The following is a 43959-nucleotide window of genomic DNA, read 5'->3' as shown; positions in this document are numbered from 1 at the left end:
CCAAAAACAGAGCACCGTAGACTTCGGGGTTGACATGCCGCTGTTTTGCCATGCCGAGGAGTGACTCCGATTAGCAGTTTCGCCGATACGACGTTCACCGATCCGTCCCGGATCAGGAACTTTTGCATCATCGCCCATATCGACCACGGGAAATCGACCCTGGCCGATCGGATGCTGCAACTCACCGGTGTGGTCGAGGAGCGGGCCATGCGGGCCCAGTACCTGGACCGGATGGATATCGAGCGCGAGCGCGGCATCACCATCAAGGCGCAGAACGTGCGGCTGCCGTGGGAGGTCGACGGTGAGGAATACGTTCTGCACCTGATCGACACACCGGGGCACGTGGACTTCACCTATGAGGTGTCGCGTGCGCTGGAGGCCTGTGAGGGCGCGATTCTGCTGGTCGACGCCGCACAGGGCATCGAGGCGCAGACCCTGGCCAATCTGTATCTGGCGATGGACAAGGAATTGACCATCATCCCGGTGCTGAACAAGATCGATCTGCCCGCCGCGGATCCGGACCGGTACGCCGCCGAGCTCGCCCACATCGTGGGCTGTGAGCCCGAGGACGTGCTGCGCGTCTCCGGTAAGACCGGCGTCGGCGTGCCCGAACTGCTCAATGAGGCCGTGCGCGTGGTGCCGCCGCCGGTCGGCAAGGACGATGCGCCCGCGCGCGCCATGATCTTCGACTCGGTGTACGACACCTACCGCGGCGTCGTCACCTATGTGCGTGTGGTGGACGGCAAGCTGACCCCGCGCCAGAAGATCAAGATGATGTCCACCGGCGCGACCCACGAACTGCTGGAGATCGGCATCGTCTCGCCCGAACCCAAACCCACCCGGGGCCTGGGCGTCGGCGAGGTCGGCTACCTCATCACCGGTGTGAAGGATGTGCGCCAGTCCAAGGTCGGTGACACCATCACCAGCGCCCGCGACGGCGCGACCGAGGCGCTCACCGGCTACCGCGAACCGCGGCCGATGGTCTACTCCGGTCTGTACCCGGTCGATGGCTCGGACTATCCGAACCTGCGTGACGCCCTGGACAAATTGCAGCTCAACGACGCCGCGCTCACCTATGTGCCGGAAACCTCTGTGGCCCTTGGCTTCGGTTTCCGCTGCGGCTTCCTCGGACTGCTGCATATGGAGATCACTCGCGAGCGCCTCGAACGCGAATTCGGCCTCGACCTCATCTCCACCGCGCCCAATGTCATCTATCGCGTGGTCATGGAGGACGGCACCGAACACGTCGTCACCAACCCGTCGTACTGGCCCGAGGGCAAGGTGAAGGAGATCTACGAGCCCGTCACCAAGTGCACCGTGATCGCGCCGAGCGAATTCATCGGCACCATCATGGAGTTGTGCCAGGCCCGCCGCGGTGAACTGCTCGGTATGGACTACCTGTCCGAGACCCGTGTCGAGATGCGGTACACGCTGCCCATGGCGGAGATCATCTTCGACTTCTTCGATTCGCTGAAGTCGCGGACCCGCGGCTACGCCTCACTCGATTACGAGGAGGCGGGCGAGCAGGCCGCCGCGCTGGTCAAGGTCGACATCCTGTTGCAGGGTGAGGCCGTGGACGCCTTCTCGGCCATCGTGCACAAGGACGCCGCCCAGGCCTACGGGCACAAGATGACCACCAAACTGCGCGAACTCATCCCGCGTCAACAGTTCGAGGTACCGATCCAGGCCGCCATCGGATCGAAGGTCATCGCGCGCGAGAACATTCGCGCCATTCGCAAGGACGTGCTCGCCAAGTGCTACGGCGGTGACATCAGCCGTAAGCGCAAACTGCTCGAGAAGCAGAAGGAGGGCAAGAAGCGGATGAAGACCATCGGCCGCGTCGAGGTCCCGCAGGAAGCCTTCGTGGCCGCGCTGTCCACCGATTCGAGCGCGGACAGCAAACCCAAGAAGTAGACCCGAACTCTCGAACTCCCGTGCCCCGCTGCCTTACGGCAGCGGGGCACAGTGGTGAGTTGGGGGAGGGTGGTGCCGCGCTGCGTGTTGGCGGATAGGGAATTGGGGGAGGTGGTGCGCCGCTGCGTGTTGGCAGCGGGGCACGGTGCCGTGTGTGGTTTGTGAAGTTCGTGGTTAGGGCGTTCTGCGGTCCGAGCGGGGCGTTCGGTGTGCAGTGCTAATCGGGGGCTTCCGAAGTCATATGCAGGGTGACAAGCTATGTCTCGCATCGCTGTACGCATCGCCTCTACCTGGTGGATGTGACAGACCGGATATCCGGAAATAGGGTGTGAAACGAGTTTTAAGACGGCGGTCCGCCAGCGGCGGATCGCCGATCCTTGAGAGCGGAGCCTTGATGACGCGTGAGCGGTCCTTCGACGACGACGCAGCCGGTGCGGGTGACGAGTACGCAGATGACGCCGCGTATCGTATTGCCACCGGCGTGGCGCGCACGGCGAGGGCGGGCGCGTATGTGACAGGCGGGGCGCTCATCGCCTCCGCGGGCGCCCGGGGCGGCCCCGCGCCCGCGATCGATCACGACAGCCGCAATGTGAGCTGGTCGCAGGCCAACGATCCGCAGCCCGGCCAGCCCAGCCCGACCCTCACCTTCCCGGACCTCACCGCCGACCAGGTGCCGCCCATGCATCTGCCCTCGGGTATCAACCCGGTGGCGCTGCCGGACAATCACCATTTCGGCACCGATGCCGGACTCTTCCCGCCGCAGTACGACGCGCGCGACGCCTCGCACGATGTGAGCGCGTCCGGCTTCCACGGTGTGGGCCTGCCCGACAATGAGCTACCCCGATCCTTCGCCCTGCCGGATCATCAGCAGGATTCCGGACTCGAACTACCCGAGACCCCCGGCCGATCGGAGAGTCCGTGGGCCGGGCAGCAGCCGGGCGCGGGCGCTCCGGAATGGCAGCTCCCGGGCGCGGACGGCGGGCAGTGGCATATCCCCGGAGCCGACGGTTCGGGTTGGCATATTCCCGGTATGGACGGCGGCCAGGGCTGGCAGATCCCCGGAATGGATCCCGGTCAGGGCTGGCAGATTCCCGGCGGCGGCCTGAAACTGCCCGGCGCGGACGGTCATCAGCCGGGCGTGGTGAACTCGCCCCACGCCGGTGACATTCTCGGAAACGGTTCGCACACGGGCATTTTCGACGGGATCGGCGATGGCCCCCTCGGTATATCGGTCGGCACCAACTGGGCCGTGGATATGCACGTCGGTCTCGACGGCATTCACTTCGAATCGGATCTGAAGGTCGATATCGCCATCGGCAATGTCGGTCATCAGCTCGATCAGTTCACCCAGGATATGGGTCACGGGATCTCGCACGTGCCGAACGGCATCGACCCCAGCGGCAATCCGCTCCCCGCGGGCGCCAACCCGTGGGCCGAGGGGACGGTACAGCCCGGCGGTCAGTCCGCCGCGACCGCCAATCATCCCGGTCAACAATCGAATTCGGCGGCGGTGACCGGTCCGCAGGGCGCGACTCCCGGATCTGCCACGGGCGCACCGGGTTCCGCGATTCCCGGCGGCACCGTCGCATCGGGGGGCACGCCCGCACCGGGTGCGGCCTTGGGCGCCCCCACCGTCTCGCCCGCCGGTGGATTCGCCGCTCCCGCACCGGCTTACGTCGCCCCGGTGGCTCCGGCGGCACCCGCTCCGGTCTCGACTCCGGCCGCGCCGATCGTGGCCGCCCCGGTGGTTCCGGTCGCCGCGCCCGCCGTGGTGGCCCCGGTGGTGGTGGCACAGCCGGTGGTGACGACCCCGCTGCAGACCACCATTCAGCCCGACGCCGCACAGCATCCGATCGCGAATCTGCTGACCACGCCCGGCCCGTCGCCGCTGTACGCCTCGGCGGCCAATGCGCCCGCGCTCTTCAATCACAGCAACCATCCGGTGCTGCTGGCCTCCGGTCAGCCGGATCCGTCGGTCGCGGGCGCCAAGCCGCCGACCGCCGAGACGACCGTGCCCAAGATCAGTGTGCCCAGTCCCGAGCCGCTCACCACCGCCCCGCACGTCCCGGTGGCCACCAAACTGCCGGGCAGCAACGATCCGGCCGCGACCAAACTGCCCGGCATCACGGTGCCGACCACGGTGCCGCCGGTCACCACCGCACCGCATGTCACCGTGCCGCCGGTGACCACGGATCCGGACGGCGGCGGCACCCGCCCGCACAAGCCGATCGACGATACCGATACGCACGCCGGTACGCCGACCATCACGGTGCCGGACAACACCGATCCCGCGCCGACGCGGCAGCCGCCGGTGACCCAGCCGTCGCATCCGGGGGGGTCCGATGTGACCGTTCCGACGGTCGCGCCCACCGTGGATCAGGATCTGCCGACGCATCAGCCCACGATCACCCTGGATCCGCCGGCGCCGACCGTGCCGCCGCAGGCCACCGCGCCCAAGACCCAGGATGCTCCGAAACCGGCGAAACCCATTGCCGATACCGGTGATTCGGGCCACCACCTGATGCCGATCGCGGACGACTCGGCACTGCACCCGGTCTACCTGATGCAGGACTCCGGTCTCGGCGCCCACCTCATGCCCGACGCGACGCTGGCCGACAGCCATCTCCCGCTGCACGCCGCGTTCGACCACACGCTGCTGTGAGCGGAGCCGAACGTCTTGTCGCAGTGAAGAATCCGGACGCGATGGGCCCGTTGCTCGCGCTGCTCGACGAGCTGCTCGAGCCGGTGCACACCGCGGGCCGCGCGGATCTGGCCGGTCGCCTGGGCATCGCCCGCGCCCGGCTGTCCGATCCCCGGGTGCGCCTGGTGGTGGTCGGTGAATCCAAGAGCGGGATGAGCACGCTGGTCAACAGCCTCATCGGCGCGGCGGTCAGCGCCACCGACAGCACCCTCAGCGTGCCGGTCATCGCCGAGTACGGGCCGCAGCCCACCGCCACCCTGGTGCGCGCGAGCCGCGGCGGTAGTGCCGAGCGCCAGGCCGTCGAACCGCGGCAGGCGGTCGCCGATCTGCTCGACGAGCATGTCATCCGGGCCGAGATCACCGAGCCCAGTGCGCTTTTGGCGGAGGGCTTCGTCCTGCTGGACGCACCCGGTTCGCCCGCGGACACCCCCGCCACCTGGTCGCTGCTGGCCGTCGCCGACGCGGTGCTCTACGTCGCCGATGCCGCCCGGCCGTTCACCGCGGGGCAGATCGGGCAGTTGCAGCGCATTCAGCAGGTGTGCCCGACGGTCGTCTGCGTGCTCAACAAGATCGACCAGTATCCGCAGTGGCCCGAGGTGCAGCAGCATGATCGGCGGCTGCTCGACGCCGCCGGACTCGCCTTCGCCGTCGCCCCCGCCTCGGCGCGACTGCACGAGCAGGCCACCGCCACCGGTGATCAGCAGCTGGATCTGGAATCCGGTGTGCCGCAACTGCTGGACCATCTGCGCGGGTATGTGCTGGGCAATGCCGACGCGGTGGCCGCGGAGGCCGCGGTCCGCGATATCGGGCTGATCACCGACCATCTGGCGCTGGCCCTGCGCACCGAGGCCGAGACACTGCGCGATCCGCGCCGCTACGGCGTCATCACCGAACAGTTGCGCCGCACCCGCGAGGAGGCCGAGCAACTGCGCCAGCGCAGCGCCAACTGGCAGGTCACCCTCGCCGACGGCGCGGGCGAGCTGATGGCCGATACCGAACATGATCTGCGGCACCGGCTTCGGAGTCTGATCCGCGATGCCGAGGCCGACATCATGAAGCGCGATCCGGCCCGCCGCTGGGCCGAGTTCGGCGCGGACCTCGATGCCAAGATCTGCGAGGCGGTGGAGGAGAACTTCGTCATCGCGCACTACCGCTCGGTGGAGCTGGCCGAACAGGTGGCGGCCAAATTCCCCGACCGCGGCATTCCGACACCCGAACTGCGCCTGGACAATCCGGGTGAGGTGGGTGAGGTACTGGAGCCGGTGACCGCCCTGGACAAGCTGGACAGCGCCAAACCGGCGGTGGCGCAACAGTTCCTGAATATGCTGCGCGGTTCCTACGGCGGCGTGCTCATGGTGGGTCTGGCCACCAGCCTGCTCGGCATGTCCCTGGTGAACTGGTATTCCGCGGGAGCCGGTGTGCTGCTGGGCATCAACGCGCTCTGGGACGACCGCAAAGCGCGTAAGCAGCGCCGCCAGGCCGAGGCCAAGGTCGCGGTCGCACGGCTCATGGACGATGTGATCTTCCAGGTGAGCAAGGAATCGCGCTATCGCCTGCGGGCGGTGCAGCGCAATCTGCGCGACCATTTCACCGAAATCGCCAATGAGACACTGCGTTCGGTGGACGCCTCGCTGCGCGCCGCCGAGGAGGCCGCCGCGGTGCACTCCGGTCAGCGCCGCGAACAGCGCCTCACCGAGATCGAAGCGTCGTTGATTCGCCTGCACGATCTCCGCGAGCGCGCGGACGCGCAGGGCGGTCAGAACTCCGGCTACTGACAAACCCCCGTCATCCCGGTGACGGGGGCCTGTCGATGCCCCGGCCCGCTATGACCTTCCCGGATGTGCCGGATTGAACTGTCCGGCATGGTGTGATTCCTCGGCGCGGATCACGTGCATGACCGCGTTGATCAGCGCCAGGTGCGTGAACGCCTGCGGGAAGTTGCCCAGATGGCGTCCGGTGCTGGTGTCGATCTCCTCGGCATACAGCTTCAGCGGGCTGGCATAGCCGAGCAGTCGTTCGCACAGCTGGCGGGCCCGGGTCAGCTCGCCGATCTCCACCAGCGCGGACACCAGCCAGAACGAGCAGATGGTGAAAGAGCCCTCCGCGCCGGACAATCCGTCATCGGTGGTGTCGGTGCGGTATCGCAGCACCAGCCCGTTCTCGGTGAGCTCATCGGCGATGGCGAGCACGGTGGCGCGCACCCGATGGTCCGATGGCGGCAGGAACCGCAGCAGGGGCACCAGCAGCAGCGAGGCGTCGAGACTGTCGCCGCCGTAGGTCTGGGTGAACACCCCTTCGGAATTCACGCCGTTGTCGAGAATGTCCTGCCGGATCTCATCGGCGATGTCATGCCATTTCTTGGCGTAGTCGAATTCCCCGTGCCATTCGGCGAGTTTCGCGCCGCGATCCAGCGCCACCCAGCACATGACCTTGGAACAGGTGAAATGCTGCGGCTCCCCGCGCACCTCCCAGATGCCGCGATCGGGATTGCGCCAGTTCTCGATTGCCGCCTGCACCTGTCGTTCCAGCATGGGCCACAACGTCTCCGGCACCTGCTGGCGCGATTTCACGTGCAGGTACACCGAATCCAGGATGGTGCCCCAGATATCGTGCTGTTCCTGGTTGTAGGCGCCGTTTCCGATCCGCACCGGTTGTGCACCGTCGTAACCGGACAGGTGCGGGAGTTCGGACTCGGTGATCTCGCGTTCGCCGCCGATACCGTAGAGCACTTGCAGCGGAAGGGCTTTGCCGTTTCCCTCGGTGGTGACATCGTGCAGGAAGGCGAAGAAATCGTCGGCCTCGCGATCCAGGCCGAGGGTGTACAGGCCCCACAGCGCGAAGGTGGAGTCCCGCACCCAGGTGTAGCGGTAGTCCCAATTGCGTTCTCCGCCGGGGGTTTCCGGCAGTGAGGTGGTCGCGGCGGCCATCAGCGCCCCGGTCGGGGCGTAGGTGAGGCCCTTGAGCGTGAGCGCGCTGCGCTGTAGATAACCCCGCCAGGGGTGGTCGGGGAAGCGTCCCAGCGTGATCCACTGCCGCCAGGCCTCGCTGGTGGCCCACATCTTCTCCGCCGCCGCCTCGAAGGTCTTCGGCGGTGCCAGCTCCGACCAGGACAGTGCCACGAAGACCTGATCGCCCTCCTTCATCCGGGTCCGCGCGCGGGCCTCGCGGCCCTCCAGCCCGATCCGCATATCCGTGGTGAGGGTCAGGGTCGGGCAGCCGTCGATCCCGCTGGTGGCGGTCGCCTGTTCGTAGACATCCCCGCTGTACTCCCAATTGGCCGCGCCGCGGTGGTAGTCGAAGGCGGGTTCGCAGCTCATCTCCAGTTCGACCACGCCGTTCACGCATTTCACCGTGCGCAGCAGCATGTGCTCGGCGTCCCAGTCCATCGGCGTGCGCTTATGTGTGCGGCTGCGCGAGCGATTGTTGTGCCACGGCCCGAGCACGAGGGCGTCGCGCACGATGAGCCAGCCCGTCTCGGTCTGCCAGGTGGTCTCCACAATCAGCCCGCCGGGCAGATAGCGCCGTGCTGCGGGCACATTGCGCCCGTACGGGCCGAGCCGGAAGTGTCCGGCACTGCGGTCCAGCATGGCCCCGAAAATGCTGGGGGAGTCCGGTCGCGGTACGCACATCCATTCCACCGAGCCGTTGCGGGCGATGAGGCAGGTGGTTTCGCAATCGGACAGGAAGGCGTAGTCGTCGATGGGCGGGAACGCCGAATAGTGGCCGACTCCGGTCGCCGAGGGGAGGAACCCGTCGTTGAGCGAGACATCTGGCCGGTCGGTCGAATCGCGGGGCGGATCGAGTGTGCCGAGTGGGCCGGTCTCACTGCCGAGCGACCTGATGTCGGACTCCGGCTCGTCGTAGGACTCCATGCACACCATCTTGTGTCCTGTCGGCCCGAATCGTCCACCATCGCGTCTTCGGCCTAGGCTGATGGCGTGCATCGGATTGCAGGATGGTGGGACGGCGTCGAACTCTGGGTGGCCGGCCTGCCCTTCGTTCCCCAGTTCGCCGTGGTGCTGGCCGCCATGGTGCCGGTCTGTTTCGCCATCGCCTACCTGCTGGATCGAGTGCTGCGGGTTGGCCTGCGCGCACTGGGCCGTGATCGGGTTGCCGCCCAGGAGGCCGTGGCGCCCGCCGCGCAGCCGCGTCGTATGCGTAAGGAAGCTGCCTGATGCCCCGCTCCCGTGTTCAGCTCGCCCTGATCGCACTGCTCGTCCTGGTCGTCGTCGCCTGGTTGTTCACCCGCTGATTTCGTCCGCTGTTCATCGGGCGAATCGGACTTCGGGTCCTGTCTGTCGGATGCTGCGCGTACGCTGCTGCACCATGTCAACCGATGAAGGCCTGGAACTGGAAACGCTGCTCTCCGAAGAGGATTTCGAGGAGGAGCCGCGGCTGATCGCCACGCACCTGTGCGGTCCGGACGAAGCCATCGAGATGGTGAAGGCCGCGCAGCTGCTCGGCCTGGGTGTCCGGCTGGTCAACCGCATCCGCCCGGATGAGGAGGATGCCGAGAGTGCCACGGAGGAGTGGATTCTCGACATCCTGGAGAACCCGCCGGTCGTCGAGGGCGACGAGTAATCACGTCCCCCGGGGCTACTGGTCCCGCCACTCCGTGAAGCGTTTCCCGATCTTCGAAACCGTTTCGCCCACTTCCTGACCCACCGTGCCGACCGCGGATCCGACATCGCGTCCGAGGTTGCGCACGGTGCGGATCAGCGGATCCTCCGATTGGTCGAAGCTCTGCCGGTGAGCACGCGCCGCCTCCTCGACCCGATCGCTGATCCGTGCGCGCTCGTCCTGTTCGCGTAAGGGGTACTGCCCGGCCAGGATTCGGTCGTAGTCGCCGCTGGTGATCCAGCGCCGCGGCTCGGCCGCGCGCAGCACCGAGAACGGATGCGTCTGCGATTCCAGGTTCAGCAGTGTGAGCACGCCGTCGCGCGGATTCCCCGCGCGGTCGTAGTCATCGGCCTGCTGCGGGAACGCCGCATGGCTCATCTCGCCCACCCGGGAACCGCCCGCCAGCTTCATATGCCCGCGCACCGAGGCGTCCACATCCTGTCCGCAGAGCAGTCCGGCCCGGTCGCCGGAGGGTTCGGATTTGCGGCTCCACTCCATCAGCGCCGCCACGATGGCGCGTAATGCCCAGCCGCCCACCGGAACCCAGCCGATGCCCGCGGCCAACCGCATCAGATGCATGAGCGTGCGGTAACTCACTCTGATTCGCGGCCTCACCGGCCGCTCTGCTACAGTCTGCCGCGTGTCGTCGAGTGTTGCGCCCCAGGTCCGCCATGAATTGGCGTTGATCGCTGTGGGCTGCCTCGTGGTCGCGGACATTCACTGTCGTTGATTGCCGACCGGGCACCGCTGCACCTCCAGAAGTAGACTGGCGCGCGCACCTTTCGCAGTTGTCCCCGGATTCCGGCGGCCCCGCACCGGGGCCGCAGCGCCACCGTTGCTTCTCATCGACGGGTCTACGGCATCACCTCATATCCCGCCTCCCGGTCCACACCCGGCGGGTTTCTCGAAAGGTCCACCCGATGTCTCGCAACTCCCGGCTTTCCCGCCGAACTCTCGCCGTCGCCCTGACCGCGGTCGCAGCCACCGTGCTCACCGCGTGCGGCGGCGGTGCGAGCGATTCGAGCGACAGCTCCGCGGCCGACGGCAGCGGCGGCACCCTGAACCTCTACGCCTACGCGGTCCCCAAGCCGGGCTTCGACAAGGTGATCCCGGAGTTCAACAAGACCGAGGCCGGTAAGGGCGTGCAGTTCCAGTCGTCCTACGGCGCCTCGGGCGATCAGTCCCGCAAGGTGAAGGACGGCGCGGAAGCGGACGTCGTGAACTTCTCGGTCGAGCCCGACATCACCCGCCTGGTGGACGCCGGTCTGGTCGACGCGAGCTGGAACGCGGACGCCAACAAGGGGATTCCGTTCGGTTCGGTCGTGGTCATCGCGGTCCGCAAGGGTAACCCCAAGGGCATCAAGGATTGGGACGACCTGCTCAAGCCGGGCGTCGAGGTCGTGACCCCCAACCCGTTCTCCTCGGGTTCGGCCAAGTGGAACCTACTGGCCCCGTACGCGGCCAAGAGCGAGGGCGGCAAGAACCCGCAGGCCGGTCTGGACTACCTGTCCCAGCTGATCGCCCGCGATCATGTGAAGGTGCAGCCCAAGTCGGGTCGCGAGGCCACCGAGACCTTCCTGCAGGGCACCGGTGACGTGCTGCTCAGCTATGAGAACGAGGCCATCTTCTCCGAGCGCAACGGCGATCAGATCGAGCACATCATCCCGCCGATCACCTTCAAGATCGAGAACCCGGTCGCGGTGCTCAAGAACAGCAAGAACGCCGCCAAGGCCACCGCGTTCAAGGACTTCCTGTACACCCCGGCGGGCCAGAAGGCCTGGGCCGCGGCCGGTTTCCGCCCGGTCGACCCGAAGGTCGCCGCCGACTTCGCCAAGGACTTCCCGACCCCGCAGAAGCTGTGGACCATCGCCGACCTCGGCGGCTGGAAGGCCGTGGACAAGGATTTGTTCACCGCCAACACCGGATCTGTGGCGCAGATCTACGACAAGGCCACCAAGTAGTCGAGTGACCTGGCCCACAAGCGATACTCGATACCGTGAGTGACAGCAGCGCGAACGCCGGGACCGGCACCGGTCCCGGCGTTTCGGTGAAGAAGAAACCCGGGCCGGGCCGTTCCTGGCTGCGGGTGACCGGGTCCGTCGGCCCGATCGGCATCGCCACGTCGGTGCTGTGGCTCAGCATCATCGTGTTGCTGCCGCTGGCGGCCCTGACCTACAACTCCTTCGGTGACGGCTGGTCCGGATTCTGGGATGCGGTCACCGCGCCCGCCGCACTGGATTCGCTGAAGGTGACCATCGTCGTCTCGGTGATCGTGGCGGTGGTCAACGTCATCATGGGCACCCTGATCGCCTGGGTGCTGGTGCGCGACGAATTCCCGGGCAAGGGGATCGTCAACGCGCTCATCGATCTGCCGTTCGCCCTGCCCACCATTGTGGCCAGCATCGTGCTGCTCGCGCTGTACGGACCGCGCAGCCCGATCAATGTGCATCTCAATGCCACCCAGCCCGGCATCATCGTGGCGCTGGCCTTCGTGACGCTCCCGTTCGTGGTGCGTTCGGTGCAGCCGGTGCTGATCGAGGTCGACAAGGAGGTGGAGCAGGCCGCCGCGTCACTCGGCGCGGACAACTGGACCACCTTCCGGCAGATTCTGCTGCCCACGCTGGCCCCGGCCATCATCAGCGGCGGCGGGCTCGCCTTCGCCCGCGCCATCGGCGAATACGGGTCGGTGGTGCTGATCGGCGGCAATATTCCGCGTGAGACGCAGATGGCCTCGCAGTACATCCAGCAGCAGATCGAGATCGACCGGCCGGTCAACGCGGCCGCGGTCTCGGTGGCGCTGCTGGTGATCTCGTTCGTGTCCCTGCTGGTGCTGCGCCTGTTCGCGGACCGGACCGCCCGCAAGGAACAGGAATCGCGATGAAACTTGCTCCGTGGACCCGTATTTCGCTGCGCACCATCGCGCTGACGTATCTCGGTGTACTGCTGGTGCTGCCGCTGATCATCATCTTCTGGCGGACCTTCGAGCGCGGCGTCGGCGCGTTCATCGACTCGGTCACCACCCCGGCCGCGCAGTCGGCGCTGCAACTGTCGCTGTTGATCGTGGCCATCGTGGTGCCCATCAATGTGGTGTTCGGCGTGCTCACGGCGCTGGCGCTGGTGCGCGGAAAGTTCCCGGGCCGCAACCTGGTTCAGGGTCTGGTCGATCTGCCGTTCGCGGTTTCCCCCGTCGTGGTGGGTGTTTCGCTCATCATGCTGTGGGGTGCGCACGGCTGGTTCGGCGGGCTGGAGAATCACGGGCTCAAGGTGATCTTCAATCTGCCGGGCATGGTGCTGGCCACCATCTTCGTGACACTGCCGTTCGTGGTGCGCGAGGTGGAACCGGTGCTGCACGAGATCGGCGACGATCAGGAGCAGGCCGCCGCGACGCTGGGAGCATCGCGCTGGCAGACGTTCTGGCGGATCACTCTGCCCGCCATCCGCTGGGGCCTGACCTACGGCATCGTGCTCACCGTGGCGCGTGCGCTCGGCGAATTCGGCGCGGTGATCATGGTGTCCACGGCGCTGCCGGGTAAATCCCAGACGCTTACCCTGCTGGTGCACGGGCGGTACACGAACGACCACAACACCTTCGGCGCGTACTGCGCGGCGACCCTGCTCATGGGTATCGCCCTCATCGTCCTTCTTCTGATGACACTCCTCGAACGCAAGCGGGGCACTGCCAAATGATCACCGTGACCAATGCCAACAAGCGCTACGGGACCTTCGCCGCGCTCGACGATGTCAGCCTCGACATTCCTTCCGGGGAGTTGACCGCGCTGCTGGGGCCGTCCGGCTCGGGCAAGTCGACGCTGCTGCGCTCGATCGCCGGACTCGAGACCCTGGACAGCGGGATCGTCACCATCGCCGAACGCGATGTGACCAATGTGTCGCCGCAGAAGCGCGATATCGGATTCGTCTTCCAGCATTACGCGGCGTTCAAGCATATGACCGTGCGCGACAATGTGGCGTTCGGACTCAAGATCCGCAAGCGGCCCAAGCCGGAGATCAAGAAGAAGGTCGACGATCTGCTGGAGATCGTCGGGCTCGACGGGTTCCAGCATCGGTATCCCGCACAGCTTTCCGGCGGTCAGCGCCAGCGCATGGCGCTGGCCCGCGCGCTCGCGGTGGATCCGCAGGTGCTGCTGCTCGATGAGCCGTTCGGCGCGCTGGACGCGAAAGTCCGTGCGGATCTTCGGACTTGGCTGCGGCGGCTGCACGAGGAGGTGCACGTGACCACCGTGCTGGTCACCCACGACCAGGAAGAGGCCCTGGATGTGGCGGACCGCATCGCGGTCATGAACAAGGGGCGCATCGAACAGGTCGGTACGCCCGAGGACGTATACGACCGGCCCGCAAACGATTTCGTCATGTCATTCCTGGGTGCGGTGGCCAAGTTGAACGGCCATCTGGTGCGCCCGCACGATATTCGCGTCGGCCGCGATCCCTCCATGGCCCTGGCCGCGCACGAGGGCACCGCGCAGTCCGCGGGCGTCACCCGTGCCACGGTCGAGCGAGTCGTGCACCTGGGCTTCGAGGTTCGCGTCGAACTCCGCAATGCCGCCACCGGTGATCTGTTCACCGCGCAGGTCACCCGCGGCGATGCCGAGGCCCTGCATTTGGCGGAGGGTGAGACCGTGTACGCGCGCGCCACCCGGATTCCGGAGCTGCCGCTCGCCCCGGTCGCCGTCGTCCCGGTCTCCTGAGCACCCGGACCCGGCGACACGCCGGGTGTGGGGGTGCGAAGGTTTCGTAGAGCTTTACGGTTGGGCGTTTGTCGGCCACGCTGAGAGCAGCCGATGGATACCAGCCATTTGCTCAGCGATCGACCGATGGAAGGCCCACACCATGGCCTTGACCGAATCCGAAGCCAGAGTGCTTGCCGCCTTGGCCCGGCCGGAGTTCCCGGCCGCGCTCACCGTTCGCCAACTGTGCGCCGCAACGGGTCTCACCGCCGGCGCGGCCCGGCGGGCACTGCACGGCCTGTCGCAGACGGGCCTGGCCCTGGCGACCCTGCACACCCCCGCCACCTGGCAGGTCACCCATCGGGGACGGCTCACCATCCATTCGGCGACCTACCGCGACTACCTCACCCGGCATCGGCGGCCACCGCCCTGCGCACCGCAGCCTCGCCCCGGCCTATCGGCCTCGCTGCCGACCTAGCTCAGGCGGCGATCGGATCCTGGGGTTCCGGCTCGGCGGGGGCGGATTCGATTGCTCCACGGGCGATCTCGCCGAGTTTGGTGTGGTTGAAGAGCAGATTCAGCAGGAATGCGGTGGCCGCCGCCAGCGAGATGCCGCTATTGAGCAGGATCTGCGCCGAGGTCGGGAACTTGTCGAACATGCCCTTGGTGAGCACCGGCACCAGGCCGACGCCGATGGCGACCGCGACAATCGAGAGGTTCACCCGGTCCGCGAGATCGGCGCGGCGCAGGGTGTCCACGCCGATCACCGCGATGGTGGCGAACAGCACCAGGCCCACACCACCCACCACGGGCTGCGGGACGGCGGCCACAATCGCGCCGAAACGCGGTACCAGGCCCAGAATTACCAGAATCGCACCGCTGACCGCGGTCACATAGCGGCTGTACACCCGGGTGGCGGAGACCGCGCCGACATTCTGATTGAAGACGGTATCGATGAAGGAGCTGAACACACCCGCCAGCACCGCCGAGAGGCCGTCGCCGATCAGGCCGCGTGCCAGATCCGCGCGCTCGAGTTTCTTCCCGGTGATCTCGCCGATCGCCAGCATGCTGGCGGTGGATTCGGCGAAGACCACGGCCATCACAATGCTCATGGCCACCACCGCCGTGAGAGGGAATTGCGGTGCGCCGAAATAGAACACGTGCGGTGCGCCCAGCCACGCGGTGCCCGAGACGCCGTCCAGGGTGATCAGACCCATGGGAATGGACAGGAGTACACCGACCACGAGTGCGATGAGAATGCCCAGCTGCGACCAGATTCCGCGCCCGAAGACGGTGCCGATCAAGGCGATGAGCAGCACCACGGCCGCCAGCACGATATGGGAGATCGCGCCGAACGACGGCGCCTTCGGATTGCTGCCCACGATCAGCCCACCGGCCACACCGATGAGCGAGACGCCGACCACGGTCAGCACCGTGCCGCTGACCAGCGGCGGGAAGAACCGCACCACCGTGGCGAACGGCCACGCCAGTGCGATGCCGACCAGACCGCCGATGAGCATGGAACCGTAGACGGCGGGCAGTCCGTACTGCTTGGCAATCAAGATCATCGGGCTCATCGCCACGAAGGTCGCACCGGTGATGATCGGCAGGCGAGCGCCCGCGAAACGACCCAGTCCCAGGCTCTGCACCAGGGTGATGATTCCGGCCACCAGCAGGTCCGCGCTGATCAGCAGTCCCACGGTGGTTTTGTCCAGCCCGGCGGCCGCACCGAAGACCAGTGGAACGGTCACACATCCGGTGTACATGATCAGCACATGCTGAATACCGAAGGCCAGCAGCCGATGCCATGGCAATCGGGTGTCGACGGGGTGGGGCGAGGTCATGATGGCTCCCTACGGCGCGTGCGGTTGATTCAGGCTAGGCAGCCGCGGCCATCCGGTGGTTTGTCCGATATGCCTAAGCGGACGGCGGATCGCCCGCGGTGTTTTGTCTTGTGAACCAGCGTGTGCGGCGGCGCGGGTACGCCACAGTGGGGCAAGGTGTTCATCGACCACGGGAGACGACCATGACCGAGTTGACCGGCAAGATCGTGCTCGGCCCGCATCAGTATGGCAAGGCCGAGAACCGGGTGGTGCGCATCTATCGCGATACCGCGCGGCATGAGATCCGCGATCTGAACGTATCGTCCTGCCTGCGTGGGGCTTTCGACGAGGCGCATACCGTCGGCGATCAGGGCGGGGTGCTGCCCACCGATTCGCAGAAGCAGACCATCTTCACCTACGCCAAGACGCACGGTGACGGCAGTATCGAACAGTACGGGCAGGCCCTGGCCCGGCATTTCGCCGATGACATCGCCACGGTCGAATCCGCGCGCATCGAGATCGAGGAGTACGCCTGGCAGCGGGTTCCGGTGCACGGCGGCGGCCACGACCACACCTGGACCAGGGTCGGCCCGGAAATCCGTATTGCCGCCGTCACCGTGACGGGAACCGGTGCGGCGCAACGGGAATGGGTGATCGGCGGTGTCAAGGACCTGGTCATCCTCAAATCCACCGGATCGGAGTTCGCGGGCTTCCTCACCGACGAGTTCACCGTCCTGGAACCGGCCTACGATCGCATTCTCGCCACCAGCCTCACCGCCCGCTGGCGCTTTGCCACCGATCCGCAGGATTGGGACGCCACCTACGACGGCATCCGCGCGGTCATGATCGCCGAATTCGCCACCCTGCACTCCAAAGCCCTCCAGCAGACCCTCTTCCAAATGGGACAGGCGGCGCTCGAGGCGTACCCCTGCCTCGCCGAGATCCGCATGTCCGCCCCCAATAAACACCACTGGTCCTTCGACCTCTCCCGTTTCGACGTCCCCAACAACGGCGAGGTCTTCTACGCCGACGACCGCCCCTACGGCCTCATCCACGCCTCGGTCCTGCGCGCGGACGCCCCCGACGCGGGCACCGCCTGGGACCCCTACACCGGTGCGGTCTGACCGCCCCGACACCACGGCTGTCGCACCCGGCTCCGACAGCACGGCGGTTCGGACCTGGCTCCGACACCATGGCAAGTCGGACCGGCCCCGACACGACGGCGGTTCGGACCGGCCCCGACAGCACGGCTGTCGCACCCGGCTCCGACAGCACGGCGGTTCGGACCCGGCTCCGACAGCACGGCGGTTTGGACCCGGCTCCGATACCGCGGCCGTTCGGACCTGGCTCCGACACCATGGCAAGTCGGACCGGCCCCGAACCGCGAGCGGGCTCGACCGTCCCCATCCTTCCGGCGTGGTTTCGGCCGGGATCCACACCTTCACCGCAGCACCATATTTCGGCTGAACGACCCTAGGCCGAGGCGGCGTGAGCGGTGAGCGTGCGCATGGCCAGGTACAGGTCCAGACGGTCGTCGAGGCGGGCCAGGTCGCGGCCGGTGAGTTCCTCGACGCGGCCGATGCGGTAGCGAACCGTATTGAGGTGCAGGTGCATTCGGTCCGCCGCCTGCCGCCAGGAGCCCTCGCAGCCGAGGTAGACCTCGAGGGTTTCCATCAGGCCCGCACCGGTTTTTCGGTCGTAGTCGACGACCGGCCCCAGTACCCGCTCGGCGAAACGGCGTTGCAGGCCGCCGGGGATCGCGGTGAAAAGGCCCACGGCCGTATCGATATCGGCGATGCGGACACTGACCGCCGCATCGTCATCGAGCGCTGCGGTGGCGGCGGACGCGGCGGCGGCGATGCTGCCGGAGAGGGATTCGTCCCGCTGCCGGGCGCTCACGCCGAATGCGAGACGAGCACCGGCCAGTGCGGGGGCGAGTCGGCCGAAGCGGCGGCGCAGCGTGTCGGCGGTCACGTCCTGCGTCGCATCGACGAGCGCGATGAGTCTGCCTTCCCGATCCACCGAGGTGGTGACGCCGGACAGCACGTCGTGCAGGGCCGCGCGAACTTCGGGAAGTCCTGTTCCGGTGAGGGTTTCGCCCGGGCGCAGCTCGCACACCACCGCGACGGTGTGCGTGCCGGGTCGATCGGCGGGCTGGGCCGGGAAGCGGTCGATCAGCTCCCAATCCAGATGCAGGCGATCCATGCTTCGCTGCCGATAGAGCTCGGTGACGGCGGCCAGGTCCGAGCCGAAGACCTCCGGTTCGGCTGCGGCGGGTCGAATCACCAGGTACCAGGCGGTGATTCGATCCCCGGCCCCGATCTGAAGGACTCGCATCGCCCCCGCCGTGACGGCGGGGAGTCGGGGCGCGGTGAGCGCGGTGCCGACGATCCGATCCAGTTCCTCCTCGGAGATGGGCGCGGTCCCGGCGATCACCCGTCCGGTCGCGGTCACCACCCAGGCCGAGACATCCTGCTCCAGTGCGATATCGGCGATCAGATCCCCGACGGTGCTGCCACCGGCCACGGCCGCGAGCAGGCGGCGCTGCCGATCCACCCGCGATTGCACACGCCGCCAGCGCAATTCGGCCGCCTGCTCGGCCAGGTACTCGATGATTCGACTGAACGGCACGCTCTGCGGTGCGGAAAGCAGTGGCAGACCGTACTTCTCGCAGGCGTCCAGCACATCCTGCGGCACATGTCCGTGCAATGCCTGACCCGCCACGACCCCGGCGACCCCGGCCTCGGCGAGCAGGCCGATGTATCGATCCGCGTCGGCGGCCGTCTGCCGCCACACCAATCCCGTGCACACCAGCGCGCCCGCGGTCACGAACGGCCGCGGGTCGGGCATATCGGTGGCGCACACCCGCGCCACCGGTCGCTCCAACTCCGCCGCATCCCCGTGCAGCAGTCGCATTCGCAACTGCGGCGCGTCGAGTATGTCCCGCACCAGCACGGCGCACCTCCCGTGATCGGCCCGATGGCCGACACGCTAGAACGCCGGTATTTCGGCCTCGTTTCATCCATGCTGCGTCTGGCTCACGGCCCTGTCGTAGGGTGGGCCGAATGAGTCGGCGCATCCCAGTACTGATCGTGGCCGGATTCCTGGGTGCCGGGAAAACCACCCTGCTCAACCGGCTGCTGCGTAATCGCGACCTCCGGATCGGCGTGGTGGTCAATGACTTCGGCGCGGTGAATATCGATGCCATGCTGGTGGCCGGTCAGGTCGACGCCATGGTCTCGCTCGGCAACGGCTGTGTCTGCTGTGCGGTGGACGTCACCGAACTCGATGATCTCTTCGATCGGCTGGCGCATCCCAAACAGCGCATCGATGTGATCGTCGTGGAGGCCAGTGGGCTGGCCGAACCGCGCAATCTGATCCGCATGGTCACCGGCAGCGACAATCCGCGCATCCGCTACGGCGGGCTCATCGAGCTGGTCGATGCCGAACATTTCCACCAATCCCGTGCCCAGCACCCCGAACTCGCCACGCACCTGCGCATGGCCGACATGATCGTGCTGAACAAGGCCGACCGCGTCACCCCCGAAGCCCTCGACGGGCTGCGCGCGGAAATCACCGAGATGGTCGGCCAGGTCCCGGTCTACGCCACCACCCGGGGCCGGATAGATCCGGCGCTGCTGTTCGACCTGCCCGCCCGGGACCCCGCCGAACTCCGTGTGGGTCAGCAACTCAGCTTCGACGAACTGCTTCTGGAGAGCTCCGCCGAGGACGACCACGACCACTGTTCAGACCGGCACGACCACCGCCACCTGCACGACGCCTATGAAAGCGTCTCCTTCACCACCCCCGTGGACCTGAACCCCCGGGAAGTCATCGCCGTCCTGGAGGATCCGCCACCCGGCCTCTTCCGCGCCAAGGGCTTCCTGGCCTTCGCGGTTCCCGAGGACTCCCGAAAGTTCGTCCTGCACATGGTCGGCAGGCATATCGCCATCGAACCCACCACGTGGTCCCGCGACGAACCCCGCACCAGCACCCTGGTCCTCATCGGCCCGGGCCTGGACCGTGCGCACATCACCGAGCGCCTGGAATCGACCATCCACACCGGCCCCGCACCGCTGGACTCGAACGCGCTGCTGCCGATCTGGCGCTATGTGACTCCCACCGATTCCACCGTCTAGGGCACCGCGGTTCAGCCGCAGGCGTTCACCCATTCGGAGAGGCCGTCGGTGAAGAGCTGCCGCTTCCAGATCGGGACTTCGTGTTTGATGCGGTCCACCAGGGTGGCGCAGGTGCCGAAGGCTTCGGCGCGGTGCGGTGCGGCCACCGCGACCGCGATGGCCAGATCGCCGATGGCCAGCGGGCCGATGCGGTGCACGGCCGCCACCGGGAGCCCGGTGGATTCGGTGATCTCGGTGCAGATCTGGCGCAGGAATCGTCCGGCGTCGGGGTGGGCGGAGTACTCCAGCGCCGAGACCGGTTGTCCGCCGTCATGATTGCGGACGACGCCGGTGAACACGACGACCGCGCCGTGCTCGGGCCCGCTGACCGCCTTCTCCACCTCGGTGGGGTCCAGCGGCTGGTCGCTGATGTAGGCGAGCAGGTCCACGGCCTCACTCATGGCTGCCTCCTCCGGCCACCTGGGCCAGCAGATGTTCGAGAAGTTCGTCCAGGACCGCGATGCCGTCCTTCACACCGCCGGGGGAGCCGGGCAGATTGACGATCACCGTGCGCCCGGCGAGTCCGGCCACGCCCCGGCTCAGGGCCGCGAGCGGGAATTTGGCGGTACCGCGCTGGCGAATGGATTCGGCCACGCCGGGCAGTTCCCGGTCCAGGAGGGTTAGGGTCGCCTCGGGGGTGGCATCGGTGGGGGAGGCCCCGGTACCGCCGGTGCTGATCACCAGCGCGGGTTCGGCCGCCAGCGCCTCGGCCAGACCGCCGGCGATATCGGCGTCGGCGTACACCAGTGGTCCGCGCACCGAGAAACCCCGTTCGCCAAGCCATTTCGCGAGCACCGGGCCGGTGGTGTCCACTCGGGTTCCCGCGGCGGCGCCGGTGGAGGCGACCAGCACCACGGCGGTGCGGCCCGCACCGAACGACGCCGGGGTGGGTTCGGGCGTCCCGGCGTCCCGCTCCGCCGGATCCCGCTGCTGCGCTTCGCGATCCGCGTCGACCTCGTGCTCCCGGACCCAATGCCCGTGCTTGCCACCGTCTTTGGTGAGCAGCCGCACCGCGTGCAACGAGGCTCCCGGATCGACGGCCTTGATCATGTCGTGCAGGGTGAGTCCGGCGACGGCCACCGCGGTGAGCGCCTCCATCTCGACCCCGGTCGGCCCCTTGGTCTTGGCCACGGCCTCGATGGTGATGGTGGTGTCGGTGAATCCGAAGCTCACATGCACCGAGGACAGCGCCAGCTGATGGCACAGCGGAATGAGTTCGGAGGTCTTCTTAGCGCCGTTGATACCGGCCAGCCGGGCCGTGGTCAGCACATCGGCCTTGGGCATATCGTCGGCGCGGACGAGGCGGATCACCTCGGCGGTGGTGTGCAGTTCGCCCGCGGCGACCGCGACCCGCGCCGTTTCGGCCTTGGCACTGATATCGACCATGCGCGCCCGGCCCTCCCGGTCGACATGGGACAACTCACTCATACCCCAAGCCTCGCACAGCCGCCTGCCCGGTGACACCGGCGGGCAGCACAGTTCGCGCCGCGCCGAAGCGGGTTCGTTCGGGTGGATCTACAGGGACCAGGTGCGGACCACGGTGCCGGCGGGCACCTCGGTGTCCGCGGCGGGGATGTCGATGAGCACATCGGCCTGTGCCATGGTCGCGATCAGATGCGACCCCTGCCCCGCCAGCGGTTCGACGCCCTCGGGGGTGAGCTTGCCGCGCAGCAACTGGCGCTTACCGGCGGGGGAGTGCAGCGCCGCCAGCAGCGGCAGTTCCGTACTCGTGATGGCGGGCAGACCCGAGAGTTCACGCAGTATCGGCCGGGCGAGCATATCGAAAGACACCATGGTGCTGACCGGGTTGCCCGGGAAGTTCAGCACGGGCGTTCCCTCGACCACCGTGATGCCCTGCGGGCCGCCGGGTTGCATTGCGACATGGCCGAATTCGCCGCCGAGGCCGGAGAGCACCTCCTTCACCACCTCGAAATCGCCCATCGACACCCCACCGGAGGTGAAGACCACATCGGCGGCGGTGACGGCCTCGTGCAAGCGGCGGCGGAATTCGCGGTGATCATCGGTCGAGTGCGCGAGCGAGACCACCTCGGCCCCGTTCTCGGTGAGTGCGGCCGCCAGCGCCAGCCCGTTGGAGTTGTAGATCTGCCCCGGCAGCAGCCGCAATCCGGCCTGAACCAGCTCGTCCCCGGTGGTGATGACCGCGGCCCGCACTCGCCGGTACACCGGCAGTTCGGGCAGTCCGACCGCCGCCAGCGCGGCGATATGCCGGGGCTTGAGCAGCGTCCCCGCCGCCGCCAGCAACTGTCCGGTGCGCACATCGGTTCCGGCCTCGCGGACGAAATCGCCTGCGGCCCGGCTTCTTTCGATGGTCACGGTGGCGCCGTCGGACTGCGTGTGCTCGACCGGCACCACGCAGTCCGCGCCCGCCGGAATCGGGGCTCCCGTCATGACTTTCATCGCGCCGCCCGCGGGCAGGGTTGCGGCCCCGGTGTTTCCGGCCGCCACCACTCCGCTCAACGGCAGGGTCACCGGCACGATCGCCACCGACTCCGCCCGCACCGCGTACCCGTCCATGGAGGAGTTCCGGAACACCGGCAGATCCAGGGGGGAGTACACATCGGCGCTCAGCCGCCGCCCCAGCGCCCGGTCCATCGGCACCGCCTCGGTCGCCCGCGCGGCCAGCGGTCGCAGCAGATCCTCGATGCGTTGCCGGTGGTCGTCGACGGAACGGACCGGGGCCAGTGCGTGCCGGGAACTCATGTCCGTGAGCATATCCGCGAGCCTCTTCGGGGCAACCCTGCTCGCCATTCCGCCCGGGGGGTTGCGCGGCCGGACATAATGGTCGAATGACCGTGGTCGCTATGGGGATGCCCGCAGTACGAACCGGGCAGCCTTCCCTCGATGGCCGCCCGGACACTCCGTTCCTGGTGGATCGCTTCGGCCGCACCGCGCGTGACCTGCGGGTATCCATTACCGAAAAGTGCTCGCTGCGCTGCACATACTGCATGCCGGAGGAGGGCCTGCCGGCCATTCCGGCCGAGGAACTGCTCACCGCCGCCGAGATAGTCCGGCTGGTCACGCTGGCCGTGCGGGAGCTCGGCGTGCATGAGGTGCGCTTCACCGGCGGTGAACCGCTCATGCGCCGTGACCTGGAGACGATCATCGCCGGTTGCCGGGCCGAACTGCCCGATGTTCCGCTGGCCATGACCACCAACGGGGTCGGCCTCGAACATCGCGCGAGCAAGCTCGCGGCAGCCGGGCTGAACCGCATCAACGTCTCGCTGGACACCGTCGACCGGGAGGGTTTCGCCAAGCTCACCCGGCGCGACCGCCTGGACTCGGTCTTCGCCGGAATCCGCGCGGCGCGGCGGGCCGGACTGACCCCGATCAAGGTCAATGCCGTGCTCATGCGCGAGACGCTGGCGGGCGCGGCCGATCTGCTGCGCTGGTGCATCGACGAGGGCTGCGAACTCCGCTTCATCGAGGAGATGCCGCTGGACGCCGATCACGAGTGGGCGCGCGCGAATATGATCACCGCCGCTGAACTGCTCGAGGTGCTGGGCGAGCGTTTCACCCTCACCGAATACGGTCGTGACGATCCCTCCGCCCCCGCCGAGCGCTGGCAGGTGGACGGCGGGCCGGCCACGGTCGGCATCATCGCCTCGGTGACCCGCAGCTTCTGCTCGGAGTGCGATCGCACCCGCCTGACCGCGGACGGCCGGCTGCGCTCGTGCCTGTTCAGCGATCAGGAATACGACATTCGCGCGGCCCTGCGCGCGCACGCCTCGGATGCCGAGATCGCCACGCTGTGGCGCGGCGCCATGTGGAACAAATCGCCCGGGCACGGCATCGATGCCGCGGGTTTCGTCCCGCCCGCACGAACGATGGGAGCAATCGGTGGTTGAGGTTCGCTATTTCGCCGCGATAGCCGATGCGGTCGGCAAGCCGAGCGAACGACTGGATCTGCCCTCCGGTGCGACCATCGGCGATCTGCGCAGCACCCTCGCGCGGACCTACGGGCCGAAGTTGGAGCCGATGCTCAAGGTCTGCGCGTACCTCATCGGCGATGAGCTCACCCGGGATGCCACCACCGTGCTGACACCCCGCGTCGACGTGCTCCCGCCGTTCGCCGGAGGCTGAGCTCCGCGCCCGTCCATCACGAACAGGTCACTCGACCAGCAAAAAGAGCGAAATATTCGGTAACGACTTGTTCGCTGTCCCGATATTCGGACTGTCCAGTCCCTCTGATCGGGAGGTGTCGCCATGACGCGACTGTTGCCCGCTCTACTGCTCGGCGCTTTCCTGCTCGCCGCAGCCGCCCTGGCCAATGGCAGCACCGTGACATCCCTGCACTGCTCGTCCCGCCTCTCCGCGACTTCAGCGCACAGCTCGGAGCCGTCCAGACTTCTCCACGCGTAGCCGCGTCGGGCGCGACACCTCTTCCGGTCGTACCCGACGAGTTATCCCGGCCCCCGCGAAATCGGTTGTCGCCGTTCATGAAAGCGCCCGCCGCACGTGCGTGCGGCGGGCGTGGGATCGGGTGTGTTACTTCCACCAGGTGTCGAGTGGGGTCACCGGGACCGTGCGCTTGTGACGCGTGTTCTGGAAGGTGGTTTCCACTCGTTCGGCCACCTCGGGGGTGACGTCCTTGCCCTCGAGGTAGTCGTCGATCTCGGAGTACCGCAGGCCCAGCGCCTCCTCGTCCGGCAGGGCGGGGCGGTCGTCCTCCAGATCGGCGGTCGGGACCTTCTGCCAGGTGCTCGACGGTGCGCCGAGTTCCCGCAGCAGGGCCGCGCCCTGGCGTTTGGTGAGACCGGTCAGCGGGGTGAGGTCCACCGCGCCGTCGCCGTACTTGGTGAAGAAACCGGTCACCGCCTCGGCGGCGTGATCGGTGCCGACGACCAGCAGATTGAGCTGTCCGGCAATGGCGTACTGCAACACCATGCGCTCCCGCGCCTTGATATTGCCGCGTACGAAATCCCGCAGCCGGGTGGCCCCGCCGAGCAATTCGTCGATGCCGTAGGCGGATTCCTCCGCGGCGGCGTCCGCGCTGGGTTTGACGTTCACCGTCACGGACCGGTCGGGCTTGATGAAGCGCAGCGCGATCTGCGCGTCCGCCTCGTCGGCCTGCTTGCCGTACGGCAGTCGTACGGCCACGAAGGTGGCCTCGCGACCCTCGTCCCGCAACTCCTCGGCGGCGAGCTGGCACAGGCGTCCGGTCAGGGTCGAGTCCTGGCCGCCGCTGATCCCGAGGACGAAGCCCTTCGCGGGGGTCGAGCGTAGATAGTCCTTGAGGAAGTCGATGCGCCGCCGCACTTCGGTTTTCGGTTCGATGTCCGGCAGTACGCCGAGTTCGGCGATGATCGCTTCGCGCAGGTCTCCCATGCGCTCACTGTACTGCGCGGTCGCCGTCCGGGCTCCGCGTGCCGGGGGCGGGAACGATTCGGCGCACCAGGGCTTCCCAATTATCGCCGACCTGCGCGAGGGTGAAGCCGAGTCGCCGGATCTGATGCAGCACCAGCGCCGCCTCCAGGGGCGCCAGCAGGGTGTCCGCGAGCAGCGCTATCTCGCCGTCGATTCCGGAGTCGCGCAACAGGATCGAGACGTGCGCCTTGGACAGGTTGTACGGTGCGCCGTCATAGCGCTCGGAGTTGTCACTGGCCGCGCGCAGCACATCGCCGACGATCTCGGTGTAGGACAGGCGAGCTCGGCCGTACGCCAGCAGTCGTTCCAGCGGCGGCGCGCCCGGCCCCAGCGGTGGCGGCCCGAACATGTACGCCGCCTGGAGATTTCGATCCGATTCGTCCAGCAGTGCGTACATGAGTCCGGCGCGATTGCCGAAGCGGCGGAAGACCGTGCCCTTGCCGACACCGGCCTGTTTGGCGACCGCGTCCATGGTGAGCGCGTCCGCGCCGCCGGTGCGCACCAGCTCGGCGGCCGCGTCCAGCAACAGCTTTCGATTGCGGGCGGCATCGGCGCGCTCGGCGGGTTCGCTGTCGATGACCGGCAGGTTGGGGCCGATGCCGGGGGCGCCGATGGGGATCACGCCGATGGGTGCTGCCGCGCCCGCTTCGGGTGCTTTGCGCGCTGTCACGGTGGACCCCTTTGTCGCCGGGATGAAAGTGGACCGTGGTCCGGTTACATGCTACCGTAAGCGCCGCCAAGCGCCAGAACATCAGGAGTCACGCCATGCCGATCAAGATTCTCGCCATTTCCGGTGGACTGCGGGCCGCGTCCACCAACAGCGCATTGCTGCGTGCCGCACAGCAACTCGCGCCCGAGGGCGTCGAGATCGAGATCTACGAGGGCATTCGGGATCTGCCCTTCTTCGATGAGGATCTGGAGGGCGATGTGCCCGCCGCCGTCACCGACCTGCGCGAGCGGATTCGCGACGCCGACGGCGTGCTGATCGCCAGCCCCGAGTACAACTACAGCATCCCGGGTGCGCTGAAGAACCTGCTGGACTGGGCTTCTCGCCCCTACGGCCAGTCCTTCCTGACCGATAAGCCGGTCGCCATCATGGGCGCCTCGGGCTCGCAGTTCGGCACCGTCCGGGCGCAGAACCATCTGCGCGATGTCTTCCACTGGCTGGACTCCAATGTGGTCACCAAGCCCGAGGTGCACGTCGGGGCGAACCACACCCGTTTCGACGGGCAGGGCAATCTGACCGATGAGACCAGCCGCAGTCTGGTCGCCGGTCTCATCGCCGCGCTGGTGGCACAGATCGACAAGAGCCGTCAAACGGTCGGCGCCTCCGCCTGATCCACGGTTCCGCAGCGGGCCCCGGCAGACCGCCGGGGCTTTTTGCTTTCCCGGATTAGAAGTCGGTGCCGCAGGTCACAGCCCCGTGGGGCGGAATCGGGAATTGAAACGGACCATGGTCCGGTTATTCTGCGGGTAGACCACCGTCCCCGGAACAGCGTCCGCAGGAGTGCACACCATGTCGCAGACCCGAATCCTCGCCCTCGTCGGCAGCCTCCGCGCCGCCTCGATCAACCGTCGTCTCGCCGAGGCCGCCGCGCGGACCGCGCCCGCCGGCGTCGAGATCACGCTCTACGAGGGCCTGGCCGATATCCCCTTCTACAACGAGGATCTCGATGTGGCGGACGCGGTGCCCGCCGCCGCGGTCGCCCTGCGCGAGGCCGTCGCCGCCACCGATGCCGTCCTGCTGGTGACCCCCGAATACAACGGCACCCTGCCCGCCGTGCTGAAGAACGCCATCGACTGGGCCTCGCGCCCGTACGCCGCGGGCGTGCTCAAGGGTAAGGACGTCGCCGTGATCAGCGCGTCCATCAGCTCCAATGCCGCCAAGTGGTCGCATGACGATGCGGTCAAGGCGCTCGGGGTGGCGGGTGCGAACGTCATCGAGGAGGCTTCGCTCAACTTCGGCGCCATCGGATCGCGCTTCGCGCAGACGCATCCGGCCGATGATGCCGAGGCGCTCACCCAGCTGGCCGCCACCGTGCGACTGCTGACCGATTCGGTTGCCGCCAAGGCCAATGCGTGAGTCCATCCGACAATAAATAGCAACCTTCAGCGATAGTTCCTGAATCCAGCGCGAGGCCACGGATTTTCGGTCGTGGCCTCGCGCAATTCGGTCCGCCTCTGGGCTAGCTTCTGTGCATGAAGCTAATGAGTGGCAACTCAGTCTGGGGTAGGTGTTTCCTGACCGCCGCACTGGCCGTCTCCGCCACCGCGGCCGTGGTCACCGCGGCCGACGCCACCGCCGAAGCCAATGTCCGGCTGTACCTGGGCAATTGGGCCGGATACGTGGTCAAAGGTGATTTCCGGGAGGTCAGCGCCACCTGGACGCAGCCCGAGGTCGCCTGCCTGAACGAGGGCACGCTACAGCGGATCGTGCCCTGGGTCGGATTGAACGGCGCGAGCGACGCGGCCGGTCAGGTGGCGCTGCCGCTCATGCAGACCGGTGTCGAATCCCTGTGCGCGAGTGATGCCGCCTTCTATGCGGCGCTGCCCGGCTTGCAGTTCGAGAATCTCGCGGCGCGCCTGTCCTATACCGATCCGCGGCTGGCGGGGCTGATCATGCACGCCGGGGATCGCGTCGGCAATGCCCTCGGCGGCGCCATGGACGGTGTGTGCGCCGCGGGCATCCTCGGCGGAATGTGCACTCCCGAAAAGGATGTCGACGCGTGGTGGGAGGGATACCCCGACCCGCCGGTGAGTTATGACGATGTCGAGGTGCGTCCGGGCGACATCATGCACTCGACGGTCGGCTGGGACGGTCATCAGTACGTCATGACGCTGGAGAACCGCACCCGCGAGTGGACCCGCACCACGACCCAGGCTTCGGACGCGCCCGCGCGCACCGCGGAGATCGTGGTGGAGGGTCATCTCGATGCCGCGCTGCCGGGCTTCGAGCCGATGACGTTCAGTGAGATCCAGATCGACGGCAAACCGCTCTCGGCCTATGACGCACAGGCTTACGGCATCGCCGCTACCAATCGGTTGCTGGCGCCGGGTCCGGTCCAGGGCTCCGGCTTCACCCTCGGCTGAGTGCGCGACACGCCGGGCCGCTCAACTTTTCGGGAGCGTTCGAGGTTCGCGGGCCTGCCGATCGAGACGCGAAACCGCACTTCGCTCGAGGTCCGTGTGGCGCGCGGGAAGGGTGTTGATCAGCGTGAACAGGATGTTTGCCAGAAGTGTGCTGAATGCCGAAATTGTGATCTGCGCCTCAGTCGTGCCGGGTTGCGAATCGAGCGTCCTGGCACTTCGTTCATACGAATTTCACCTTTGTGAGTCGCAACATGTCGTGTTGGATGAATCTGTCGGCCACTAGGTGTAGTGTCTTGGGAGCTGGAAGGGCGTGCGGCGAGACCCTCGAAGGGAGTCGTGCGACCAGGGATTTCGGTCCCGCGTCCAGGGGTTTGCGCACTTACTACATGGTTCTTGTTTTCAGCCGTGCACTGCATCGGATCTAAGGCAAGGAGAAGGGGAGATACCAATGACCATCACCGTTTACACCAAGCCCGCTTGTGTGCAGTGCAACGCTACGTACCGCGCCCTCGACAAGGCCGGTGTCGCGTACGACGTCATCGATATCTCCGAGAATCCGGAGGCCCGCGACTACGTGATGGCGCTGGGTTACCTCCAGGCTCCCGTCGTGGTCGCCGGTGACGATCACTGGTCCGGCTTCCGCCCGGATCGCATCAAGGCGCTCGCCGACTCCGTCGCCGTCGCCTAACGGGCCACGGCCGGCGGGTCCGGACCGCCGATCGCTCGGCAGCTCCCGCAGGTTCCCGGACGAGAGGAGTCGATATGACCGAGTTGTCCACGCGGACAACGAATCTGGTCTACTTCTCCAGCGCATCGGAGAACACGCACCGCTTCGTCGAACGGTTGGGCATTCCCGCCGTTCGCATTCCGCTTCACACCGCCGACGCACTGCGCGTCGACGAACCCTATGTGTTGATCGTCCCCACCTACGGCGGCGGTCGGCACGTGCTGGGTGGTGAGCGATCGGACAAGGAGTTCGTCCCCCGTCAGGTGGCCAAATTCCTCAACGATCCGCATAACCGCGCCCTGCTGCGTGGCGTCATCGCAGCGGGCAATACGAACTTCGGCGATACGTACTGCTTTGCGGGCGAAGTGATTTCGCGCAAAACCGGAGTGCCGTACCTGTATCGCTTCGAACTCATGGGAACTGCTGAGGACGTCGAGCGCGTCCGAGAGGGATTGGAATCGTTTTGGCAACGACAACCGCACCGGTCGGAAAGACAGCCCGCATAGAACGCACCGTGAGCGGTGAGTCCACCGCGGGACTGGACTATCACGCGCTCAACGCGATGCTGAACCTGTACGGCCCCAATGGCGAGATCCAGTTCGACAAGGACCGCGAGGCCGCGCACCAGTACTTCCTGCAGCACGTCAACCAGAACACCGTCTTCTTCCACAACCTGCGGGAGAAGCTCGACTACCTCGTCAAGGAAAACTATTACGAGACAGAGGTTCTCGACCAGTACAGCTTCGACTTCACCAAGAAGCTGTTCAAGCAGGCGTACGGTAAGAAGTTCCGCTTCCCGACCTTCCTGGGCGCGTTCAAGTACTACACCTCGTACACCCTCAAGACCTTCGACGGTCAGCGCTATCTGGAGCGTTTCGAGGATCGCGTCTGCATGGTGGCGCTGACCCTGGCCGCCGGTGACGAGACGCTGGCGCAGGAGCTGGTCGAGGAGATCATGGACGGGCGTTTCCAGCCCGCCACCCCGACCTTCCTGAACTCGGGCAAGAAGCAGCGCGGTGAGCCGGTGTCCTGCTTCCTGCTGCGCATCGAGGACAATATGGAGTCCATCGGGCGCTCGATCAACTCCGCGCTGCAGCTGTCCAAGCGCGGCGGCGGTGTGGCGTTGCTGCTCAGCAATATTCGTGAGACCGGCGCGCCGATCAAGAAGATCGAGAACCAGTCCTCGGGCGTCATTCCGATCATGAAGCTGCTGGAGGACTCGTTCTCCTACGCGAATCAGCTGGGTGCGCGCCAGGGCGCGGGCGCGGTGTATCTCCAGGCGCATCACCCGGACATCTACCGCTTCCTGGACACCAAGCGCGAGAACGCGGACGAGAAGATCCGCATCAAGACGCTCTCGCTGGGTGTGGTCATCCCGGACATCACGTTCGAGCTGGCGAAGAAGAACGAGGACATGTACCTGTTCTCGCCGTACGACGTGGAGCGCATCTACGGCGTGCCGTTCGCCGATATCAATATCACCGAGAAGTACTACGAGATGGTCGACGACAAGCGGATTCGCAAGTCCAAGATCAAGGCTCGCGAGTTCTTCCAGACCATCGCCGAGTTGCAGTTCGAGTCGGGCTACCCGTACATCATGTACGAGGACACCGTGAACCGGGCGAACCCCATCAAGGGCAAGATCACCCACTCCAACCTGTGCTCGGAGATCCTGCAGGTCTCCACCCCGTCGCTGTACAACGACGATCTGTCCTACGCCAAGGTGGGCAAGGACATTTCATGCAATCTGGGTTCGCTGAACATCGCCAAGACGATGGATTCGCCGGATCTGGCCAAGACGGTGGAGACCTCGATCCGCGCGCTCACCGCGGTGTCGGATCAGACGCACATCACCTCGGTGCCCTCGATCGAGCAGGGCAACAACGAGTCCCACGCCATCGGCCTGGGTCAGATGAACCTGCACGGCTACCTGGCTCGTGAGCGCGTGCACTACGGCTCCGAAGAAGGCATCGACTTCACCAATATCTACTTCTATACGATCGCGTACCACGCGGTCCGCGCCTCGAATCTGATCGCCAAGGAGCGCGGCCGGGCGTTCGGCGGGTTCGCCGACTCCAAGTACGCCAGCGGGGAGTACTTCGACAAGTACACCGAACAGAAGTGGGAGCCCGCGACCGAGCGGGTGCGCGAGATCTTCGCCGAGGCGGGCGTGCACATCCCCACCCAGGAGGATTGGCGTGAGCTGAAGGCGTCGGTCATGGAGCACGGCATCTACAACCAGAACCTGCAGGCCGTCCCCCCGACCGGTTCGATCTCCTACATCAACCATTCCACCAGTTCGATCCACCCGATCGCCTCGAAGATCGAGATCCGCAAGGAAGGCAAGATCGGCCGCGTCTACTACCCGGCCCCCTACCTGACCAACGACAATCTCGAATACTTCCAGGACGCCTACGACATCGGCTACGAAAAGGTCATCGACACCTACGCCGCCGCCACCCAGCACGTGGACCAGGGCCTGTCCCTCACCCTGTTCTTCAAGGACAGCGCCACCACCCGCGACGTCAACCGCGCCCAGATCTACGCCTGGCGCAAGGGCATCAAAACCCTCTACTACATCCGCATCCGCCAAATGGCCTTGGAGGGAACCGAAGTCGAGGGCTGCGTAAGCTGCATGCTCTGACCCCTGAACCACGAAGGGCGCTCCCGGTGAAAACCGCGAGCGCCCTTCGCATTTCGGCCCTCTGCTCGGTCTGTTTCGGATGCCCGCCACTGGCGTGAACCCCCGCTGCCGGCCCGTGCACATCAACCATACAGCCCGACTTCTGAATCTTTTCAGAAGTCTGTGACTTGCTGGTTGCCGTGGGCCGGCGGTCGCACTGTGGCTTGCACCGGTGGTCCCTCGATCGCGTTGTGAGGTCTCCAGAACCTGGGTCGCACCGATGCGCCGGGGCCGTCGTGGTGGATACGCTCGGCTCGGTCACGGCATCGGACATAAGGTGCTGCGCGGCCGGTTCCGTGATCGGAAAACCGCATCGGGACAAGAGTTTTGGAGGTGAGTCGGGTCCTTTCCTGCCCTCGCGAAAAGGACCAACTGCGCAAATCCCATCGGAATACCGGCGCGGCGCGTGCCGCGTTCGCCGGCTATCCACCCGTCGAGTGGCGCACCTCGCAGCCGCTCGACGGGTTTCCGCCATCAGCTTTCGGGCATGCGGGGGCAGTGAGGAGAGCCGCGATGGCAACAGGAACGATCGGAACGCATAGCAGCTGTGCGGGTGCGCTGCTGCGTCGCTTGGGGGTCGGGGTGGCCGTCGCGCTGACCCTGGCCGTCGGATTGCCGGGCGGCCCGCAGGATCGCACGGCCGCACCGGTCGCGCTGCGGTCCAACGTGATTCGCGTGGAGCCGATCGGACCGCACTGGGATCGCGTCTCCGTGGACTCCGCGGCCATGGGCCGCCCCGTCGCGGTGGATGTCCTGCACGGCAGCGGTACCGGCCCGCGCCCCACCCTCTATCTGCTGGACGGCGTTGACGCCGAACAGGTTTCGGATTGGCTGACCAAGGGTGATGCCGCCGAGTTCTTCGCCGACAAACCGGTCGATGTGGTGCTGCCGTCCGGCGGCACCGGCAGTATGTACAGCGACTGGCAGCGCCCCGATGCCGTTTTGGGCTGGAATCGCTGGGAAACCTTCCTGACCTCGGAACTGCCCGGCGCGCCATAGAGCCCTATCTGAACTCGGACGGCCGTCGCGCCGTCGCGGGCGTCTCCATGGGCGCGCAGGGCGCGATGATGCTGGCGCATCGGCATCCGGGTTTCTACCGGGCCGTCGCGGGAATGAGCGGCTGCTACTCCACCGTGGATGACACCGGCGCGGCCGTCACCACCCTCACCGTGGCCTCGCGGGGTGGCAATGTGGTCAATCTGTGGGGCCCGCCGGGCACTCGGGACTGGCGCACCCACGACAGCACGCTCGGCGCGGAAGCCTTGCGCGGCACGGTGATTCACCTCTCCGCCGCGTCGGGCATCCCGAATGTGCCCGATCTGACCCAGGTGGCCCGGGCCGCCGACCCGGTGACGGCCCTGCGCGAGGCGGGCGGCGGCATCGCCCTGGAGGCGGGCGCCCGCGTGTGCACCGAACAGTTCGCGAAACACCTGAGCGACTTGGGAATTCCCGCCACCGTCAGCTACGAGGACACCGGTATTCACGGTTGGGCGGATTTCACCGCCCAACTCGCCCCGGCCTGGCGGACCCTGGCGACCGCGCTAGTGCCGCAGTCCGTTCCGCGGTAGCCGCCGCAGGCCCGGGCGAATGCGACCGTCCACGGTGACAATGAGTCCCGCGCGCACCGCGGCGGCGGTGAATCGGGTGGCCTCGGTCCAGGTGGCGGCGTATTCCATGGCGAGTTCGGCCCCGCCGTCCGGCCCGCCGAGGTAGACGGTGATCCGGTGCGTGAGCGCCTCGCCGGAGCTGTCGTAGACGGGTTTGCTCACGGGGCCGACTGTGCTCTCGGTACTGGTCATCTGCGGTACTTCCCATCCGATGGTTCCTGTAACCGACCGTAACTGGAACCTGTTGCATGGGTGGGCGCTTCGGCGCGGCCCTTGGAAGGTTCACAAGTGCGCCACGACTCTCCTTGTCATTTGTCGGAACTGGAATGCTCTGTGCTCACAGCAGGAATGCTCTGTGCTCACAGCAGGTTTCGAGTGGCTTTGTGATCTGTCGGAAGGTTTACCGCACATTCGCTTTTCCGCCCGATTCCCCTCTACGCTGCCCTGGGAGATCCTGGGGTACAGCCGGAGAGAGGAATACACCGGATGAGGATTCGACTACACGGCCGCGCGCACCGAATACGGCTGCGCGCAACGGTATTGACGGTGGCCGTACTCGCCGTCACCCCGGCGGTGTCCGCCGCCGGACCGGTCTATCCGATCGCGGATCCGGACCCGTTCTACGCCGCACCCACCGATATCGGCAACCATCAACCCGGTGATGTGCTGGCGGTGCGGCCCATGCCCGCGCTGGCCGAATTCCCGGACACCGATATCACCCTGGTGGAATTCCGCTCCACCAATTCGACCGGTCGGCCGATCGCCGCCACCACCACGGTGCTGTCACCGCGCAATCGCCGCGCGGACGCGCCACTGCTGTCGCTACAGCAGATCATCAATGGCCTGGGCGCGCAGTGCGCGGTCTCGCGGGTGCTCTACACCAATGATCCGAATCTGATGGTGCGCGAGGCCCCCGCCTGGAATGTGGTGCTGCAACGCGGCTGGAGTCTGGCGCTCCCCGATCACCTGGGCCCCCATTTCGCCTATGGCGCGGCCAAACTCGGCGGTCAGATCACCCTGGACGGTATTCGGGCGGCCCAGCGCGTCCCCGATCTGAAGGTGCAGCACAGCCCCGTCGCCATGGCCGGATATTCCGGCGGCGGTATGGCCACCGCGTGGGCGGCGGCGCTGGCCCCGACCTACGCCCCCGAACTGCACCTGGCGGGCGCGGCCATGGGCGGTGTCCCGATGAACCTGGTGTCCATGCTGGAGGGTATGGGGCTGGGCAGTCATCCCGCCTTCGGTCTGGCCATGGCGGCGGGACTGGGGCTCGAGCGCGAGTATCCGGAGCGTTTCCCGCTCAGCTCGCAACTCAACGACCGCGGCCTGGCCATTCGCGACAAGCTCGCCAACAGTTGCACCAACGACATCCTGGCCGCCGGCGCCGGGGTGGGCGCGATGGATGTCGCCAAGACCACCGTCATGACGCAGGATCCGCAGGCGCGCGCGGTGGTGGAGGAGAACAGTCTCCAGTTGTACAGCGGTGTGCCGAATATGCCTGTGTTCGAATGGCATTCGCCGATCGACGGACTCATTCCGATCGATGCGGTGGTCGACACCATGCACCGCTACTGCGCCGCCGGGGTGCCGGTGTGGTCCGAACAGGAGCCGGTGCCCGATCATCTGACGGCGGCGGTGCTCGGCCTGCCCGCCGCGCTGTCCTGGCTGGACGCGCGGCTCAATGGCGCACCGGTGGTGAGCAATTGCGCCTAGCTCAACCCGCCTGATAGGTGCGGGCGACCAATGCGGACCGCAGGTACCACAGACCTGCGGCCTGCGTCGGGTCGAAGCCCGTCAACTGCCCGATCCGCTTGAGCCGGTAATCCACGGTATTGGTGTGCACGTGCAGGATTCGCGCCGTGCGCTGCCGATTCAGATTGTTGCTGATGTGCGTGCGCAGCGTCTCGAGCAGTTCGGGATGCAGGTCCAGCGGATCGAGCAGGGAGCCGAGATGGTCGCGTCCCGGCCCCGGCCGGGTGAGCTGATATTCCAGGGCGAGTTCGTCGAAGCGGAAGAGCCCGCGGGTGAGCCGCAGCCGGTGCACGATGTCCAGGAGTTCATGCGCCTGATCGGCGGCGTCCGGAATCCCCTGTGCCGGAGCGTGGATCATGGTCGCGGCGATCGGCACCCGCGCGGCCCGCGAGAGCCGCTCGATCAGTTCGTCGAGTTGTTCATCGGCGAGCGCGTTGCCCGGGACCAGAATCGTCCCGCCGTCCACGCTCAGCAGCGACAGCACCTTGGCGGTGTATCCGGTGGCGAGTTCGGCCTGTAGCCGGCGTAGTTTGCGCCGCGCCACCACCGCGCCCTCCACGGTGGGCGAGTGCTCCTCCGGATGCTCCGGAATCGACACGGCGAGAACGTAATACGATTCGGCGATCTCGATGCCGCATTCGCGCGCCATGGTGGAGGTGCTGTGCCCGCCGAGCAGTGCGGAGGTGAGGGTGTGCACCGCGGTGTGATGCTCACTCACCACCGAGCGCAGCTCGCGCACGTAGGCCAGTGAGACCGCGCAGGTCATCCGGTCCAGCAGTTCCACCACCATGGCGGCGCCACCCAGGATGTTGTCCATATCCGCGGCCGCGATCACCAGTTCGGCATCCCCGTTCGGACTGTCCTGTCGCAGATGCCGGGACATGGCATTGGCCATCACCAGATCGGATCCGATCTTGAATCCCTCATGGATGGCGTGGTGGATGGTGTCGATGGGGATGCCCTCGCGCGCCCATTGCGCGGCGGCTTCCTCGAGTCGTTTGGTCTTCTCCGGCAGGTCCTTTCCGTCCAGCATGCCCACGGCCAGCTCCAGGCACATGCGGGTGATGATGGTGACATCGCCGTGAATGGCGTCGCCGGGCAGGGTTCCGCACGGCGCCACCGTCTCGACGAAATGCCCGACCATATGGCGGGCCAGCGGGCCGACGTCCTGTAGTGGTGAGGACATCGGGGTGCCGGAGATGATCAATCCGGCGCGGGCCGGAATATCGACGGCCATCGGCGCTCCTTCCACCCACCGGGGGCAGGCCCTCCGGTAACGAAACGCTAACGCACGATGGGCCGGAGAGGGGGAGGTTGGCCACTAGCTGTGATCCGCCGCAATTCCGCATCGGCGGTTCGGTGACATCTCACAACTGGTGCCCGTGGCACCCGGGGGAGCGGGCACTAGCCCAGATGCGCCGTCTGGTTGTACCCGATGCGGATCAGTTCCGTCCCCGAACGCTCCCACCGGCTGATCGAGGCATTGTCGATCTTGCCCCGCTCGATCTCCAGAATGTCCGCCTCGTCCAGCCCCTCCAGCACGTACCGCGTCATCACCACGACGATGTCGTGTGCGAACACCAGCACATGGCCGTCCAACTCGGCCAGCAGCGTGCGCAGCCGCAATGCCACATCGACCCAGGACTCACCCCCCGGCGGTCGATAGTAGAACCGTCCCAGCTTCTCCCGCAGCGCGAACTCCTCCGGATACCGTCGCCGCCAGCCCAATTCGGTGAGCCCGTGCAGATTCCCGATCTCCCGATCCCGCAGTCGCTCGTCGATCCGCGCCCGCGGCGATCCCACCGATCCCAGGGCGATGGCGGCGGTTTCGCGAGCCCGCGAATACGGTGAGCACCACACCGTCCACTCCCGCTCGGCCCGTCCCAGCCACGCTCCGACCGCCGCCGCCTGCACCCGCCCCAGCTCGGTCAGCGGCACATCGGGATCCCTTGTCCCACTGCCGAATACCTCCGAGCCGTAGAGTTCGGCCCGCGCCGCCGCGGCATTGGTCGCGCTCTCCCCGTGCCGGATCATCGTCAGTGATTGCAGTGCCACGGTCGTAGCCTATGAGCTACGGCCGCGCGCCGGTGGGTGACCCGGCGGTGATATCGGCCGGGGGCAGCCACAGCGTGGCGATGGTGCCCCCGCCCACGGCCGGTTCGATGGAGGCATTGCCGCCGTGGGCCTGGGCCACCCAGGCGACCAGGGCCAGCCCGATGCCGTTGCGGCCGGTGCGCCCGGCCGAGCCCCGGTCGAAGGGGCTGGCGGACATGACCGGATCGACGCCGGGACCGTGGTCCCGCACGCTCACCCGGCCCTCGGCGATATGGACCTCCACCGGGGCGGCGCGGTTGACCGCACCGTGGGTGAGGCCGTTCTCCAGCATGTTCCGGATGGCCAGACCGAGGAGTTGGGGATCGCCGACGACCACGGCGGGGTGCGCGGTGACGAGAATGCGCGGGTCGGCGGCTTCCTCGGCCACGGCCTCGGCGAGCTGATCCAGGCGCAGCAGGGTGCGTTCGGGTTCGGCTATGCCCGTTTGCATGCGGGCGCGGGCCAGCAGACCGGTGACGAGCCGGGCCATGCGATCGGCGAGCTTGCGGGCCTCGTCCAGGGTCTGCTGAACCTCCTCGGGTTCGGGGCGCGATTCGGTCAGCAGCTTCAAAGTGGCCAGCGGCGTGCGCAATTCGTGGGCGGCGTCGCCGAGGAACTGTTCGTGTTCGTCGAGCATGCGCAGGGCCTGGCGCTGACTGCGGCCGGACAGCAGATAGGCGGCGGCGGTGGAGGCGGCCACCAGCAGGAGGCCGCCGATCAGCAAGGCCCACACCAGTATTCGATGCTGATCCGGATTGTCCATGGATTGGTCCGCGGCCAGGACGACCACGATATTGTCCCAATCCGTCCAGTACACGGGCGTTCCCACCACGGTAACCGCGCGGCCGGTGATGTCGGTGGCGGTGCGGCGCAGCGATTTGTACAGCGTGCCTTCGGAATTGTCCTCGACCTGGGTGGCCAGGGTGCTGATATCGCTGTCGGCGGGCATGAGCGATCGCTGATAGGTGTGCGACTGCTTCCACGGCTGGCCCTGCTCGCGCACCAGCACGACCACCGCGGTGGAACCCTGCGCCAACTCGTCGTCCACGATGGTGGACAGGTCCAGCGCGTTCTTCTCATCGTGCTGGACGGCGCGGGCCAGCCCGAACGCCACCTTCTCCACCTGCCGGTCGGCCTCGATGGCCCGCGAATGCGAATCGATGGTCGCGGCGATGAATCCGAGTACCAGGACGGCGGTGGCGGTGATGACGGTGACCAATCCGGTCATCATCCAGCGCGCCCGGCGCAGCCGCGCCACCGCCGGGGAACGATGCGAACTCATGCCGGTTCGCCGATGAGAAACCCTGTCCCGCGCACGGTTTCGATCACGCACGGTTCCCCGAGTTTGCGGCGCAGTTTGGCCACCACCGCGTCCACCACATTCGATGCGGGCTCGGCCATCTCGTCCCAGCAGCATTCGATGAGATCGGTGCGGGTGACCACGCTGCCGCGCCGGGTCGCCATGAGTTCGAGCACCGCGAACTCCTTGGGGGTGAGCGAGAGCATGATGCCGGCGCGAGTCACCCGCCTGCGCATGAGGTCGATATCGATGTCCGACACCGCGATTCGCGATGCGGTGGGCTGTTCGCGCCGGCGGCACAGCGCCCGCACCCGCATCACCAGTTCGGGCAGCGCGAAGGGTTTGGTCAGATAGTCGTCCGCGCCCTGTTCGAATCCGGCGAGCCGATCATCGAGTCCGTCGCGGCCGGTGAGCATGAGCGCGGGCATGGTGTGCCCGGCCCGGCGCGCCCCGGCGACCAGATCCAGGCCGTCGCCGTCGGGCAGTCCGCGATCCACCACCAGGCAGTCGTAGCGATTGATGGCGATCTTGAAATCGGCGTCGGCGATATCGTGGGCGAGGTCCACCGCGAACCCGGCCGAGCGCAAACCATCGGTCACTTCGCGACTGAGTTGCTGATCATCCTCCAACACCAAAACACGCACAGAGCCAGAGAGTAGGCCAACTCGGACGGCCGCCCAACGCGTCCGGCGCCCGCATGACCGAGAAATGATCGGAAAATTATCCCCGCCGCAGTTCCCGCCCCCCGACTCTCTCACGGAATAGCCGACGGGGTCGAGGCCGTTCCACCCCTCCGGGTGCTCGGTGCGGTGTGTTGCTACACCGCCCGGGCGGGTCGGGCCACCGGCCTGTATCCTGCACAGGGACGCTTTTGTGTCGTATGCGGGGGAAATACCCCGATGCGGCAGGCAGAGCCCGCGACCCGCGGGTGAATTTATCGGTGCACGACGGCTTCGAGGAGGTGGGTCGCATGCGTAGCGAGCCCCCCAGTCGAAGGCCGCGCGGCGCCACCCCCTCGTATTCCCGGTAGTTCGCTGCTGCGACGGGGTCGGTGCCTCGCGGTGTGACCTGGTGTTTCCATCCGTTCACCCCTGACTCGCCACCCGGCTGAGGTGTTCCGCCATGACGCAGACCGATCTGCCCGTCGTTCCGACGCTGCCCACTGTTCTCGCGCTGCCCGATACCGGTAACAGCACGCTCTCCGACGAGCGTGATTCGTTGCCCACCGGCCGCGATTCCCTTCGCGCACAGGGTGATTCACTGCGCGATATCGTCGACTGCCATCATCTGGCCGCGACCCTGGAGTGGCTGGACAATCATCCGCCGCACGTCATCGCCGACGAACTGGCGCGCATGGACGCCGTCGAGGCCGGTATGGCCTTCCGTCTGCTGGACAAGGATCGCGCCCTCGATGTGTTCGAGGAGCTGGAGCCCGTCGATCAGCAGCAGATTCTGACCGGTCTGCGTGATCAGAGCTTCCGCGATCTGGTCGAGGAGATGGATCCCGACGATCGCGCCCGCATGTTGCGTGAGGCCCCGGCCAAGGTCGCCAAGAAGGTGCTCGCCGGGCTGAGTCAGGAGGAGCGCCGGATGACGGCGCTGCTGCTGGGCTATCCGGAGGGTTCGGTCGGCTTCTACATGACGCCGGAAGTCGTTGCGCTGCCGCGTAATCTGCCGGTGTCGGCCGCCCTGCAGACGGTGCGCACCAAGGGCGCGAACGCCGAAACCGTCTACACCCTGCCCGTGGTGGACGCGGGCCGCCGCCTCATCGGCATTGTCGAACTGCGCGAGCTGGTGCTGAGTTCGCCGGACTCGATGATCGCGGATCTCGTTGTCTCCGAGCCGGTTTTCGCCCGCGCCACCGATTCGGCGGAGAAGGCGGCCCGGCTCATGCAGGGCGCGAACCTGATCAACCTGCCGGTGGTGGACAGCGAGAACCGCTTGGTCGGTCTGCTCACCATCGACGACGCCATCGAGGTCATCGAGGCCGCCGACTCCGAGGATGTGGCGCGCCAGGCGGGCACCACGCCGTGGGCCGGTCACTATATGGCCGCCGGGGTCTTCCAGTTGGCTCGCTACCGCGCCCTGTGGCTGATGCTGCTGCTGGTCGCGGCCACGCTCACGGTCACCGTGACCGATATGTTCGAGGGCACCCTGGAGCAGGCCGCGCATCTGGCGCTGTTCATTCCACTGCTCATCGGCGCGGGCGGCAATGCGGGCGCGCAGGCGGCGACGACGTGCGTGCGCGCCCTGGCCGTCGGCGAGGTGCGCGTCTCGGACCTGTTCAAGGTGATCTGGCGCGAATGCCGGGTGGGGCTGTTGCTCGGCAGTATGCTCGCCGTGGTCGGCATGGTCATCGCCGCACTCTTCGTCGGCGCGAAAATCGGCCTGGTGGTCGGTATTACGCTGATCGTCATCTGCGGGTGGGCGGCGACCATCGGCGGCACCATGCCGCTGCTGGCGAAGAAGCTGCGCATCGATCCGGCTGTGATCTCCGCCCCGATGGTGACGACTCTGGTCGACGCGACCGGACTCGTGATCTATTTCATGACAGCGAAATTGGTTCTCGGCATCTGATCAGCGGACGGTTGAAGACACAAGGTCTTGTGCTGCGCAATGAGACCCTCCCCCAGTAGTAGTGTTCAAGCCACGAGGATGGGTGAGTTGAGAGGATGACCGTGGACCACACGACCATGCGTGTAACGAAGGTGATTGATCGGGTATCGGCGATCAACTGGAACCGCGTAATCGATGACAAGGACGCGGAGGTCTGGGATCGGCTCACCGGTAACTTCTGGTTGCCGGAGAAGGTACCCGTCTCCAATGACATTCCGTCGTGGGCCACGCTGACTCCCAGCGAAAAGCAGCTGACCATGCGGGTCTTCACCGGTCTCACCCTGCTGGACACCATCCAGGGCACGGTCGGCGCGGTCAGCCTGATTCCCGATGCGCTGACCCCGCACGAGGAGGCGGTGTACACCAACATCGCGTTCATGGAGTCGGTGCACGCCAAGAGCTACAGCCAGATCTTCTCCACCCTGTGCTCCTCCAAGGAGATCGACGAAGCCTTCCGCTGGTCCGAGGAGAATCGGAACCTGCAGCGCAAGGCCGAGATCGTGCTGGACTACTACAACGGCGAGAATCCGCTCAAGCGCAAGGTGGCCTCCACGCTGCTGGAGTCCTTCCTGTTCTACTCCGGCTTCTACCTGCCGATGCACTGGTCCTCGCGGGCCAAGCTCACCAATACCGCCGATATGATCCGCCTGATCATTCGCGATGAGGCCGTGCATGGGTACTACATCGGCTACAAGTTCCAGAAGGGTCTGGAGCTGGTCTCGCAGGCCGAGCGCGATGAGCTCAAGTCGTACACCTTCGAGCTGCTGTTCGAGCTGTACGAGAACGAGGTCGAGTACACCCAGGATCTGTACGACGAGGTCGGTCTCACCGAGGACGTCAAGAAGTTCCTGCGCTACAACGCCAATAAGGCGCTGATGAACCTCGGCTACGAGGGTCTGTTCCCCAAGGACGAGTGCGATGTGAACCCGGCGATCCTGTCGGCCCTCTCACCCAATGCCGATGAGAATCACGACTTCTTCTCCGGCTCGGGTTCGAGCTATGTGATCGGCAAGGCCGTCAACACCGAAGACGAAGACTGGGAGTTCTGAGCCGTCCCACCTCTCCGTGACTTCGGCGGCCGGCTGAGAGCCGTATTACGTTGACGACGCGGGGTGGCGTTCTGGTGCGGCACCGATTTCGGGCGTACCCCTGGAGCTACCCCGAACTCGCGAAATCAGTTGTCGCGTCCCATATTCAAGAGCGAAGCCCGGCGATCCTATCCAGGATGCCGGGCTCTCGTATGTTGTGGTCGCGCCGAAATTCAGTCCGTCACATAGGCATTGAGGGACTTGCGCAGATCGTCCAGGAGGGCGCGGGCGGCGGTGACGCCCGATCCGTGCCAGATGCTGTCCTCCACAACGAATTCCCGGCGATCGCTGACCGCGCTGAGCGACTTCCAATCATCGCCGTGCATCAGCGATTCGGCGTTCTTCTGGCCGTCCTTACCGTCGAACATCAGATAGATGATGTCGCCCTCGATCTTGTTGCGATCGGCCTCGGCGTCCAGGCCGGCGACATCGAAGGAGTCACCGCGCTGGGACTGCGGGCGCTGCACACCGGCATCGGCGAGCACCAGCCCGGCGAAGCTGTTGTTGCCCTGCACCTGGATGGCCTTGGGATCGAAGCGCAGCACCGACGCCTGAGACAGGCTGGCGGCCACCGCGTTTCCGGTGTCGCGGGCCGCGGTGCGGTAGTCCTCCAGGGCCTTGACGGCGGCGGTCTTGCGATCCAGCGCCGCGCCGTAACCGGTGAATTCGGCCTGCCAGCCATTGTCCGAACCGGTCAGCACGGTCGGGGCGATCCCCTTCAGCGCGTCGTACATTCCCCGGTCGCTCGCGGCCCCGAGGATCAGATCCGGTTTCAGCTCCGCCACTTTCGCCGGATCCGGACTGCCGACCATACCGACCCCCGGCACCTCGGAGATGCCCGTGCCCAGGTAGGAGGGCTGTGCGGTGGGTCCGGAAACCGTTGCCGCACCCACCACGCGCTCCCACAGTCCCAGCGCGCAGACCGCGTCCAGCGCGGCGGTGGACAGCACCACAACGCGTTTGGGATCGGCGGGCACCTCACTGGTCCCGGCGGCATGGGTGACGGTGATCGTCCCCGAGGTCGCGTCCGGCGCACTGGGCAGCGGGCACGCGGTCCGGGTATCGCGCTCCAGACCCACCACACCGGCCCCGGCGATATTGGTGGTGGTGCGCACGATCGAGCTCATGGCATCGTCCGTGCCCTTGCCACACCCCGCGAGTAGACCCGCCGGTAGCACCGCGGTAGCGGCCAGAACAGCGCCCCAGGTGCGCAAACGGCGCGGCGGGGCGGTGGTGGAGGCGAACGTGATTCGGGTGGAAGCGGACTCGCGCACCGGCATGGCTGGCAGCGTACATCCGGCGACCGCGAGGCCCAATTACGACACAGAGTAGGACCAGCCCGCGAGCCCTGTGGGAGCACGGTTTACGATCCTTGAAGCGCTAGGCCCCCGTCGTTCGTCATGCGCCGAACCGGACGCCGGAACCACCGCGTGCGAACGACAAGAAGGCACCTGTTCAGGAGGATTTGTGACTGCCGTAGAGCCACAGCCAGTCCGTCAAGTGGAGGCGGCTCGGCCATACCCGCAACGAGTGGGTCCGAAGGGTTCGTTCATCTACAAGATGGTCACCACGACGGACCCGAAGGTTCTCGGCGTCATGTACTTGGTGACCGCCATGTCCTTCTTCCTCGTCGGCGGCCTGATGGCCCTGCTGATGCGTGCCGAGCTCGCGCGACCGGGCATGCAGTTCCTGTCGCCGG

41 protein-coding genes and 2 pseudogenes are annotated in these 43959 nt (G+C 66.7%); 28 read left to right on the top strand and 15 right to left on the bottom strand.

Annotation, left to right across the window (positions count from 1 at the left end; translation table 11 throughout):
• Window positions 1-60: 60 nt before the first annotated feature.
• From lepA to NA10_RS29500, 3 genes are all read left to right on the top strand, one after another.
• Complete coding sequence (gene lepA / locus NA10_RS29510; protein ID WP_245677994.1) at window positions 61-1914, top strand: translation elongation factor 4; 1854 nt, start codon at window positions 61-63, stop codon at window positions 1912-1914.
• Window positions 1915-2308: 394 nt separating this feature from the next.
• Window positions 2309-4576 (top strand): hypothetical protein, encoded by a 2268-nt coding sequence (locus NA10_RS29505; RefSeq protein ID WP_067573765.1) that lies wholly within the window; start codon window positions 2309-2311, stop codon window positions 4574-4576.
• Window positions 4573-6390, top strand: a complete 1818-nt coding sequence (locus NA10_RS29500; RefSeq protein ID WP_245677992.1) for a dynamin family protein — start codon at window positions 4573-4575, stop codon at window positions 6388-6390. Before NA10_RS29505 ends, NA10_RS29500 begins: the two co-directional genes overlap by 4 nt.
• Before the next feature lie 48 nt (window positions 6391-6438).
• Here NA10_RS29500 and NA10_RS29495 read toward each other — a convergent pair whose 3' ends face one another.
• Complete coding sequence (locus NA10_RS29495; protein WP_067573785.1) at window positions 6439-8487, bottom strand: glycoside hydrolase family 15 protein; 2049 nt, start codon at window positions 8485-8487, stop codon at window positions 6439-6441.
• Between the two features lie 66 nt (window positions 8488-8553).
• Here NA10_RS29495 and NA10_RS29490 point away from each other — a divergent pair, with 66 nt between their 5' ends.
• A complete protein-coding gene (locus tag NA10_RS29490) occupies window positions 8554-8790 on the top strand; it encodes a hypothetical protein (protein ID WP_067573763.1) in 237 nt (78 codons plus the stop codon).
• 151 nt (window positions 8791-8941) lie between these two features.
• Window positions 8942-9196: a hypothetical protein gene (locus NA10_RS29485; RefSeq protein ID WP_157556817.1), complete on the top strand. Its 255-nt coding sequence runs from the start codon at window positions 8942-8944 to the stop codon at window positions 9194-9196.
• Window positions 9197-9211: 15 nt separating this feature from the next.
• Here the strand turns inward: NA10_RS29485 and NA10_RS29480 are convergent.
• Window positions 9212-9826 (bottom strand): annotated as a pseudogene (locus tag NA10_RS29480) (M48 family metalloprotease); the annotation flags it as partial.
• A 49-nt stretch (window positions 9827-9875) separates the two neighbouring features.
• On the opposite strand from NA10_RS29480, the gene NA10_RS39635 reads away from it, so the two are divergent.
• The 6 genes from NA10_RS39635 to NA10_RS29455 all read left to right on the top strand — a co-directional run bounded on the left by NA10_RS39635 (window position 9876) and on the right by NA10_RS29455 (window position 14395).
• Window positions 9876-9965, top strand: coding sequence for an Ms4533A family Cys-rich leader peptide (locus NA10_RS39635; protein WP_373862448.1), 90 nt, complete (start codon window positions 9876-9878; stop codon window positions 9963-9965).
• Window positions 9966-10155: 190 nt separating this feature from the next.
• Complete coding sequence (locus tag NA10_RS29475; RefSeq protein ID WP_067573759.1) at window positions 10156-11196, top strand: sulfate ABC transporter substrate-binding protein; 1041 nt, start codon at window positions 10156-10158, stop codon at window positions 11194-11196.
• 86 nt (window positions 11197-11282) lie between these two features.
• Window positions 11283-12116 (top strand): sulfate ABC transporter permease subunit CysT, encoded by an 834-nt coding sequence (gene cysT / locus NA10_RS29470; protein WP_067573783.1) that lies wholly within the window; start codon window positions 11283-11285, stop codon window positions 12114-12116.
• Window positions 12113-12922 carry a sulfate ABC transporter permease subunit CysW gene (cysW, locus tag NA10_RS29465; RefSeq protein ID WP_067573757.1) on the top strand — a complete coding sequence of 270 codons (810 nt, stop codon included), beginning with the start codon at window positions 12113-12115 and terminating at the stop codon, window positions 12920-12922. The genes cysT and cysW overlap by 4 nt, the downstream gene beginning before the upstream one ends.
• Complete coding sequence (locus tag NA10_RS29460; RefSeq protein ID WP_067573756.1) at window positions 12919-13938, top strand: sulfate/molybdate ABC transporter ATP-binding protein; 1020 nt, start codon at window positions 12919-12921, stop codon at window positions 13936-13938. Before cysW ends, NA10_RS29460 begins: the two co-directional genes overlap by 4 nt.
• Before the next feature lie 142 nt (window positions 13939-14080).
• The gene (locus tag NA10_RS29455; RefSeq protein WP_067573755.1) at window positions 14081-14395 is read left to right on the top strand and encodes a MarR family transcriptional regulator; all 315 of its coding nucleotides are present in this window, start codon (window positions 14081-14083) and stop codon (window positions 14393-14395) included.
• A gap of 1 nt (window position 14396) precedes the next feature.
• Here NA10_RS29455 and NA10_RS29450 read toward each other — a convergent pair whose 3' ends face one another.
• Entirely contained in the window at window positions 14397-15761 is a 1365-nt protein-coding gene (locus NA10_RS29450) for a uracil-xanthine permease family protein (protein ID WP_067573754.1), read from the bottom strand.
• A 182-nt stretch (window positions 15762-15943) separates the two neighbouring features.
• Between NA10_RS29450 and pucL the strand changes: the two genes are divergently transcribed.
• Window positions 15944-16864 (top strand): factor-independent urate hydroxylase, encoded by a 921-nt coding sequence (gene pucL, locus NA10_RS29445; protein WP_067573753.1) that lies wholly within the window; start codon window positions 15944-15946, stop codon window positions 16862-16864.
• A gap of 349 nt (window positions 16865-17213) precedes the next feature.
• On the opposite strand, the gene NA10_RS29440 is transcribed toward pucL, so the two are convergent.
• A complete protein-coding gene (locus tag NA10_RS29440) occupies window positions 17214-18695 on the bottom strand; it encodes a PucR family transcriptional regulator (protein WP_084515414.1) in 1482 nt (493 codons plus the stop codon).
• A 110-nt stretch (window positions 18696-18805) separates the two neighbouring features.
• On the opposite strand from NA10_RS29440, the gene NA10_RS29435 reads away from it, so the two are divergent.
• On the top strand, window positions 18806-19879 hold the full coding sequence (locus tag NA10_RS29435) for a CobW family GTP-binding protein (protein WP_067573752.1): 1074 nt from the start codon (window positions 18806-18808) through the stop codon (window positions 19877-19879).
• Between the two features lie 11 nt (window positions 19880-19890).
• Here NA10_RS29435 and NA10_RS29430 read toward each other — a convergent pair whose 3' ends face one another.
• From NA10_RS29430 to NA10_RS29420, 3 genes are all read right to left on the bottom strand, one after another.
• Window positions 19891-20319 (bottom strand): molybdenum cofactor biosynthesis protein MoaE, encoded by a 429-nt coding sequence (locus NA10_RS29430; RefSeq protein WP_067573750.1) that lies wholly within the window; start codon window positions 20317-20319, stop codon window positions 19891-19893.
• Window positions 20312-21346, bottom strand: a complete 1035-nt coding sequence (moaCB, locus tag NA10_RS29425; protein ID WP_067573749.1) for a bifunctional molybdenum cofactor biosynthesis protein MoaC/MoaB — start codon at window positions 21344-21346, stop codon at window positions 20312-20314. Before moaCB ends, NA10_RS29430 begins: the two co-directional genes overlap by 8 nt.
• A gap of 87 nt (window positions 21347-21433) precedes the next feature.
• Entirely contained in the window at window positions 21434-22639 is a 1206-nt protein-coding gene (locus NA10_RS29420) for a molybdopterin molybdotransferase MoeA (RefSeq protein WP_067573779.1), read from the bottom strand.
• An 86-nt stretch (window positions 22640-22725) separates the two neighbouring features.
• On the opposite strand from NA10_RS29420, the gene moaA reads away from it, so the two are divergent.
• The 3 genes from moaA to NA10_RS37195 all read left to right on the top strand — a co-directional run bounded on the left by moaA (window position 22726) and on the right by NA10_RS37195 (window position 24298).
• Window positions 22726-23784: a GTP 3',8-cyclase MoaA gene (gene moaA / locus NA10_RS29415; RefSeq protein WP_067573748.1), complete on the top strand. Its 1059-nt coding sequence runs from the start codon at window positions 22726-22728 to the stop codon at window positions 23782-23784.
• Window positions 23777-24019, top strand: coding sequence for a MoaD/ThiS family protein (locus tag NA10_RS29410; RefSeq protein WP_067573747.1), 243 nt, complete (start codon window positions 23777-23779; stop codon window positions 24017-24019). Before moaA ends, NA10_RS29410 begins: the two co-directional genes overlap by 8 nt.
• 123 nt (window positions 24020-24142) lie before the next feature.
• Window positions 24143-24298 carry a hypothetical protein gene (locus NA10_RS37195; protein ID WP_157556815.1) on the top strand — a complete coding sequence of 52 codons (156 nt, stop codon included), beginning with the start codon at window positions 24143-24145 and terminating at the stop codon, window positions 24296-24298.
• Window positions 24299-24424: 126 nt separating this feature from the next.
• Here NA10_RS37195 and nadE read toward each other — a convergent pair whose 3' ends face one another.
• Window positions 24425-25264 carry an NAD(+) synthase gene (nadE, locus tag NA10_RS29405; protein ID WP_067573745.1) on the bottom strand — a complete coding sequence of 280 codons (840 nt, stop codon included), beginning with the start codon at window positions 25262-25264 and terminating at the stop codon, window positions 24425-24427.
• A 4-nt stretch (window positions 25265-25268) separates the two neighbouring features.
• Window positions 25269-25922, bottom strand: coding sequence for a TetR/AcrR family transcriptional regulator (locus NA10_RS29400; RefSeq protein WP_084515419.1), 654 nt, complete (start codon window positions 25920-25922; stop codon window positions 25269-25271).
• 146 nt (window positions 25923-26068) lie between these two features.
• On the opposite strand from NA10_RS29400, the gene NA10_RS29395 reads away from it, so the two are divergent.
• The 8 genes from NA10_RS29395 (at window position 26069) to NA10_RS39280 (ending at window position 33371) form a co-directional block, all read left to right on the top strand.
• Window positions 26069-26641 (top strand): NADPH-dependent FMN reductase, encoded by a 573-nt coding sequence (locus tag NA10_RS29395; RefSeq protein WP_067573743.1) that lies wholly within the window; start codon window positions 26069-26071, stop codon window positions 26639-26641.
• Between the two features lie 178 nt (window positions 26642-26819).
• Entirely contained in the window at window positions 26820-27386 is a 567-nt protein-coding gene (locus NA10_RS29390) for an NAD(P)H-dependent oxidoreductase (RefSeq protein WP_067573736.1), read from the top strand.
• A 125-nt stretch (window positions 27387-27511) separates the two neighbouring features.
• Complete coding sequence (locus NA10_RS29385) at window positions 27512-28393, top strand: G1 family glutamic endopeptidase (RefSeq protein ID WP_067573734.1); 882 nt, start codon at window positions 27512-27514, stop codon at window positions 28391-28393.
• Between the two features lie 448 nt (window positions 28394-28841).
• Window positions 28842-29081, top strand: coding sequence for a redoxin NrdH (locus tag NA10_RS29380; protein ID WP_067573732.1), 240 nt, complete (start codon window positions 28842-28844; stop codon window positions 29079-29081).
• Window positions 29082-29155: 74 nt separating this feature from the next.
• Window positions 29156-29626, top strand: a complete 471-nt coding sequence (gene nrdI, locus NA10_RS29375; protein ID WP_067573730.1) for a class Ib ribonucleoside-diphosphate reductase assembly flavoprotein NrdI — start codon at window positions 29156-29158, stop codon at window positions 29624-29626.
• A gap of 56 nt (window positions 29627-29682) precedes the next feature.
• Window positions 29683-31764, top strand: a complete 2082-nt coding sequence (gene nrdE, locus NA10_RS29370; protein ID WP_245677996.1) for a class 1b ribonucleoside-diphosphate reductase subunit alpha — start codon at window positions 29683-29685, stop codon at window positions 31762-31764.
• Window positions 31765-32316: 552 nt separating this feature from the next.
• Window positions 32317-32802: an alpha/beta hydrolase-fold protein gene (locus tag NA10_RS39285; RefSeq protein ID WP_281180270.1), complete on the top strand. Its 486-nt coding sequence runs from the start codon at window positions 32317-32319 to the stop codon at window positions 32800-32802.
• A 47-nt stretch (window positions 32803-32849) separates the two neighbouring features.
• Entirely contained in the window at window positions 32850-33371 is a 522-nt protein-coding gene (locus NA10_RS39280) for an alpha/beta hydrolase-fold protein (protein WP_281180269.1), read from the top strand.
• Here the strand turns inward: NA10_RS39280 and NA10_RS29360 are convergent.
• Window positions 33345-33572, bottom strand: coding sequence for a hypothetical protein (locus tag NA10_RS29360; protein WP_245677990.1), 228 nt, complete (start codon window positions 33570-33572; stop codon window positions 33345-33347). The two genes, NA10_RS39280 and NA10_RS29360, sit on opposite strands and share 27 nt — an antisense overlap.
• A 324-nt stretch (window positions 33573-33896) precedes the next feature.
• On the opposite strand from NA10_RS29360, the gene NA10_RS29355 reads away from it, so the two are divergent.
• Window positions 33897-35123 carry a lipase family protein gene (locus tag NA10_RS29355; RefSeq protein ID WP_067573727.1) on the top strand — a complete coding sequence of 409 codons (1227 nt, stop codon included), beginning with the start codon at window positions 33897-33899 and terminating at the stop codon, window positions 35121-35123.
• Between the two features lies 1 nt (window position 35124).
• On the opposite strand, the gene NA10_RS29350 is transcribed toward NA10_RS29355, so the two are convergent.
• The 4 genes from NA10_RS29350 to NA10_RS29335 form a co-directional block, all read right to left on the bottom strand.
• A complete protein-coding gene (locus NA10_RS29350; protein WP_067573725.1) occupies window positions 35125-36399 on the bottom strand; it encodes a PucR family transcriptional regulator in 1275 nt (424 codons plus the stop codon).
• A 167-nt stretch (window positions 36400-36566) separates the two neighbouring features.
• Window positions 36567-37217 carry a histidine phosphatase family protein gene (locus tag NA10_RS29345; protein ID WP_218021612.1) on the bottom strand — a complete coding sequence of 217 codons (651 nt, stop codon included), beginning with the start codon at window positions 37215-37217 and terminating at the stop codon, window positions 36567-36569.
• A gap of 16 nt (window positions 37218-37233) precedes the next feature.
• Complete coding sequence (locus tag NA10_RS29340; protein WP_084515411.1) at window positions 37234-38538, bottom strand: sensor histidine kinase; 1305 nt, start codon at window positions 38536-38538, stop codon at window positions 37234-37236.
• Window positions 38535-39200 (bottom strand): response regulator transcription factor, encoded by a 666-nt coding sequence (locus tag NA10_RS29335; protein ID WP_067573723.1) that lies wholly within the window; start codon window positions 39198-39200, stop codon window positions 38535-38537. Before NA10_RS29335 ends, NA10_RS29340 begins: the two co-directional genes overlap by 4 nt.
• 478 nt (window positions 39201-39678) lie before the next feature.
• Here NA10_RS29335 and mgtE point away from each other — a divergent pair, with 478 nt between their 5' ends.
• Together mgtE and nrdF are read left to right on the top strand one after the other, a co-directional pair.
• On the top strand, window positions 39679-41133 hold the full coding sequence (gene mgtE, locus NA10_RS29330; RefSeq protein ID WP_084515409.1) for a magnesium transporter: 1455 nt from the start codon (window positions 39679-39681) through the stop codon (window positions 41131-41133).
• Between the two features lie 116 nt (window positions 41134-41249).
• Complete coding sequence (gene nrdF, locus NA10_RS29325; RefSeq protein WP_157556814.1) at window positions 41250-42221, top strand: class 1b ribonucleoside-diphosphate reductase subunit beta; 972 nt, start codon at window positions 41250-41252, stop codon at window positions 42219-42221.
• Between the two features lie 212 nt (window positions 42222-42433).
• Here nrdF and NA10_RS29320 read toward each other — a convergent pair whose 3' ends face one another.
• Complete coding sequence (locus NA10_RS29320; protein WP_084515407.1) at window positions 42434-43540, bottom strand: ABC transporter substrate-binding protein; 1107 nt, start codon at window positions 43538-43540, stop codon at window positions 42434-42436.
• Between the two features lie 187 nt (window positions 43541-43727).
• On the opposite strand from NA10_RS29320, the pseudogene NA10_RS38950 reads away from it, so the two are divergent.
• A pseudogene (locus NA10_RS38950) lies at window positions 43728-43959 on the top strand (cytochrome ubiquinol oxidase subunit I); the annotation flags it as partial.

It is taken from the genome of Nocardia acidivorans NBRC 108247 (genome assembly GCF_001625085.1).
In the GTDB taxonomy this organism is placed as follows: domain Bacteria; phylum Actinomycetota; class Actinomycetes; order Mycobacteriales; family Mycobacteriaceae; genus Nocardia; species Nocardia acidivorans.
The sequence above is the reverse complement of the archived record's forward strand: the minus strand, read 5'-3'. Positions and strand labels throughout refer to the sequence as shown.

What these genes read in the sequence shown, in the direction of transcription:
- NA10_RS29430 (WP_067573750.1), bottom strand. Translation starts at nt 20,319, where the DNA reads ATGAGTGAGGCCGTGGACCTGCTCGCCTACATCAGCGACCAGCCGCTG.
- nrdE (WP_245677996.1), top strand. Translation starts at nt 29,683, where the DNA reads ATGCTGAACCTGTACGGCCCCAATGGCGAGATCCAGTTCGACAAGGAC.
- NA10_RS29460 (WP_067573756.1), top strand. Translation starts at nt 12,919, where the DNA reads ATGATCACCGTGACCAATGCCAACAAGCGCTACGGGACCTTCGCCGCG.
- NA10_RS29385 (WP_067573734.1), top strand. Translation starts at nt 27,512, where the DNA reads ATGAGTGGCAACTCAGTCTGGGGTAGGTGTTTCCTGACCGCCGCACTG.
- mgtE (WP_084515409.1), top strand. Translation starts at nt 39,679, where the DNA reads ATGACGCAGACCGATCTGCCCGTCGTTCCGACGCTGCCCACTGTTCTC.
- NA10_RS29380 (WP_067573732.1), top strand. Translation starts at nt 28,842, where the DNA reads ATGACCATCACCGTTTACACCAAGCCCGCTTGTGTGCAGTGCAACGCT.
- NA10_RS29340 (WP_084515411.1), bottom strand. Translation starts at nt 38,538, where the DNA reads ATGAGTTCGCATCGTTCCCCGGCGGTGGCGCGGCTGCGCCGGGCGCGC.
- nrdF (WP_157556814.1), top strand. Translation starts at nt 41,250, where the DNA reads ATGCGTGTAACGAAGGTGATTGATCGGGTATCGGCGATCAACTGGAAC.
- NA10_RS29390 (WP_067573736.1), top strand. Translation starts at nt 26,820, where the DNA reads ATGTCGCAGACCCGAATCCTCGCCCTCGTCGGCAGCCTCCGCGCCGCC.
- NA10_RS29495 (WP_067573785.1), bottom strand. Translation starts at nt 8,487, where the DNA reads ATGGAGTCCTACGACGAGCCGGAGTCCGACATCAGGTCGCTCGGCAGT.
- NA10_RS29355 (WP_067573727.1), top strand. Translation starts at nt 33,897, where the DNA reads ATGAGGATTCGACTACACGGCCGCGCGCACCGAATACGGCTGCGCGCA.
- NA10_RS29320 (WP_084515407.1), bottom strand. Translation starts at nt 43,540, where the DNA reads ATGCCGGTGCGCGAGTCCGCTTCCACCCGAATCACGTTCGCCTCCACC.
- NA10_RS29475 (WP_067573759.1), top strand. Translation starts at nt 10,156, where the DNA reads ATGTCTCGCAACTCCCGGCTTTCCCGCCGAACTCTCGCCGTCGCCCTG.
- NA10_RS29505 (WP_067573765.1), top strand. Translation starts at nt 2,309, where the DNA reads ATGACGCGTGAGCGGTCCTTCGACGACGACGCAGCCGGTGCGGGTGAC.
- NA10_RS29350 (WP_067573725.1), bottom strand. Translation starts at nt 36,399, where the DNA reads ATGGCCGTCGATATTCCGGCCCGCGCCGGATTGATCATCTCCGGCACC.
- NA10_RS29395 (WP_067573743.1), top strand. Translation starts at nt 26,069, where the DNA reads ATGCCGATCAAGATTCTCGCCATTTCCGGTGGACTGCGGGCCGCGTCC.
- moaA (WP_067573748.1), top strand. Translation starts at nt 22,726, where the DNA reads ATGACCGTGGTCGCTATGGGGATGCCCGCAGTACGAACCGGGCAGCCT.
- NA10_RS39285 (WP_281180270.1), top strand. Translation starts at nt 32,317, where the DNA reads ATGGCAACAGGAACGATCGGAACGCATAGCAGCTGTGCGGGTGCGCTG.
- nrdI (WP_067573730.1), top strand. Translation starts at nt 29,156, where the DNA reads ATGACCGAGTTGTCCACGCGGACAACGAATCTGGTCTACTTCTCCAGC.
- NA10_RS37195 (WP_157556815.1), top strand. Translation starts at nt 24,143, where the DNA reads ATGACGCGACTGTTGCCCGCTCTACTGCTCGGCGCTTTCCTGCTCGCC.
- NA10_RS29435 (WP_067573752.1), top strand. Translation starts at nt 18,806, where the DNA reads ATGAGTCGGCGCATCCCAGTACTGATCGTGGCCGGATTCCTGGGTGCC.
- NA10_RS29455 (WP_067573755.1), top strand. Translation starts at nt 14,081, where the DNA reads ATGGCCTTGACCGAATCCGAAGCCAGAGTGCTTGCCGCCTTGGCCCGG.
- nadE (WP_067573745.1), bottom strand. Translation starts at nt 25,264, where the DNA reads ATGGGAGACCTGCGCGAAGCGATCATCGCCGAACTCGGCGTACTGCCG.
- pucL (WP_067573753.1), top strand. Translation starts at nt 15,944, where the DNA reads ATGACCGAGTTGACCGGCAAGATCGTGCTCGGCCCGCATCAGTATGGC.
- NA10_RS29450 (WP_067573754.1), bottom strand. Translation starts at nt 15,761, where the DNA reads ATGACCTCGCCCCACCCCGTCGACACCCGATTGCCATGGCATCGGCTG.
- moaCB (WP_067573749.1), bottom strand. Translation starts at nt 21,346, where the DNA reads ATGAGTGAGTTGTCCCATGTCGACCGGGAGGGCCGGGCGCGCATGGTC.
- cysW (WP_067573757.1), top strand. Translation starts at nt 12,113, where the DNA reads ATGAAACTTGCTCCGTGGACCCGTATTTCGCTGCGCACCATCGCGCTG.
- NA10_RS39280 (WP_281180269.1), top strand. Translation starts at nt 32,850, where the DNA reads ATGGGCGCGCAGGGCGCGATGATGCTGGCGCATCGGCATCCGGGTTTC.
- NA10_RS29485 (WP_157556817.1), top strand. Translation starts at nt 8,942, where the DNA reads ATGTCAACCGATGAAGGCCTGGAACTGGAAACGCTGCTCTCCGAAGAG.
- NA10_RS29420 (WP_067573779.1), bottom strand. Translation starts at nt 22,639, where the DNA reads ATGAGTTCCCGGCACGCACTGGCCCCGGTCCGTTCCGTCGACGACCAC.